This window comes from Cognatiyoonia sp. IB215182 (assembly GCF_033963905.1).
GTDB lineage: Bacteria > Pseudomonadota > Alphaproteobacteria > Rhodobacterales > Rhodobacteraceae > Yoonia.
The window spans coordinates 1-57,671 of record NZ_JAXBMB010000015.1; the positions used below are offsets into that span (position 1 = coordinate 1).

General features: G+C 56.0%; 56 protein-coding genes (1 of these 56 running past the window's edge). 32 read left to right on the forward strand and 24 right to left on the reverse strand.

Going from position 1 to position 57,671, the window contains the following annotated elements; translation table 11 throughout:
* Positions 1-140: 140 nt before the first annotated feature.
* The 3 genes from SLH47_RS22340 (at position 141) to SLH47_RS22350 (ending at position 5,366) form a co-directional block, all read left to right on the forward strand.
* Positions 141-488 (forward strand): DUF433 domain-containing protein, encoded by a 348-nt coding sequence (locus tag SLH47_RS22340; protein ID WP_320242823.1) that lies wholly within the window; start codon positions 141-143, stop codon positions 486-488.
* Positions 489-497: 9 nt separating this feature from the next.
* Positions 498-833 carry a DUF5615 family PIN-like protein gene (locus SLH47_RS22345; protein ID WP_320242825.1) on the forward strand — a complete coding sequence of 112 codons (336 nt, stop codon included), beginning with the start codon at positions 498-500 and terminating at the stop codon, positions 831-833.
* A gap of 318 nt (positions 834-1,151) precedes the next feature.
* Entirely contained in the window at positions 1,152-5,366 is a 4,215-nt protein-coding gene (locus tag SLH47_RS22350) for a PAS domain-containing protein (RefSeq protein WP_320242826.1), read from the forward strand.
* A 704-nt stretch (positions 5,367-6,070) separates the two neighbouring features.
* Here the strand turns inward: SLH47_RS22350 and SLH47_RS22355 are convergent.
* The 3 genes from SLH47_RS22355 to SLH47_RS22365 all read right to left on the reverse strand — a co-directional run bounded on the left by SLH47_RS22355 (position 6,071) and on the right by SLH47_RS22365 (position 12,703).
* Complete coding sequence (locus SLH47_RS22355; protein ID WP_320242828.1) at positions 6,071-10,645, reverse strand: hypothetical protein; 4,575 nt, start codon at positions 10,643-10,645, stop codon at positions 6,071-6,073.
* Positions 10,646-10,914: 269 nt separating this feature from the next.
* A complete protein-coding gene (locus SLH47_RS22360; protein WP_320242829.1) occupies positions 10,915-11,592 on the reverse strand; it encodes a hypothetical protein in 678 nt (225 codons plus the stop codon).
* Positions 11,593-11,680: 88 nt separating this feature from the next.
* Positions 11,681-12,703, reverse strand: a complete 1,023-nt coding sequence (locus tag SLH47_RS22365) for a hypothetical protein (RefSeq protein ID WP_320242830.1) — start codon at positions 12,701-12,703, stop codon at positions 11,681-11,683.
* A 211-nt stretch (positions 12,704-12,914) separates the two neighbouring features.
* On the opposite strand from SLH47_RS22365, the gene SLH47_RS22370 reads away from it, so the two are divergent.
* From SLH47_RS22370 to SLH47_RS22380, 3 genes are all read left to right on the forward strand, one after another.
* Positions 12,915-13,766, forward strand: coding sequence for a universal stress protein (locus SLH47_RS22370; RefSeq protein WP_320242831.1), 852 nt, complete (start codon positions 12,915-12,917; stop codon positions 13,764-13,766).
* Positions 13,767-13,991: 225 nt separating this feature from the next.
* Entirely contained in the window at positions 13,992-14,630 is a 639-nt protein-coding gene (locus SLH47_RS22375; RefSeq protein ID WP_320242832.1) for a hypothetical protein, read from the forward strand.
* Positions 14,631-14,973: 343 nt separating this feature from the next.
* On the forward strand, positions 14,974-15,792 hold the full coding sequence (locus SLH47_RS22380) for a hypothetical protein (RefSeq protein ID WP_320242835.1): 819 nt from the start codon (positions 14,974-14,976) through the stop codon (positions 15,790-15,792).
* A 224-nt stretch (positions 15,793-16,016) separates the two neighbouring features.
* Here SLH47_RS22380 and SLH47_RS22385 read toward each other — a convergent pair whose 3' ends face one another.
* The 7 genes from SLH47_RS22385 to sctV form a co-directional block, all read right to left on the reverse strand.
* Positions 16,017-18,113 (reverse strand): type II secretion system protein GspD, encoded by a 2,097-nt coding sequence (locus SLH47_RS22385; RefSeq protein WP_320242836.1) that lies wholly within the window; start codon positions 18,111-18,113, stop codon positions 16,017-16,019.
* Between the two features lie 90 nt (positions 18,114-18,203).
* Positions 18,204-20,501: an FHA domain-containing protein gene (locus tag SLH47_RS22390; protein ID WP_320242837.1), complete on the reverse strand. Its 2,298-nt coding sequence runs from the start codon at positions 20,499-20,501 to the stop codon at positions 18,204-18,206.
* A gap of 126 nt (positions 20,502-20,627) precedes the next feature.
* A complete protein-coding gene (locus tag SLH47_RS22395; protein WP_320242839.1) occupies positions 20,628-20,933 on the reverse strand; it encodes an EscF/YscF/HrpA family type III secretion system needle major subunit in 306 nt (101 codons plus the stop codon).
* Between the two features lie 2 nt (positions 20,934-20,935).
* Positions 20,936-21,199, reverse strand: coding sequence for an EscE/YscE/SsaE family type III secretion system needle protein co-chaperone (locus tag SLH47_RS22400; RefSeq protein WP_320242841.1), 264 nt, complete (start codon positions 21,197-21,199; stop codon positions 20,936-20,938).
* A 10-nt stretch (positions 21,200-21,209) separates the two neighbouring features.
* Positions 21,210-21,905: a Crp/Fnr family transcriptional regulator gene (locus SLH47_RS22405; protein WP_320242843.1), complete on the reverse strand. Its 696-nt coding sequence runs from the start codon at positions 21,903-21,905 to the stop codon at positions 21,210-21,212.
* A gap of 21 nt (positions 21,906-21,926) precedes the next feature.
* The gene (locus SLH47_RS22410) at positions 21,927-22,196 is read right to left on the reverse strand and encodes a hypothetical protein (RefSeq protein WP_320242845.1); all 270 of its coding nucleotides are present in this window, start codon (positions 22,194-22,196) and stop codon (positions 21,927-21,929) included.
* Positions 22,197-22,346: 150 nt separating this feature from the next.
* The gene (sctV, locus tag SLH47_RS22415) at positions 22,347-24,470 is read right to left on the reverse strand and encodes a type III secretion system export apparatus subunit SctV (RefSeq protein ID WP_320242847.1); all 2,124 of its coding nucleotides are present in this window, start codon (positions 24,468-24,470) and stop codon (positions 22,347-22,349) included.
* Positions 24,471-24,704: 234 nt separating this feature from the next.
* Between sctV and SLH47_RS22420 the strand changes: the two genes are divergently transcribed.
* From SLH47_RS22420 to SLH47_RS22485, 14 genes are all read left to right on the forward strand, one after another.
* Complete coding sequence (locus SLH47_RS22420) at positions 24,705-25,088, forward strand: hypothetical protein (RefSeq protein ID WP_320242848.1); 384 nt, start codon at positions 24,705-24,707, stop codon at positions 25,086-25,088.
* Positions 25,089-25,123: 35 nt separating this feature from the next.
* Positions 25,124-25,729 (forward strand): hypothetical protein, encoded by a 606-nt coding sequence (locus SLH47_RS22425; protein WP_320242849.1) that lies wholly within the window; start codon positions 25,124-25,126, stop codon positions 25,727-25,729.
* A gap of 29 nt (positions 25,730-25,758) precedes the next feature.
* Complete coding sequence (gene sctJ, locus SLH47_RS22430; RefSeq protein WP_320242851.1) at positions 25,759-26,556, forward strand: type III secretion system inner membrane ring lipoprotein SctJ; 798 nt, start codon at positions 25,759-25,761, stop codon at positions 26,554-26,556.
* Complete coding sequence (locus SLH47_RS22435; protein ID WP_320242853.1) at positions 26,553-27,236, forward strand: SctK family type III secretion system sorting platform protein; 684 nt, start codon at positions 26,553-26,555, stop codon at positions 27,234-27,236. The genes sctJ and SLH47_RS22435 overlap by 4 nt, the downstream gene beginning before the upstream one ends.
* Positions 27,236-27,892 carry a type III secretion system stator protein SctL gene (sctL, locus tag SLH47_RS22440; RefSeq protein WP_320242854.1) on the forward strand — a complete coding sequence of 219 codons (657 nt, stop codon included), beginning with the start codon at positions 27,236-27,238 and terminating at the stop codon, positions 27,890-27,892. Before SLH47_RS22435 ends, sctL begins: the two co-directional genes overlap by 1 nt.
* Complete coding sequence (sctN, locus tag SLH47_RS22445) at positions 27,885-29,270, forward strand: type III secretion system ATPase SctN (RefSeq protein ID WP_320242856.1); 1,386 nt, start codon at positions 27,885-27,887, stop codon at positions 29,268-29,270. Before sctL ends, sctN begins: the two co-directional genes overlap by 8 nt.
* Positions 29,267-29,746 carry a type III secretion system stalk subunit SctO gene (sctO, locus tag SLH47_RS22450; RefSeq protein ID WP_320242857.1) on the forward strand — a complete coding sequence of 160 codons (480 nt, stop codon included), beginning with the start codon at positions 29,267-29,269 and terminating at the stop codon, positions 29,744-29,746. Before sctN ends, sctO begins: the two co-directional genes overlap by 4 nt.
* A complete protein-coding gene (locus SLH47_RS22455) occupies positions 29,743-30,480 on the forward strand; it encodes a hypothetical protein (RefSeq protein WP_320242858.1) in 738 nt (245 codons plus the stop codon). The genes sctO and SLH47_RS22455 overlap by 4 nt, the downstream gene beginning before the upstream one ends.
* Positions 30,477-31,553 (forward strand): FliM/FliN family flagellar motor switch protein, encoded by a 1,077-nt coding sequence (locus SLH47_RS22460; RefSeq protein ID WP_320242859.1) that lies wholly within the window; start codon positions 30,477-30,479, stop codon positions 31,551-31,553. The genes SLH47_RS22455 and SLH47_RS22460 overlap by 4 nt, the downstream gene beginning before the upstream one ends.
* Before the next feature lie 12 nt (positions 31,554-31,565).
* On the forward strand, positions 31,566-32,204 hold the full coding sequence (gene sctR / locus SLH47_RS22465) for a type III secretion system export apparatus subunit SctR (RefSeq protein WP_320242860.1): 639 nt from the start codon (positions 31,566-31,568) through the stop codon (positions 32,202-32,204).
* Between the two features lie 11 nt (positions 32,205-32,215).
* The gene (gene sctS, locus SLH47_RS22470; RefSeq protein ID WP_320242862.1) at positions 32,216-32,485 is read left to right on the forward strand and encodes a type III secretion system export apparatus subunit SctS; all 270 of its coding nucleotides are present in this window, start codon (positions 32,216-32,218) and stop codon (positions 32,483-32,485) included.
* Between the two features lie 4 nt (positions 32,486-32,489).
* Complete coding sequence (gene sctT / locus SLH47_RS22475) at positions 32,490-33,320, forward strand: type III secretion system export apparatus subunit SctT (protein WP_320242864.1); 831 nt, start codon at positions 32,490-32,492, stop codon at positions 33,318-33,320.
* The gene (gene sctU / locus SLH47_RS22480; protein WP_320242867.1) at positions 33,317-34,483 is read left to right on the forward strand and encodes a type III secretion system export apparatus subunit SctU; all 1,167 of its coding nucleotides are present in this window, start codon (positions 33,317-33,319) and stop codon (positions 34,481-34,483) included. The genes sctT and sctU overlap by 4 nt, the downstream gene beginning before the upstream one ends.
* Before the next feature lie 102 nt (positions 34,484-34,585).
* Entirely contained in the window at positions 34,586-35,641 is a 1,056-nt protein-coding gene (locus SLH47_RS22485) for a hypothetical protein (RefSeq protein WP_320242869.1), read from the forward strand.
* A 212-nt stretch (positions 35,642-35,853) separates the two neighbouring features.
* On the opposite strand, the gene SLH47_RS22490 is transcribed toward SLH47_RS22485, so the two are convergent.
* From SLH47_RS22490 to SLH47_RS22555, 14 genes are all read right to left on the reverse strand, one after another.
* Positions 35,854-36,120, reverse strand: coding sequence for a hypothetical protein (locus tag SLH47_RS22490; protein WP_320242870.1), 267 nt, complete (start codon positions 36,118-36,120; stop codon positions 35,854-35,856).
* 6 nt (positions 36,121-36,126) lie between these two features.
* The gene (locus SLH47_RS22495) at positions 36,127-36,612 is read right to left on the reverse strand and encodes a type III secretion system chaperone (RefSeq protein ID WP_320242872.1); all 486 of its coding nucleotides are present in this window, start codon (positions 36,610-36,612) and stop codon (positions 36,127-36,129) included.
* Between the two features lie 33 nt (positions 36,613-36,645).
* Positions 36,646-37,734 carry a hypothetical protein gene (locus SLH47_RS22500; protein ID WP_320242874.1) on the reverse strand — a complete coding sequence of 363 codons (1,089 nt, stop codon included), beginning with the start codon at positions 37,732-37,734 and terminating at the stop codon, positions 36,646-36,648.
* 79 nt (positions 37,735-37,813) lie between these two features.
* Positions 37,814-38,575, reverse strand: coding sequence for a hypothetical protein (locus tag SLH47_RS22505; protein WP_320242876.1), 762 nt, complete (start codon positions 38,573-38,575; stop codon positions 37,814-37,816).
* Positions 38,572-39,126: a hypothetical protein gene (locus SLH47_RS22510; RefSeq protein WP_320242877.1), complete on the reverse strand. Its 555-nt coding sequence runs from the start codon at positions 39,124-39,126 to the stop codon at positions 38,572-38,574. Before SLH47_RS22510 ends, SLH47_RS22505 begins: the two co-directional genes overlap by 4 nt.
* The gene (locus tag SLH47_RS22515) at positions 39,126-39,635 is read right to left on the reverse strand and encodes a hypothetical protein (RefSeq protein WP_320242878.1); all 510 of its coding nucleotides are present in this window, start codon (positions 39,633-39,635) and stop codon (positions 39,126-39,128) included. Before SLH47_RS22515 ends, SLH47_RS22510 begins: the two co-directional genes overlap by 1 nt.
* Positions 39,636-39,646: 11 nt before the next feature.
* Positions 39,647-40,105, reverse strand: a complete 459-nt coding sequence (locus SLH47_RS22520; RefSeq protein WP_320242879.1) for a type III secretion system chaperone — start codon at positions 40,103-40,105, stop codon at positions 39,647-39,649.
* 39 nt (positions 40,106-40,144) lie between these two features.
* The gene (locus SLH47_RS22525; protein WP_320242881.1) at positions 40,145-40,960 is read right to left on the reverse strand and encodes a hypothetical protein; all 816 of its coding nucleotides are present in this window, start codon (positions 40,958-40,960) and stop codon (positions 40,145-40,147) included.
* A 14-nt stretch (positions 40,961-40,974) separates the two neighbouring features.
* Complete coding sequence (sctE, locus tag SLH47_RS22530; protein ID WP_320242884.1) at positions 40,975-42,111, reverse strand: type III secretion system translocon subunit SctE; 1,137 nt, start codon at positions 42,109-42,111, stop codon at positions 40,975-40,977.
* Positions 42,112-42,125: 14 nt separating this feature from the next.
* On the reverse strand, positions 42,126-42,707 hold the full coding sequence (locus SLH47_RS22535; protein ID WP_320242885.1) for a tetratricopeptide repeat protein: 582 nt from the start codon (positions 42,705-42,707) through the stop codon (positions 42,126-42,128).
* A gap of 95 nt (positions 42,708-42,802) precedes the next feature.
* Positions 42,803-43,171 carry a hypothetical protein gene (locus SLH47_RS22540; protein WP_320242886.1) on the reverse strand — a complete coding sequence of 123 codons (369 nt, stop codon included), beginning with the start codon at positions 43,169-43,171 and terminating at the stop codon, positions 42,803-42,805.
* A gap of 5 nt (positions 43,172-43,176) precedes the next feature.
* Entirely contained in the window at positions 43,177-43,557 is a 381-nt protein-coding gene (locus SLH47_RS22545; RefSeq protein WP_320242887.1) for a hypothetical protein, read from the reverse strand.
* A 3-nt stretch (positions 43,558-43,560) separates the two neighbouring features.
* Positions 43,561-45,282 carry a hypothetical protein gene (locus tag SLH47_RS22550; protein ID WP_320242888.1) on the reverse strand — a complete coding sequence of 574 codons (1,722 nt, stop codon included), beginning with the start codon at positions 45,280-45,282 and terminating at the stop codon, positions 43,561-43,563.
* Position 45,283: 1 nt separating this feature from the next.
* Complete coding sequence (locus tag SLH47_RS22555; protein ID WP_320242890.1) at positions 45,284-45,673, reverse strand: hypothetical protein; 390 nt, start codon at positions 45,671-45,673, stop codon at positions 45,284-45,286.
* Between the two features lie 172 nt (positions 45,674-45,845).
* On the opposite strand from SLH47_RS22555, the gene SLH47_RS22560 reads away from it, so the two are divergent.
* The 12 genes from SLH47_RS22560 to SLH47_RS22615 form a co-directional block, all read left to right on the forward strand.
* Complete coding sequence (locus tag SLH47_RS22560) at positions 45,846-47,036, forward strand: HrpJ domain-containing protein (RefSeq protein WP_320242892.1); 1,191 nt, start codon at positions 45,846-45,848, stop codon at positions 47,034-47,036.
* Positions 47,020-47,427 carry a hypothetical protein gene (locus SLH47_RS22565; RefSeq protein ID WP_320242894.1) on the forward strand — a complete coding sequence of 136 codons (408 nt, stop codon included), beginning with the start codon at positions 47,020-47,022 and terminating at the stop codon, positions 47,425-47,427. Before SLH47_RS22560 ends, SLH47_RS22565 begins: the two co-directional genes overlap by 17 nt.
* Before the next feature lie 63 nt (positions 47,428-47,490).
* Positions 47,491-47,955 carry a type III secretion system chaperone gene (locus SLH47_RS22570; protein ID WP_320242895.1) on the forward strand — a complete coding sequence of 155 codons (465 nt, stop codon included), beginning with the start codon at positions 47,491-47,493 and terminating at the stop codon, positions 47,953-47,955.
* A 481-nt stretch (positions 47,956-48,436) separates the two neighbouring features.
* Positions 48,437-49,252 (forward strand): hypothetical protein, encoded by an 816-nt coding sequence (locus SLH47_RS22575; protein ID WP_320242897.1) that lies wholly within the window; start codon positions 48,437-48,439, stop codon positions 49,250-49,252.
* Positions 49,253-49,819, forward strand: coding sequence for a phosphotransferase (locus tag SLH47_RS22580; protein ID WP_320242899.1), 567 nt, complete (start codon positions 49,253-49,255; stop codon positions 49,817-49,819).
* 22 nt (positions 49,820-49,841) lie between these two features.
* Positions 49,842-51,791: a type VI secretion system Vgr family protein gene (locus SLH47_RS22585; RefSeq protein WP_320242902.1), complete on the forward strand. Its 1,950-nt coding sequence runs from the start codon at positions 49,842-49,844 to the stop codon at positions 51,789-51,791.
* A gap of 9 nt (positions 51,792-51,800) precedes the next feature.
* Positions 51,801-52,376, forward strand: a complete 576-nt coding sequence (locus SLH47_RS22590) for a DUF6931 family protein (protein WP_320242903.1) — start codon at positions 51,801-51,803, stop codon at positions 52,374-52,376.
* Between the two features lie 4 nt (positions 52,377-52,380).
* Complete coding sequence (locus tag SLH47_RS22595; RefSeq protein ID WP_320242904.1) at positions 52,381-52,677, forward strand: PAAR domain-containing protein; 297 nt, start codon at positions 52,381-52,383, stop codon at positions 52,675-52,677.
* 284 nt (positions 52,678-52,961) lie between these two features.
* Positions 52,962-53,756: a hypothetical protein gene (locus SLH47_RS22600; RefSeq protein ID WP_320242906.1), complete on the forward strand. Its 795-nt coding sequence runs from the start codon at positions 52,962-52,964 to the stop codon at positions 53,754-53,756.
* Positions 53,753-55,837, forward strand: a complete 2,085-nt coding sequence (locus tag SLH47_RS22605) for an MFS transporter (RefSeq protein ID WP_320242908.1) — start codon at positions 53,753-53,755, stop codon at positions 55,835-55,837. Before SLH47_RS22600 ends, SLH47_RS22605 begins: the two co-directional genes overlap by 4 nt.
* Positions 55,830-56,837: an ABC transporter substrate-binding protein gene (locus SLH47_RS22610; RefSeq protein ID WP_320242910.1), complete on the forward strand. Its 1,008-nt coding sequence runs from the start codon at positions 55,830-55,832 to the stop codon at positions 56,835-56,837. Before SLH47_RS22605 ends, SLH47_RS22610 begins: the two co-directional genes overlap by 8 nt.
* Positions 56,834-57,671, forward strand: partial view of an ImpA family type VI secretion system protein gene (locus tag SLH47_RS22615; protein ID WP_320242912.1) — the 5' portion only. Its footprint extends 542 nt past the window's final position; the window shows 838 of its 1,380 coding nt (coding positions 1-838); it begins with the start codon at positions 56,834-56,836; its stop codon lies beyond the right edge, outside the window. Before SLH47_RS22610 ends, SLH47_RS22615 begins: the two co-directional genes overlap by 4 nt.

Below are 57,671 nucleotides of genomic sequence, written 5' to 3' on the forward strand. Positions count from 1 at the left end.
GTTGCACTCAGGGTGACATTCCTGCTTTGCAAACCCAGGTGACATTTCTGAATGGCGTTTACAGCAGGTGCCATGCAGTCCCTCGATGGTATCAAGATGGAAAAGAAAACGAAGCGTCTCGTTTGGACGTTCCTGCGAATTTGAAGTCAGCCAAGTTTGGCAGTCTCGAGCTGTCACCGGGTCTGACGCTTCATCTTGAACCGCTCGTCACAGAGGCTTGGGATCGAACGCATATCTATCTTGAAACCAGGCATGGGCACCTGGCAGTTGATCCAGAAATCTTGGGCGGTGAGCCGATCCTGAAAGGGACACGCATTACCTGCCAATCCGTTCTCGGGCGCGTTGAGGGTGGCGAGACCTTCGACGATCTGGTCGAGGACTATCCCGAGATCAGCAAGGAAGCGTTCGAGGCCGTGCTGATCTATGCGAATGCGCATCCGCCGCGGGGAAGACCCGCTTCCGGTAAGCCTTGGCGCAAGGCTGCATAAGCCTCATTCATGCGGCTCTTTCTGGACGATTGCCTGTCGCCGCGCGTGGCGAATGAGCCAATGGCGGAGGAAGGCTACTATGTCGTTCATCCGCGCAGTCGGGGCGGGCTCGGTCAGGCAGATCATACCGTGCTTGCCCGTGGCATCGAACACGACCTCATCATTGTCACCGAGAATGCGCGCGACTTCCGGGCACTTGCGTCGCGTGCTGAAATACATCCGGGCATGATCATCCTATCGTGTCTGGGTAGGGTTCAGGCGAAGGCGCTCATCAAAGCCGCCATCGCATCTAGAACAATTCGGAGACCCGGCCGACCTGATGGTGAACAAGGTGTTAAAGGCTGAGGCCGAAGGCACGATGATGCCCTACGATCTGCCAGAAGGGTAGACGGCCGTCGTGGGTTGCAACGGTGCTTATCTAGGAGTGACCGCCGCAAACCGGACGTCCGCTGCGTATGTGGATGGGAGGCCAGCTGTCCTGCAAAGCGGTCGAATGAAGTAACGGATCATCTTCTTACAGATAAAGCCGCCGGATGTTTGTCGACAACACTCGCGACCCTCGAAGGGAATGTGCGGATGGCACCTGCATGCACTGGCTTAACGCAATATTTGCTGTCAGGCGGTAGGGTTCTCACTGTTCTTGGGTTGCATGGTGAGCAGAGCGTGCAGATTCTGAAACAGGCCGCAGGGTTAATAGAACGCACGCTTGGCGATGCGCAGACGGGATTTGCCTTGCTGGATTTGGACGGCACGGTCATGACATGCAACCCAGCGTTTGCCGATCTTGCGTGCCGGTCGGCGACGAAGGTATCGCGTCGTAAAATAGCCGACGTGCTCGACCCGAGCGTTCGGGAAGTATTCATCGAACGGCTTTCGAAGTTTCAAGACGATGAGGCATCGGTCACGGTGCTGTCGAAGGTGACCACCGAGTACGGCTTAGCGCTTTCTGTCAACCTCAACCCCATTCTGGATGATGCGGATCAGGCTATCGCCCTGATGATTACCGTCGAAGACCTCGGAGCAGGCTTTTCGCAAAAGGATGGGGACAAGGCAGAAGAGGTGGTTGCGCAGACGGCATTCGCCGCCGCCAGGTTAGAGCGGCTGACCGAGAACATGCCGGGCGGCATTTACGAATTCGTTGTCGACGCCGAGGGGAAGATGAGCTTCCCCTATGCGACCAGTAACGTGGGCCCCTTGCTTGGGACGACGTCCGATCTACTTCGGGCGGATGCGTCGGTGGGCTTTGCGAAGATCCATCCCGAAGACTTGCCAACGTTTCAAGCTGCGATCCTGGAGTCGCAGGAAACGCTCATGCTTTTCAAGATGGTGATCAGGATCGTGCATCCGGATCAGGGAATCCGATGGCTGAGGGTTACGTCGACCCCTGCGTCGAGGGCCGAAGGTGGGGTGATCTGGTACGGCAACCTGTTCGACGTTACTGACGAGGTCGAAAGCGAGCAGGCGGCGAAGGCGGCCGCAGAGCGCGCAAAAACCGCGACTGCCCGGCTTGAGCGAATGACGGAAAATGTGCCAGGCGGCATGTTCGAGTTCAAGATGGACGCGGACGGAACCGCATTCTTTCCGTACGTCAATCCAGCCATGGCTCCTTTGTTGGGAACGACCTCGGACGCGATCCGGGCGGACGCGAGTGCTGCATTTACGAACGATCACCCAGACGATGCCCAACGGATTCACGCCGCGATCGAGACATCCCGCACGACGCTGGAGCCGGTCAAGATCACCCATAGGCTCATTCACCCCGAGAAGGGCCTGCGATGGCACCGCATCAATGCAAGCGCGTCCAAAGGGCCCGATGGCAGCGTCACGTGGCACGGCAACATCTTTGACGTCACCGAGGAGATGGAGCGTGAAAGGGCACTGAAAGCCGCCGTAGACACGGCGGAATATGCAACTGGACGGCTTGAACATTTGGCCGAAAACGTGCCTGGCGGCATCTTCGAATTCGTTATCGATGCCGACGGCGCGATGAGTTTTCCCTATGTCACGTCCGGATTTGGCCCGCTGCTCGGCACGACTTCCGATGCTGTAATGCAGGACGCCACGGCTGCTTTCCAATACATCCATCCCGATGACACAGATGGATTGACGGCGGCAATCGAGACCTCCCAGGAAACCCTTGGTCTCTTCAAGCATCGCTACCGGGTCAATCATCCGGTGAATGGTTTGCGCTGGATCGCGGTCAACTCCACACCCGTGGCTCGGACCGAGGGTGGGGTAATCTGGTATGGCAGCCTGTTCGACGTGACCGACGACGTGGAGCGTGAACAAGCGCTTGAGGACACGGCTGATGTCGCGCACGAAACGTCTTCGCGGTTGGAGCGGCTGACCGAAAACGTACCGGGCGGCATCTTTGAATTCGCGCTCCACACCGATGGCGAGATGAGCTTTCCCTATCTTTCCCTTGGGTTCGGGGGATTGGTCGGAAGGCCGACGGTCGAAATTCTGGCGGACGCAGACGCATTCTTCGAGTTGGTCCACCCCGATGACTTGGAGCGTTTGCATGAGATCATAGCGAACTCGGCCAAGACACTTGAAAGCGTCAAGATGGTCTATCGGATCCGGAACCCGGAGCGAGGCGTTCGCTGGTTGCGCGTGACCGCCACGCCCTTTGCCCAACCAGAAGGCGGAGTCCTGTGGTACGGCAGCGCCTTCGACGTGACTGAGGAAGTGGAGCGCGAAAAGGCGCTTGAAACGACTGCCGAAGTGGCGCGCCAAACGTCATCGAGGTTGGAGCGTTTGGCCAGAAACGTTCCTGGCGGCATTTGGGAGTTCCAAATCGATGCTGTTGGCGCGATGAGTTTTCCGTACTTATCCGAAGGGATTGGCGCCCTGCTCGGTGTGGACCTGAATGTGCTGCGAGAAGACGGGCGCGCCTTCTTCGATTTTGTCCATGTTGACGATCTCGAACGCACCTTTGAGGTCATCTCGGAATCGCAGAAAACCCTCGAGGTCGCAAAAAGCACGTTCCGCTTCCAGCATCCGGAGCGCGGCGTGCGTTGGCTGCGCGTCACGGCAATGCCTACTGCTCAGGCCGACGGTGCGGTGCTTTGGTACGCCAATGCTTTCGATGCAACTGAAGAGATCGAGCGTGAAAGAGACCTCGAGGTTGCGGTCGAGACGGCGCGCGCGGCGACGGCCCGGCTCGAGAAGCTGACCCAGAACGTGCCCGGGGGGCTTTACGAATACCGGATGGAGGCAGACGACAACGGAACAATCCCCTATGCGACCCAGAATATGGGCCCCCTTTTGGGTACGACTACCGAGGCGTTGCTGAAAGACGCCATGGCCGCATTCAAACTCATTCATCCCGAAGATTCGCCCAAGGTCATGGGTGCGATCATGGAATCGCGAGAGACCCTGAATTTGTTCGACATCCGGTACCGGATACAACATCCCGACAGAGGATTGCGCTGGCTTCAGTGCAAATCCACGCCCGTCGCACAACCCGACGGAGCTGTCGTCTGGTACGGCAGCTACCTCGACGTGACCGAAGAGGTGCACCGCGAACAGGAGCTTGAGGCGGCACGCAAGCGCATGGAAGTGCTGTCGCTGATCGACTCACTGACGGGCCTGCCAAATCGGCGTGCTTATGACGAGGAAATGGCGGCGCGGTGCGGTGATAAAGCCGGACGCAGGCGCAACCAAGCAGTGATCCGCATCGACCTCGATCATTTCAAGGCAGTTAACGATACGCTGGGGCATGCAGCCGGGGATGCGGTGCTATGCCGCGTCGCGACCATTCTGCGTGAAGTGGCGGGCGAAGGCGACTTTGCGGCTCGGCTTGGCGGCGACGAATTCGTCATCTTGCTCGCCCCCGGACGGAGCGATGAAAAAGCCAATGCCGTCGTGGAAGAGGTGCACGCTCGCATCAAGAAGCCGTTTGCTTTCGAGGGGAGGCATTGTCGTTTCGACGCAAGTTTCGGTCTCGCCTTTGCCGAACAGATGCCCAACGATCCGGCCGAGCTTCTCAGTTTTGCCGACGCCGCCTTGTTCAAGGCCAAGGGTCGCGGCCGGGGCCAGGTAGCGGTTTTCACAAATGATCTGCACGAGTACCTGATCCGGAGCCGGCGCCGTGCTGGCGAGATTCATCAGGCCTTGGAACGTGAAGAATTCGTGCCGTTCTTTCACCCGCAGATCGATGCAGAAACCGGCTTGATCTCAGGTTTTGAGGTTCTTGCCAGATGGGAGCGGCCCGGTGAGGGATTAGTGCCGCCCGACGAGTTCATCCCAGTGGCTGAGCAGATGCGCGTGGTAAAGGACATCGACCGGATGATGTTCGCGAAGGCAATCAGTGTCATGGATGTGCTGCGGGATGAGGGCTTCGTTCTTCCGAAATTGGCCTTCAATGTCTCGGCCGGACGTATCCACGATCCCGACATCGTCAACTCGGTCATCAAAATGCGCACCCTCGGTACCCGCATTGCATTTGAGTTGCTCGAATCCATCCTGCTCGAGGAAGAGGGCGCCATCATCGATCACCACATCGACATCCTGAAAGAGCATGGTATCGAGATTGAAGTGGACGATTTCGGCTCCGGACACGCGTCGATCATTGGCGTCCTGCGTGTCGCCCCGCGTGCGCTGAAGATCGATCGCCGCCTGATCGCGCCGCTTCTCGAAAGTGATGGCACACGTGGGCTTGTGCGCGCGATCGTTGATATGGGGCGCTCCTTGAAAATCGACATCACGGCTGAGGGCGTTGAGACGATGGATCACGCCAAGGTTTTGCGTGAAATGGGCTGCCAAACGTTACAGGGTTTCGCGTTCGCACGCCCGATGTCCGCCAACGACCTGAAGGAATACTTGGCGACGTTCGAACCGGTGTTCGAGCAAAGCCAAGTGAAATTGGCAAATTAGACTAGTCGTCTTTGGCACATCACTATGCACCTCGCATGGGCTGTGTTGCGACGGCGGACCTTGTGGGCCGTCCCCCTATCGCGATATGGGCCCTCCAATAAGATGCCTCGGTTGCTCCGATGGCGGCAACGAGCCCAACCTGTGAATTCGAGGTTTTCGCTGCGAACGCAAGCAGCACGAATGATTGGGCGTTGTCTAACCATTGAATACGAGATCAACGGCATTCCATGTGAGCGCAGATTGTCCAATCAGGCAGGGCATTAGGTATGTCGAACCCAATGGAAGAGCAGCGAGTTTTGGCCGATCAATTGTATCGGGCTGTGGTGGCCAGAGCGCCGAGGGTTCTATCAGCGCAGCCTGTAGATTTGACCATGAACATGGCTACGTAGATGGAAGCTCAAGTGTTGGAAGCCAACTGAGTTTCTTTGTCGGTTCCGAGAGAAGATATGCTCTTCTAAACAATGATAGCTCTGCCGCTCTGGTGCCCAAGCTCCATTCAAAGATGAAAGCACATACCGGCGGAGACTGGGATGCGTTCACGCTGTTCATCAATGAAGATGGGACGTTACAACCAAATTCGAGTATGCCGATCAAAAGCCATCGGTTTAGTCGGCTTTAGGCCCGATCGTCACGGTCTACGGCAACAGGCCAATAACTAACGAGTGCCGCAGTGTGCCATTGATCAAAGCACCAGCATTCTCGCCTTAGAATTCCACCTTTGCGACCAGTCTTTCCGTGCTCACCTCGGCGAGTCTCTTGCGGTGGAACACCATCCCGGCGCCACGGAATTTGGCGGCACTCTGATTGCTGTCTTGCACTATGGAAATGCTTCCCAACGTGTAGTTTTCGCGCTCTTTCAGAAGCTTCTTTGCATCCTGTTCCAGGGCTGAGGCCTGCACTGTGTATCCCTGGTTTCGGAGTTCTTGCGCTTCGGTGTTGAGATTGTTGTAGAGTTTGATTTTTTCGTCCGACAACCGATAGGTCGTCACGACCTTCGCACCCTTTAGCGCGTCATGTTCTGCAAGCTTGAACAGGCCGAGAAGCTCTTCCTTTCGGCTATCCAGGATTGCCTTGTTCGCCTCATCCGACAAGAGCCGACCAACAACGGCGACGAGAGTCTTCTTCTCTTTACCGACGAGATATTTGCTGCCACCGAGTGCTGTCGTCTCGGAAAGCTGGGAGTTTCTGAGCAACTCTCGCCCATCGCGACCTACTTTGTCGAAGTCGATTTGACGCTTATTCGTTGTCTTGACCGAAAGGTGGGTCGTCAGCCAGTTGTCTTCGGTTAGGGCCGTCCCAGCGGCGCCATCCCATTGTCCGCTTGGTTTTTCTGTGTCGCCATCGTTGAACGTTCTGTCCATGGCTGCCCGGACGCCAGAGGCTTCCATCGCGGCGGCAGTGCCGATGCCGATGCCCGTCCAATACGTGCGGTATATTTCGAGGTCGGTGTAGAGCTTGTGCTCATAGACCAACTCCGTCTTGACCGTTTTTCCATCAACGTTCTCGTGCTCTTCGAATTTCTGCACGCGTTGCCAATTGATGCCGCTGAAGTGCTCGTGACCGATGCCTTGCTGATCGGTCGAACCCGTATTCACCTGGCTTTCATCGCGATTGACGGCGTTGCCCGCGTTCATGGCGACGCCGAACAGCCCCATCATACCCGCGCGCGCGCGTTGCTGGTTGTCTCGCCCCGAAACAACGGCAACGTGATCTGCCATTTCGATGACATGCGCGCTGGGTTTTTCCTGCTCCGTCGCTTTCATCAGAAGCTGAATGGCCGCAGTTTTGCCGGCCTCTCCAGGTGGGAAGGTGATCGTGTATCCATTGCTGCGGCCATAATGCAAACGCCCTTCGGCCTTGGGGCCGATGCGGGTGTAGGGGTTCAGATGCTCAAGGACCGGGACACCTTCCGCGTCGGGTAGCAACGATGGCGCAATCTCGATGTCGGATCTCGTGCCTAGCTGCCATGCGGAAAGGCCGGAGATCTTGTAACCACCGTCCTGATTGACTTCCACGCGCAGACGTTCCTGGAAAGACCGCGATGCCCGCACTCTCATCCTGATCGAAGCCGTGGGATCGAGCGGGATCTTTCGCGTGTTGATCTCGTGCTGATAGCCCGCGGCCAGATCGTACTTTTCGCCGGGTCGAAGCACGCTGAACAAGCTTTCGAAATCTTCGCGCAGAACGTTGTCAATCTGCCGCTTGTTGTTCCAGTAATTGTCCATGAGATGGTAGGCGCCACGAAGATCCTTGCCCACCTCGGACATCGTTGGCTTTCGACCCATGACACCCTGCAACAAGAAGGGCAGCTTCGTGCTCCAATGTGGTGTGGATGGAAGCCCTTCCTCATCAAAATTCAGAAGCTCAAAGAAGCTATGATTTCGAATGTCATTCTTTACGGTACTTAGAATGCCGCCATCGATCGGCTGGCCCAGAACATAATCGATTTCACATGCAAACGCATCGACATCCATTCCCCAGGTTGTGAGTGTCTCCAGAATTTCATCCCGCTTGCCTGCCATATTATAGACAGCGTTCAGATGACCCTCTGGCGGATCAACCCGTTGATCGGGTGACATATGTTCGATTACGGCTGTATGGATCATCCGGTAGACCGCATTGAACATGCCCGGTGCGGAGCTGGCACGTCGATCAAGCGCGATGATTTGCGCGCGTTTTTCGTTGTCGATCTTGGCTTGAAGATCTTTCAATTGCTTGGGAGCAGTCTCCTTAATAAAGACGATTGCTTCTGCCGCGTCTCGAAACGCTTCAAGGTGCTGGATCGACGGGGCATCAAATCTGCCAAGCCTTCTTTGCCTCCCGGAGGCGACGCGGAATGCGTTTTCATCAAATCCCGCAAGACGGCGTTGTGTGCGATCTAACTCCCGCCGGGTTTCATTTTGAATTCTGCCATAGATTTCGAACTCGCTTTCCTGGGCGGCGTTGCGCGGCCGCGGCAATGCGGCGAGTTCTTCATCAATCAAGTTCAGTTTTTCGTTCAGATGCAATGCCTTCATGATGAGTTTTGCGCATGTCAGTCCGGATTTTGTATCGGGGTTGAGAACACGTGCGTTATCAGTTGCGCGTGCAAGAACCGCCATTCTGTCTTTGATCCCGTGCTCATACCCGGCCTTCTGTGCAAGAAGGGGTAGCTTGCGTTGCTCGGCATCATCGAATGCACCGCCCTCATGCTTCAGCGCGACCGCAAAAGGGTTTTGCAGATTGGGATCGCCAAAAAGGGCCTCTTGGATAGCACCATTTATGCCTCGAAACGCGCGGGTGCGCCGTTCCAGGGCGGATACATTGGTATCCGTGCCTTCGCCGACGAAGTCGTACATCAATTGCGCGTCGGTCGTGACATCACTATGAATTTGCTCTGCCATGACACGTGTTTCATGGTCCAATCGGGCCAAAAGGGCGACCTGATTACTGCGATCACCCAATGTCTTGTTGGTTGCTGAATAGATTTTCTTGAGGATGCCCTGTGCTTCCTTGGCATTGTTCAAGCCGGTCTCGCCGAGGCGGACCATGTTTTCCCTGGTGAATGGGACTTGCGTTTGATCATAACCCAATTGCTCGATGTCTTTGTCGGTCAGGCCTGTGACCTGCATGATCATCTGCGAGCTGAAGACGTGGTCAGGGTCCAGATACAAGGAATTGTATCCAAGAACCTGCGTTTCCAACGCCACCAACTCTTCCATACATGCTGCAAATCGCGCGATCTGAAACGCCCCTTCCTTGTTTCCGCGTGACAGGCTTTTGATGGCTCGTATCGTGCTTTCCTCGTCGAGGAACCTCCGCTCCGTCTGCGGGGCGGGCTGTTCATCATTGTCGAGAGTACTCAGGTCGATAACCTCTATTCCTCGCGCAGCGATGTTCAGCGCCTTTTCCGCTCTCTGACCTTGTTCGAGGCCAAGCGAGCGGAACATGCGTGCCCTTTGGACGTCATATGCATCTCTGGCTTTGGCGGCCAGTTTGGCGATGGAGACGTGTTGTTCCAATTCAAGCCTAAGGTTTTCAGGAAGCCGTTTGGCCAAGTCATGACGCGTCATCTCGGGCGGCGGCGAGTTCGGGTGATTGCTGTGAGCTTGCTTTATTTGATCGAGCTTCTTCAGGAAGCCGACGTATCTTTTGTCCTGACCGCCCAATTGTGCGACAAAACGAAATGCTGCGACGTCAGCATAGTAATTCTCACGCAATTGACTCAGGACCGCACGCACCTCGGGTAGGTCGGTATTCATGGTGGTCAGTGCAGTGTCCATGATCGCATTACCTGTGGAAACTGCCAAAAGCAGTTCGCTGCCCACTTCAATCTGGCGCAGGGCGGTCTTGGCGGCGATTTGTGTGGTTTCTGTCTTGCGGATCTTCTTTTCGGCATCCGTGATCAACGTGCTGTCGGCAATGGCGTGAAGAAATGCACCCGTGACCTTGGCCCGATCTTTGGGGTCGACGCCGACCTGTTGGCGAATGCCTGACAGGCGTTCCGCGAATTCGCTGCGCTTCTGCTCAATCGTTGCGTAGATATCGATAGCGCTATCGTTGTTGAGAAGTCGCTGCGCGTCTGATCCTGGCCTGTCCCGAAGTGCAATAGCCACATCAGGCAATGCCAGATCGACGGCAAAACCCATGAGTTCTTTGTACTTTCCATCGAAAGGGACAAGGGCACCTTCGCGCGCCGCATCGCGTTCAAGCGATACAAGTGCGCGTTGGAGGGCGCCCACGGCATCCGCTCGGATACGAAGAAGCGTGCGTTCGGCGTGAACAAAAGTATCCGTCTTTTTCGATGTGTTCCGCGATCCATCCTTGTGGTCGAGACTGTTTTTGAGTTTTACGACATCCAGAAACTTGCCGACCTTGCTTCTCAATTCCTGCATCTTCGGATCGCTGGCAAAATCTACAAAGTCTTCTGCAACCTCTCTTCTTATCTCCCGGATTTCAGCCTGCTCGCGTGCGCGATCGCCGCCCAATTGCTTAAGTGGGTCGGGTAATTGGTCAGGTTTGCGTGTGGATAGGCTTACGGTTTCGCGACCATGCGTGATTGGGCCCGCAATTGGTGCGCGTGCGTTACGTTGGAAAGCCTCAAATCTGATATTGCCCGGTTTGAGATCCAGCTTTGGTTTGTGATGCGCGATTGTCCGAAATTCGCGCTTAAAGGCCCACCACTTTCCCGAAAGATAACCTTTGGGTCTGTTCTGCTCGCCCAGCTTTTTGAGCATGTGCTCGGGCATTTTGTCCTGTCCGTTGAAGAAATTGTATGAATGCTTCAGAATATTGGGCATGTTCTTTTCCCCTTTACGGACCGGTTGAAGATGGATTCGTTGTTTTGTTCAACGATCACGGAAAGGTTGGCGGACGAGTGTATTGAATAATACAGACGCAATTTCTCTTTGGGATTGTGGCTCTACCTCCTGTGTTTTGCTCAAATAAAATGCAATTCGGTGTCATTCATGACCGGCCGGAAGGATATTTAAGTAGGGCAGGCGGAGGCAGGCGATTTTGGCAAGCCGGGCGTCTCGGCTTTTTTGGCGGCACACTCGATATTGTATTATTAGCTGGCCACGTCAGGGAACAGACCAGACCCTCGCATATGGGGCAGTCTATGAAAATAGACGCCGATCAGGGCCGTTGCGATGGGGAAGACAACGGCATATCCCACAATCCCGATGTTGCGAAGTTGCATGTCGCCTGTCGGCACGCCGGCCAGCCCTGCCAGTGCGAGGAGGCCGCTGGTCCAAAGCAGCAGGCGGATCCAAAAGGCCAGCGGACCGGTGTCAAACGTGCCTGCCGCGAGGATCACACCGAGGGCAAAAAAGATGTCCCAAGCCAGAATGTCCAAAACATAGACCACCGATGGCCATGTGAACGTCAGCACCCGCGACATGTCGGCAAAAGCGGGATTGGGTTGCAGGATCAGAATAGCGAAATGAACCGACATGGTTATCGTGCCCATCATCGCCATAAAAACCAGTGCCGCGATGGCCTGCGGTTTGCGGGATGCCGGACAGATTGTCAGGATGGCAACCATCATCAGGATGATGATCGGCACCATGACGATGATCAACAGTTCCATCAGGGTAAAGTAAGGATCACCGATCGGCTGGTCTGGATTTGGCAGAGACATCAGCCCCAATGCCAGCGTCAGCAGATATGCCAGCAACAAAAGCGTTGTCATTGCCGCCGATACAGCGCCCAGCCTGATTATGGGTTGTGTTTGAAACTGCGTCATCACACCGGCCTCTGATCACTTGGTTCGGTCACAGGCTAGTCAGCGCAGGCGGCTTCGGGCTGATATTTCTCAAAGTGCCCGCATTGTTCTACCTGACATAGTAGTAGGCCCCAAGGCTCGCCAGAAACGTCACGATGACTAGCACGCTGTCCAGACCGAGTACGCCGATGCGTGGTTTGCGCCTTATGATCAGACCCACCAGATAGATCGCGGTGACCGCGATCCCGAAGCCAAGGGCGAGGTTGACCGTTGGGGATGTCCCCCGCAGGATCGGGCCTCCAAGGAACAGAAGATCAGCAGGGAAGACCAACACCAGCATGATCAGGTTGCTGCCGAAGATATTGGAGATTGCCATCGTGTAAGCGCCGATCCGTGCGGCTGTGATGCTGGTGGTCAGTTCCGGCAGCGACGTGGCCGCAGCCAGCAGCGTGACACCCACGAAACTGGTGCCAAGCCCGGATTGCTCTGCAATCCTTTCAGCGAATTGCACCAGCAAGAGCCCGAAAATCAGGATCGCGATGCAGGCCGCAACAGTCTGCGTGGTCAGGGCGGTGTTGGACATCTGCGTGTCATCGCGCAGGTCGGGAAAGCTGGCCTCTTCCGGCTCGGGCTGATCAACGGGGATCCAGTCGCTGGATCCGTCATAACGGCGCAAAAGCCAGATTGTGCCCGCATAAAACACTGCGATCAAAATGCTGCCGACGCCGACGTGAAAGAGCGTGGCAGGCTCATCAACAATGCTGATGATCAGGGTGATCGACAACAAAAGGACCAGCAGCGTGGCCTCTAACGCGTGATTGGCCTTGCGCGGGTAGTTCGTGATCGCCCCCCGTGCCCAGAAATCTGCCACGCCAAGGATCGCGGTCTGCAGGGCAATGCCCCCAAAAAGGTTATTCAGCACCAGATCCTGCGCCTGACTGACGGCGGCAGACAGAGTGGTTGCGACCTCTGGCAAAGATGTGGCGAGCGACAATAAAAGCAGGCCGACCAGCGATTTGGCCAGTTGGAATCTGTCTGCCAGCGCATCGGCCAGATAGGCCAGCCGCGCGCCCGAAAACCAAACGACTCCGGCACAAAGCGCGAATAGCAAAAGATTGTCGGTCAGTGTCATGGCCGGGATCAACATAGAGGTGTTTTGCCTTGGCGGCCCCGGCCTCGTCTTGATTTTGGTCAATGTGACCACAGGCGTAGCGCTGCATTGGACCCAACTCCGCAATGGCATTGGTCCGACGTTCCACCTGCATCGCGCCGGATTGACTAATCTCAATCCTATGCTGTCGGTCCTGGCTAGGGTCAGGGCAGGTTCGCCAAGAGGTCCTAGTATGAAAAACACCACCATTCTCGTCCTGCAAGGTCCGGATGGCACGACTGCCGATCTTGCGCCTGTCGTCGCGGCCGCGCATGCGGCCCAAGGGCGGCTTTGTGTCATGCATTTGGGACCGGTCCCGCTTTTGACCTTTACGATGACGGCGGCCCCCTATGCTGTGCCCGTGATCCCCGAAAGCTGGATCGAAAAGCGCAATGAGATGGCCAAACGCCTGTCGGTCAAGCAAAGCGAAACAAGGGATCATTTGGTCAAGGAGGGCCTGACCGGTGAGGTTTCAACGCTGTGTGTTGAGCCCGCAGCGATGCATGATCAGGTCGCGATCCGTGCACTTTTTGCCGATCTCAGCGTGGTGCAGAACAGTCTGCGCAGCGATTCAAATGCCTTTGACAATGTGGTTTACGGGCTGTTGTTCGAGGCCCCAGGCCCCGTCATCCTGAACGCCGAGGCACGAAAGAACGCCCTGGCCCCTGAGACCGTGATGATTGCCTGGAATAGCAGCATACATGCCGCCCGTGCTGTCAGGGCTGCCCTGCCGTTTTTGAAATCTGCCAAAGAGGTGCTGATCGCCAGCTTTGATGCTGATCCATCGCGCTACGGCGATGGGGACAATCCGGGTGCCGACCTTGCCACTTGGTTGAGCCATCACGGCTGTACCGTCACGGTGGAGGAATATGTCACCGGGCGCAAATCCACAGCACAGGCGATTGAAGCACGCGCGCAGGAGCATAACGTCGATCTTGTTGTCATGGGGGCTTATGGCCGTAGTCACTGGAGCGAACGTTTCTTTGGTGGCACCACCAACGCGATGGTCAAACAGCAGGGAATGCCCGTTTTGCTGGCCCATTAGGGTGGCGTGATCGCGTCTGCCCTTGCGCTTTGAAGCGGTGCCATCATTTGAATGCCGCTGAAGCTTTCGCGTGAGATTGACCCGCATCCGCAAGACAGACTGGCCATTTGGGCATCAAATGCGGGCCTTGCCGCCAGCATCAAAAATGTCGCGAATTGTGTCCAATAGTACATCTCAGTCTTTATGTCCTAATATGATATCAGGGAATTTTACAGGGAGCGCCCGGTGTTTCATAAGGTTGAGGACATAAAGGCGATGTTGTCGCCACTTGATTTGTCCAGTGTTCGCCCGGTCGATGAGACGGGCCATATGATCACGTTTTCGAAGTCGGATTTGTGCGAAAGCTTTAAAGCAATCGCCCATATCGAAGCTGATGAGCAAGGTTTAGTATCTGTCTTTGCAGAGAAAAATGGTGTGGGCGCCGCGATCCATACGGGCCTGCAGGGTTTGGAAGAAAAGCTTCCCGAAGCATTTGGCGAGGCAGGTATCGATCCGTGGATCATCTATGACTTCGGTGTGCGGTCCTTCGGGAATGGGCAGATCGCTGACGCGGCATATGCATTTACGATCCTTTCATCAAATCCCGAACTGCGCTCGGTTTCCTTGTTGGGGCTGGCAGCCTGTGCGTGCCATCAGGAGGAATATGAAACCGCGCTGGTCTTTGCGAAGGAAAGCATCACCTGTCACGATGCGCATCCGCGCACCTACCTGATCGCGGGTTACAGTGCCTTGCGATCAGGTGACAAGAAGATGGCGAAACGTCAGCTTGCGCTCGCTGCACGTTTGGCTCGGGGGGATGCGCGGTTGCGCGGCGAACAACGCTGCGCGCAGCGTGAACTGCTGTTGATGCAGCTGGCCAGCTAGGTCACGCTATCGGGCACTGGCCTCACAGCTTGACCTCAACCACGGTCCGCTCGGATTCCACCTGAGAGGTCTCGTCGATCAGTGCGATCATTGCATTGCCGCGATTGGTGACCGACTTCGTATAGGTTTTGTCGGGAAGTGCGATCTTTTCGACTTCAACTGGTAGGTCACCTGAAACATCGCATAGTCCATGTCAAACGTGACGGCCAGATCTTCCTCGAAAAGAATAGACAACATGCCCTCATCTTCGAGCCGCACCAGCGCGGTCGAGAGTATTATTCAACACAACATAGTTCGGCGGTCTCGCTACGATCGGGATAATTATTAGTTCTGGGAGAACGAGATGGCATCGCGCATAGATTCTATGGGATCAGCCGACTTATCCTTGTTGCACATTGGTGAACCTAACCAAGCTGGTGGCGGCAACGATGACGGAACCATCGGCGGCCATCAGTTTGAAGCTGATACTGGTCGTGCACCTGAATCGGCGAATAGATCGCGCATGAAGGAGGTTGCAGATTTCTTCGTAAAACAGCCCAACAATTTGGCGAGCGGGCTTGGCAAGTTTGTTGGCTATGTACAAGACAAACTCCCGCCTCGTTTCGGGGGGACCAGCAATAAATCGGTTGTGGACGAGTCACGGTTTGCGGGTGTCTTTGATGCGGATATTGGCGTTGAAGGTCAGCTGTTGAGCCCATTTGACAGAAATGTGCAGACACTGGACGCGATGACCTCGACGGACACCAAGCTTCCCCGTGAGATCGCAAACAAAATTGCGCTGTCGCCCACGCTAATGGCAAAGCTTGAGAACTACCATAAGGCCGGTTGGACACTGCAATTCCACCCAGGCTCGGAAATGCCTGACACTGGGCCCGGTGTCCCAGAGATTGACGAAACGAAAAAGGGCTTCGTCTTTTCGATTGATGAGGCTCGCGAAAACCCTGATGCGTTCCTCCGCGCTTTTACTCAGATCATTTTGTACAACGAAGGTGACATGCTCAAAATGCTAAACGAAGAGGATGTTTTTGAAGCTAATGTCAGTCAAGAAATGATGGATAGAATTGAAGCCGAGTGGAGTGGTGCAGGGCCCTTGCGGCCTTCTGATCCAACCGCTCCGCTTTCTGTAAACACTAGAGATGGTGCAGAGAGCGACATTTTCTGAATCAGAGTCGCTGGACTTGGGCGGGCATAAGCAATTCTAAGGGGACTTGACCCGTGTTCCGAGAGAAATGCCGCGAAAGCCGGAAAGGATTAGCCGAGTAGTCCGCTAAAATTCGTGGACAAGTGAGACGAAAGGGCGGCCCTACACGCCGCCCTTTATCTGTCAGAACCCGTCACATTCGCCTAGCGCTGCGACACGATGAGCATCTGCCTTGTCCGACTTGACTAACGCCGCAGTCCCTCGCGCAATTGACGGGTGATGTTGTCCAGCTGCGAGGGTTTGCGCACAACCCGGGGGGTGATCATCACCAAAAGCTCGGTCCGGGCGATATCGTTCCGGGTTTGCTTGAAAAGCTCGCCAACAACCGGGATATCGCTGACAACCGGAACACCCGTTACAACATCGGTTTGACTGTCCTGGATCAGACCACCTAAAAGTGCCGTCCTGCCTGATTGCACGACGATCTCGGACGTGATGAGCCGCTGTCTGATGACGGGTGTCAGTTCGTTCGCCTCTTCTCCGGCCGGCGCGACAGAGCTGACCTCTTGCACGATGTTCAGGATGACGGCGTTGTCAGCGCCGATACTTGGCGTGACCTCAAGGATAACGCCCGTTTCCCGGATTTCGATTTCGTTTGTCGTGGTGGTTGTTCCATCACTTTCGGCATCGGTTGAACTTGTCAAAAACGGCACTTCGTCACCGATGGAAAGTCGCGCAGAGCTGCCGTCAAGGACGGTCAGGTAGGGTGATGAAATGATCTGGACATCGGTCACGCTTTCAAGCGCCTCCAGAACGACATCGACCGAAGAGCCGCCAATCGACGTAAACTGACCGAAAAATCCGGCGGTTCCGGGATCCGTTGGCGCCTGCGTTCTTGCAGAGCGTACAATCGTGTTGTTTCGGTTCAAAAACGCTTGCACGCCAAAGCTGAGGTTGTTGTTCAAAGTCACCTCGACAATCGTCGCTTCGATCACCACTTGCGCCAGTGGCAGATCGAGGGCGTTGACCACTTCGCGAATACGTTTGAATTGGTCAAACGTCGCGTAGACAAGGAGTGCGTTGTTGCGGCTGTCCGGCACAATTGAGACGCCGGCGGGTGAGGCACTGGCGGCGCGTGCAAATTCAGCCTCGGGCGGGGCGTCTTCTGCGGCGTTTTCGGATCTGATATTGGCGGGCACCAGAACGGATGTGTCCACATCACGCCCTTGCGGTTGGTCGAGATTTACATTCGGTGCCGCCAATCCATAGATTTCGTTCAGTTGAGCTGAGATTTCAGCGGCAGGCAGATGGGTCAAAGGAATGATCCGCAAAGACGCTGTGTCGCGCAGATCGCGGTCGAGCCCCCGTACCAATTGGCGTGCATTGTTCATGGTGCCTGCGTCGCGCGCGCCAAGCAAAAGCGATTGCTGGTTCTCAAGCGGGATCACGATGGGAATGCGGGACCGCGGTGTGTTGCGCTGCTCGTAATAGGACAAGAGCGCTGCCGCCACGGATTCAGGCGCGCTGCGTTCCAAGGTGACGATGGTCACCAGATCCTGTGTTGCGCCGGTGTCGACAAGTGTGTTCACCAGATTGACCACGGCACTGATATCGGCGGCGCTGGCGCTGACGATCAATGTCCCTTCATTGGGCACCGGCGTTACCGAAGCTCCGAGTGGCAAGATTTGAGAGACAACGTTGGTGATGTCTTCCAGATTGCCGCGACCCACGCGGATCACACGGTTTTCGAATTCCGAACTGGCCCCGACAGCGGCGTTCAATTCCAGCTGTTCAATCGTTTCCGGCGTGCCAATCTGATAGACGCCGTTGATCAGTTTCATCACATATCCCTGTGCGCCCAGAATATCGCGCAGGATTGTAGGGATTTCAGACCGTAGCACAGGCGCACGGGTTTCGAAGTTGACGGTGCCAATCAGCGGTGTTGCCGCGATATAATTGGCCGAAAGCAGCCCGCCCAATAGTTGATCGACCACAAGGGTCAGCGGGTCCTCTTCAAACCGGATCTCGACCCGCTGGTTCGGGTTAAACGGATCAGCCCCGGCACCGTTGAGTTCTTGAATATTTTGTGCCTGCTCGGTGCGAAAGGCCGGGTCCAGGTCTTCGACATTTTCAAGCGTCAGGAATGTGTCTTCCTGCAGCCCGGTCACCCCGCTGCGATTGACGAAAAGCGTATTGATGGCAAGGCCACGCGTGTCATCGCTACCGGTTTCCAGATCGGGGATTGCATCCCGGTCAAGCCGTGACGTGCGTTTGTCATCGAGGGTCGTGCAGGCTGTAACGGCGAATACCACGCTCAGCAAAATCATGGTGCGTATACCCATTACCGTGCTCCTGTCACTTTGGGTTGGTCTTTTCTGTCGCGTTTTTTGGAGGTCAAGCAGCGTACTGTCTGGTCTTGTAAATGCATCACGCTACCCTCCTGATTTCCAGTGCAGAGATGAATCGTAGATTGTCACAGACAGCTGATCGCGTTCCTTAACTAGAACACCCAACTCGCCCACATTCAACAAAAGGCTGCTTGGTACGGGTGCTTCGCCTTCGTTCAGCCGATTACCGTTCGCTAATTGCACATAACGGTTCTGAAAGCCCAGATTGACGCCAGAAAGCGCAAGCGGATAAGCCTCCACGCGCCTGACCATGTAGCGAATGAATTCCGGGTTCAGCGAAATCTCTTGCAGATAGAGCGATAAGGCGGCGAGGTTGATATTGTGGCGTTCGCTCAGACGCGCAGCACAGGCGGTCAAGCGCGTGGGGTTCAAAGCGGCCTCAAGCAGCAGAACCTGTGCATCGATATGGATAGCGCTGATATCGACGTCATCGGTCACGCTCAGATAATCGAGCCAGAAGAGGCTGATAGGCAGATTGCCAACGGTTGTGATTGAATTGTCCCAGCACTCGGTAAAATCGGTCGCCGGTGTGACGAGCATCTGCAAATACGCATCTTGTGCATCCTGACTGCCCAGAAACGGCTCCCACAGATAGGTCATTTGCGCCAATGTGGCATCGACATTGCCCAGCTGGGCCAATTCGGTGATGTAATTCGGAGGTGCGGCGACGCCGGTCTCTTCTGACAGGACCGCCTTGGTCATATTGTAGAGAACACGGGTGCCACGGATGCTTTCGGGGCGCGATGCGTGGTTGAGGAATTGCGGCAATATCACGGCGTTTTGCACGGTCAAGGCCTCTGGCGCATTGGCTGCATCTGACGCCGTGGCTGCGACGTTTGATACAACTTCCTCGGCTGTGTTGGCGCTGGCGAGTGCGGTTTCGTTGAAACCTTCAAAGACGTCTTGTGCCCCGAAAGACCCTTCTTTCAGCCGGTTGAGGTCGAGGATCAAACCCACGTCGTTGGCCTGCCCGATAGCACCGTCGGTTGTATCACTGTCACCACCCTCTCGGGCCGGGGCTGTATTTGATCGATTGTTGAGCGCATTGTTCAGCAAAGCATTTGACGGCAGAGAGGACGTGTTGGCCTCAAGCTCTTGGAACAAAGGGGAAAATGCGGGGCCAGCAAGTGGTCCCTGCTGCAACGCCTCGACCGATCCGATGATCACCGGCAGGCCGGGCTGTGCTGAAACCGGATTGGCGAGTACCTCACCATTTTCATCGACCAATTGCACAAAAGACCGCAGTGCGATCCGATCTGCGTAGCGGCGCGCATAGGACTGGATGAAGCCGACCCAGTTGTCGACCTTGTCAGCGACAACGATGCCATTCGCCTCGATCAAGGTGCCGTCAAGGCGAATGATCACGGTATCCTGCAGCTCAGACCGGCCAAGAAGGGCACGGATCTGCGTCAGGTAGGTGTTGGCCGTCTGGACCTGAACATCCATCTCTGCCACGCCCGCCACGCTTTCGGAAAGCGTTGCGACAAGCCGGTCCACGCGCGTTTGATCCAATACATCGCCGCGAAGGGTCAGCACCCCGTCTGAACCAACCGAAAACTGCACCGGGATCTGCTGATTTTCCACAATGGCCTGTACTTCATTTTCGATGATGGCGCGTGACCAGATGCGAAACCGGACCGGTATGCCCGTTTCATCGATGGCGTTGCGCAACGCACGCCTTTCGGCGGGTGTGTCGACATACCCGTTCGCCTCGATCACGCCGTCAACTTCCTGGCTGACGGCGATATTGGCGGCGAATGGAAACTGACTGAAAGCGGCATTCACAATCTCAAGATCAGGTCGGTCATCCACCACCTGGACCGTGCCACCCGCACCGGCGGGCTGATTGGCCACCCACATTGCGGCCAAGACAACCGCGCCAATGATTGCGAACGCGGTCGCATATTGTTTGAGGCCCCAACGGGGTTGGGTGACAATCGGGGGTGGATTGGAGGCTTTGGTGCTGTCCTGCGCGGGGCCGAGGTTTTCAATCGACGACCAGTCTGCCGAAGGCAAGCCAATGGCAAAGGAAGTGGTGCCAATCGTGATGATGTCGAGCGCGTCGATCTCTTGCCAGGTCTCATCTCCGGCAAGGATGTTTTTGCCAGACCGTGTTTTCACGGTGCCAGCACCACCTGCGATCTTGATTAGCCCATTTTCCAGCTGCAGACGCGCATGACCGGGTTTCAGGCTGAGATCCACAAAATTCAGATCGTCATCAGGGCCAGAGCCAAGAACGTATTCCGCCTCGGCAATTGAGACTTCGGCCCCGGCCTGTGCACCCGTAAGGACCTTTAAGACATAGGCGTTTTCATCGACCATGATCTTTACTCATCTCTGATAGTGCGGCGTTGGGCTGCGCGCATGCGAATGAAAGGCCCACAGACCTTCGTGAAATGGCGGTTGTCACGCTTTCGCCACCATCCCGACCGGCGGTGGCCGACTAAGTTAGGCGACGTTGCGCGCGATAGTCTTCAGCGAGTCGGATACGTTTTTGAGCATGTTTGACCGTAGGTTCGTAATGGCCGACCAGGCGTTCATTGCCATCTGCATTGAAAACATCTTTTCGGTGTCGGACAGGTTCGTATTCTGTTCGATTTCACGAATGTCTTCTTCGATTGCTGCCATTTGGCCTTGTAGCTGGTTCTGGCGGAATATCAGGTCGAAGCCGTCACGATTGACGTTAACACCGTCTCCAAAAGCCGGATTGCCGGCAGATGGAGAGATACCTGCGGAGTCTGAGATAGTTGGCATTGTTAAGTCCTTTCTGAGGTTGCTTGTTGGTCGTGTTTTCCGGTTGGAAATACGGAAATAATCTCATGCGCGGCGGCCAGACCTTCATAGGCTTTCTTGGCTAGCTCATATTCAGCGGGCGGCAGGCCAGCGGCAATTTGGCTGGAAATACGTTCACCTGCCGCGGCGAGCGCGGACAGCGTTACCGCCTGAACCAGCGCACCGTCTGGCGCAGCAAGCTGTTCTTCAAGATCGGTCATGCGGAAATTCAAATCTTCGGTCATCATCGTTTTGATCCTATTCGTCATATGTCAGGTTCAGAATTGACTGCCGATCGAGGATCAGAATTTTGCGGTTCTCGATCGCGATCCAGTTCTTCAGCTCCCAACCTTTCAGCGTTCGGTTGATATTGCCGCGCGTGCCGCGCGCCATCGATCCAAGGTCGCTTTGATTAACGGCGGGGCCCAGGCAAGCCACGTCGCGGCCTTGGTAGCAGGCCCGTTCGCCAAGATTGTCGACGAGCCGGAGAAGCGATTGCGCCAACCGTGCCTGCAATGTTTTGAGGTAGAGACCTTTGGTGACGTCAATGTAAGTGCGGTAGCGCTTCGCGATTAAACGACCCAACGCAATTTCCAATTCATTGGAGTAATTGTGCGCGCTGCCATTCAGATCGGCCTTCACCGACAGAATTTTTGTCGTCCCAATTGCGGATGCTGTATCGGGATATTGACCCTGATCCAGCACCCCCAATTCGCCAAAACTGTGGCCGGGTGGAACGATCGTGTAAAGGATCGCGGTGCCATCCTCCATTAGGTAGGATAGGCGGACATGTCCGGACACCACAAAATGAAAGCTGGTCGCTTCGTCTTCCTGGAAGTAGATGATACTGTTGTGCGAGAATGTCCGAACAACGGACTTCTGAACAATTGAGTCCTTCACCGGGGGCGGTAAATCGGCGAACTCCTCAGACCAGTTGATCATATGCTTACCCACGACCGCTTGAACCCCTCTCCGTTACAGTTTGGCCAGCTTGGCGGGTTCTGAGTAAGCTGCGCTGATCTGAACATCCTGCGCCGCATCGAAAACAGAAGTTTCGTACTTTATGCCAAGTTCGGTGATTTGCTGTTGCTGGTTCAACATGTCTGCAAATTGCCGTGCCTTGGCATCGCTTGATGTCAGCGCGTTCGCATTGGTGTTGTCCAGCGGAACGACTGTGTCTTGCGATGTCGCCTGACCATCGATGATGGTGGGCGAAAGCGGCTGAGCGGTGACCGAATTATCCATTGGTTGGTGCATCCTTTCTGCTGCGCAAATACGCGTCGTTCTATGTGACTACGCGTCAACCAGGTGTACTATTCTGTACAGGAGCAACTTTTTTCCGATTTATTTACAAACGGCTGATCGGAGGGTTTTTGCTTTTGTTTTCAGGCCTGTTCAGGATGCGGAGAGCAGCTCGCTCGATGCGGTGGCACCCATCTTGATGCGCTCAAGCGGCTGGATGTTCGCATCTGCCGACAGCTCTTGGAATGACAGGACCGCCATGTTGGGAAAGTCCCGTTCGACCACCTTGCGCATGAAGCGGCGGATATCCATCGGGGCAAGCAGGACCGGCATATTGGCATGCGGCGATAGCGTGCCCGTCGCCTCTTTCAGCGCCGCGATGATCTGGCGATGGACATCGGGCGACAGCGCCAGATACGAGGCACCGCTTGTCTGGCGAACCGCGCCGCGCACCTCGTCCTCGATTTCCTTTGACAACAGATAGGCTGGAATAATGTTCTGCCCGCCAGAAAACTTGAAGGTGACATAACGCGACAGGGCACTGCGTACATGTTCGTTCAGCATGATCGGGTCTTTTTCGCGTTGGCCCCATTCCACCAAAGCCTCAAGGATTGTGCGCATGTCGCGGATCGAGATTTCTTCGCTGACAAGACGCTGCAGCACATCGGTGATCGTCGTGATCGGCAAGGCGCGGGTGGCTTCGCGCACCAACTCGCCATAGTTCTTTTCCATCTGGTTCATCAGATACATCGTTTCCTGGATGCCGATGAACTCTGCCGCGTTGTTTTTGAGAACATGCGCCAGGTGATAGGTGAGCATGGACGACAGCGTCATCACTTGGATGCCAGCCCTTTCGACCATGCGATAATGCTTCATTGCGACCCAATAACTGGGGGTATTTGGCAAGAATTCCTCGCCGATTTCATAAGGGATGTTGAACATCTTCAGGTTCGCCTCGGTCTCGCGCACGATGACAAAGCCGGGGCGCGCCTGACCCGAGGCGACCGGGATCTCGTTGACCATGATCCGGTATTCGCCGTCCTTGAGGTTATCGTTCAACCGCAGATTGATGCCCGGGAACGGCACACCAAGGTCGAAATAGAGCGCGCGCCTGACCCGCGCGACTTCGTTATCGAGCTTTTCGGGCCGGATCGCTGCACGTACGGTAGAGGCGATATCAACGATCAACGGGACCGTTAGCGCGAATGTGACGGGTTCAACCTTTTCGAAGCTGTCGCCTTCATCAGGAAAGGACGGGGGCGTGTTATGTGGCCGGATCGCCGGGGCAAAGGATGGCAGTTCGCCGCCCCCGGCTGCGGAGCCGGACGACTCAGCCTTCCGTTTCATCATCAGATAACCGATGCCCGCGCACATGACGGCGAGAACCAGAAAGATCACGGTGGGAAAGCCGGGCACGATGGCGAAACCGACAAGGATGCCCGACGCGATCATCAGGGCCTTGGGTTCGCTCACGATTTGGCTTGCCATGTCGCTGCCGAGATCCTCGTTTTCCTCGGAGGCGACGCGGGTGACGATAAAACCAGCGGTGATCGAGATGAAAAGAGCCGGGATCTGTGCCACCAGACCGTCACCAATCGTCAGGATCGCATAGACATCCAGCGCCTCGGTCGTTGTCATGCCGCGCTGATAGGTGCCGATCATAACGCCGCCGATGATATTGACGGCGATGATGATCAGGCCGGCAATCGCGTCACCTTTGACAAACTTCATGGCGCCATCCATCGCACCGTAAAGCTGGCTTTCCTTTTCCAGTTTGCCGCGCCGCTTCTTCGCCTCGTCTATTTCGATCATGCCTGCGCGCATGTCGGAATCGATCGACATCTGCTTGCCCGGCATGGAGTCGAGCGAGAAGCGCGCCGAAACTTCGGCGACCCGTTCGGAGCCTTTGGTGATCACAAGGAAGTTAACGATGGTCAGGATCAAAAAGATGACCGCACCGACAACCAGATTGCCCGAGACAACAAAGTTGCCGAACGTATCGATAATCTCGCCCGCATCGCCCTGCAGCAGGATCAGCCTTGTCGTCGTGATCGACAAAGCGAGGCGGAACAGCGTTGTCAGAAGCAGGATCGATGGAAAGGCCGAAAACCGGACCACGTCCGAGATATAGACAGCCACCATCAGCAAAATCGCCGCCAAGCAAAGATTTACCGCAATCAGGATGTCGACCACAAATGTCGGCAGCGGCAGGATCATCATGAAAACGATGCAGATCAGCAGGAAGGCCAGCGCCACATCGTTTCGCTTTGAAAGCATGTTTAGAAATTTGATCATAATATAGCTGTCCTGCAATCGAATGACTTAATCACTGGGCGCCTTTCGGGGCTTTGGCGCGCAGTGTCTGCCTAAAAGATCGGGGACGTTGGAAGTGTATTAAATTGTACACTTGCGCCCCGGGATGCTTGCTAGGTCGAGTGCATTGAAGCGCGCAAGAAAGGCCAAAGCGGTCGTCAACGCAGCGCTGCACATGGATTGAGCAGGACAAGTATGATGGCAGATATTTTGAATCAGGAAGAGCTTAGAACACTGACCGATATTGGGTTCATTGCGGCCTCGCGCGGCCTGCAGGACCATGCAGTGGCGATTTTCGACGCCGTCAAGGCGCTGCGCCCGGAAGGTGAGGCAGGATATCTGGGCCTGAGCATGGTCGATATCCTCAAGGGCAATCCGGCAGCTGCTGTCGAAACCCTGAAAGAGGCGCCGCAAAGCGACGCGGTCAACACGTTCCTGGGTATCGCCCTGGTGCAATCATCGGACATTCAGACAGGCCGACAGGTCCTGCAATCCGTGATCAACGAAAGCGCCGATACGCCCTTCGCGCGGATCGCTTCTGAAACGCTGGCATCGGTCAGTGCAACCGCAGCACACGGCTAACGCAGGCTGACATCTTCGGCTTTTGGGAGACAGACATGTCGATTTCCACCACATCACTGCCCAACACGATCAGCCCCGGCTTTCAAAGCGGCGCAACCGATCTTGCCAATCCCGGTGCGGTCAAGAGCCCATCCCTGCAGCGATTTGAAGATGCGATGACGCGTGCAGAGACGATGCAGCCGCAACCCGTCGCTTTTGTCGGCCCGGACAACGTCTCGGGCGTTCAGTCCGTGGACATGCGCCCGCAGCCGGAATCGTTCTTTTTGGCGCAGGCTACACCGGCGCAGACAGACACCGCCAACCAAGGTGCGGCGCAAGCGTTTGAGGCCACCAACGGCACGCGGATCGACATCACGGCAGGGTTTGGAACGCCACCTGCGACTGAAGCGGCGGTGGCCGAGCCTGGGACCGGACAGGGCATTATCGACGGTCTGTCGCGCTTGCGTGGTGTGTTTGATGCACAAGAGCAGGCCATCACCGGCATCTCTCCAACCGATCCGGGCGGTACGAGGCTTTTGAACAGTTCGGAGCTGATCAACCTGCAGCTAGAGGTCGTCAAATACTCCATGCTGATGGATGTCACATCCAAACTGGCCGGTAAGTCAACGATGACCTTCGATACGTTGATGAAGGGCCAGTGACGCGGTCCGCGATTTGGAGATTTCTTCATATGTGGCGCATTTTTCTTATTCTTTGTTTTTGTCTTTTGTCAGCTTGCAAGACTGACCTTTATCGCAACCTTTCCGAACGCGAAGCGAACGAGATGCTGGCCGTTTTGATGTCCAACAACATCGAAGCGACGAAAGAGTATCTGGGTGATGCAGGCGTGACGCTGCAGGTGGAAGAGGCTGATCTTCCGCGTGCTATCGATATACTCAAGCAGAATGGTTTTCCCAGGGAAAGCCGCGAATCCATGGGCACCGTTTTTGAACGAAACGGTATCATGTCCTCGCCTTTTGAAGAGCGTGTCCGCTTTGTCTACGCATTGGGCGAAGAGGTCTCGCGCACGCTAAGCGAGATCGACGGCGTACTCACCGCGCGTGTTCATATCGTGCTGCCGGATGAGCCGGATTTCGGTGAGCAACTGACCCCGTCTTCTGCGGCGGTCTTTATCAAGCACCGCGTGGGTGTGGACCTTGATTTTGCGACACCGCAGATCCGGCGGCTGGTCAGCAGCTCAATCGAAGGCGTGACCTATGATGATGTGACCGTGCTGTTGGTCGAGGCTGAGCGTCCAACCGTGACAGCGCGGCCCGAAGCAGCGCCGCCAGTGGTTGAGATTGTGCCCGGACTGGGCATTCGTGCGGCGGATGCGCAGATGTTCAGATGGGGCGTTGGCGGAGCCGCCGCATTGCTGGTGTTGTTGGCGCTGACGAACATCTTCACGCTTTTCGGTTTTGCCAAGGCACGCAAGGCCAGCAAAGAGGCAGAGCTGGCACTGCAAGACCAGTCGGCGGTGGCGGAATGAGAGCGGCCAACGACACCCTGTCGCCGACTGTGGCACTCGCCGCCGTTCTTGCGACACCGGTCCGGTTTTTTCATCCCGACCATCTTGCGCCGGTCACGCGTGGGTTGCCGCAGGCGCAATTGGCGCAGTTCTGTCAGGTCCCCGAATTTGCCGCGCGCTTGAACGCGACAATTGCCCAAAGCATCGGCACTGCCGGGCTGCAACTGCAAGAGAACACGATCAAGCGTATGTCGCGAGATGAAATGATGCGGCCAGCGTTGAGGCTCCTGACCGCACCATACAACGTCATCGAGGCGCTCTTGCGCCAATTCACCGCTGTCCGGCTGCAACTCGCCATTCGCAATTGCGTGTTGAAAGCCGACAGGCAGCGGGTGCGGTCGGTGTTGGGCGATGCCGCCTGTAATACCGCATTGCGTGAGGCGCCTTTCTTTTATGCGAATATCGCAGACAACGCGGCCAGACTGCCAGTCGCTGACGATGCAGAAATGCCAGCCGTTTTGGAAGCCGGTGCCGCGATGATGCACAGCTACATTGCCAGCATCGATGCAGGCCTTGCGCAGGTCTTCGCATGGCGCCTGCCAAAGGCCTATTTGGCGGAGCCCATCGCGCTGGAACCTGCCCAGCTGAAGACATGCGCGCGGTTATTGGCCAGCAAGGGATCAGACGGGGTGGGCGCGTGATGGATGTTTACAACTTCCATGAGCTTGGCTTCCGACTGCCGCAGGGTGGTGGCGTCATCAAGGCACCCAAAGCCGATGAACTTGGCGCGGCGCATGACATTGTGACCAGCGCCAAGACAAAGGCCGCGCAGATTATCGAAGACGCCAAAGCGCATTTCGAAAGCGAGCGGCAGCGCGGGTTTTCCGAAGGGCAGGATGCTGCCAAAGTCGCGGCGCTGGAACGTCTACTACAGGAACGGGCAACGCTGGATGCCTCCCTTGCCGAGATAGAGCACAGCCTTGCGCGGCTAGTGCTCGCCGCTGTCCGCAAGATCATTCACGACTTCAGCGATGTCGCGCTTGCAGAGGCCCTGGTCCATAGCGGGCTTAGCAAGGTCAGACGCGAGAAGCGTGTTCAGGTTCACGTACCCGACGCGCTGACGGATGAGATGAAGGCCCGTATCGATAGTTTCATTGCCGCGTTTCCGCAGATCGAATTCATGGAGGTCGTCGAAGACCCTGCGCTGACGCCACCCAACATCGTTCTCGAAACCGCCATCGGGCGGATTGACTGCAACCTTGATGACAAGCTGGATGATCTGGCCGCCTCTCTCACTCAGGCGGTGACTGACCGTAGTGGCGCGCCCAAATTCTCCGCAGGGGCGGCCGATGAGTAATCTGGCACGCTCAGAAAGCCTCGCGGATGTCGCAGCCGCGCGCCTGAACCGGATCCGGGACCGGATTGGCGGCCTGAGCGGGACTTTGCGCGAAGCCGTTGCGGGGCATGACCTTTACCCAATGAGCGGTCGGGTCACCAAGGTGATTGGTACCATCATTCATGCCGTTGTCAGAGACGTGCAGGTTGGCGAAATTGTCGAACTTTTCACACGCGAGACGAACACACGCCTTCTGGCCGAGGTTGTCGGTTTTCTGGATAATGAGGCCTTGCTGTCCCCCATTGGCGAAACCCACGGTGTGGCCCCCAAGACCGAAGTCTACCCAACCGGCCGGGTGCAACGTGTGCCTGTTGGAGAAGGGTTGCGCGGTCGCGTTCTGGACGGTCTGGGCAACTTCATCGATGGTCTCGACACCCCCTTTGTGGCCGAGACGACATACCCCGTCTATCAGGACCCGCCCGACCCCATGACACGCCAGATCATCGCGACGCCACTTCCGACTGGCGTGCGCGCAATTGATGGTCTGCTGACGGTTGGCGAAGGGCAACGCATGGGGATCTTCGCCGCGGCGGGCGGCGGGAAATCAACCCTGCTGTCGATGCTCGTCAAAGGCGCGGCTGTCGATATCACCGTACTTGCCCTGATTGGTGAACGTGGGCGCGAAGTCCGCGAATTCATCGAACATGATCTTGGACCTGAGGGGATGAAGAACACCGTCGTGGTCGTCGCGACGTCGGACAAAAGCGCGATGGAGCGGGCAAAAGCAGCCTTCGTTGCGACCTCCATCGCCGAGTACTTTCGCGATCAGGGGAAGAAGGTCCTCTTTTTGATGGATTCGGTGACCCGCTTTGCCCGCGCGCAGCGTGAAATCGGCCTCGCTGCTGGCGAGCCACCCACGCGGCGCGGCTTCCCGCCTTCGGTCTTTGCCAATCTGCCAAAACTGATGGAGCGGGTGGGCATGAACGACAAGGGCTCAATTACCGCGATGTACACCGTCCTCGTCGAGGGCGACGACATGAACGAGCCGGTGGCTGATGAAACCCGGTCAATCCTCGATGGACATATCGTGCTGTCACGCAAATTGGCCAGCGCCCATCATTATCCGGCGATTGACATTCTCACTTCGAAAAGCCGGGTGATGAACATCGTCGCGGGTGATGCGCAAAAGGATGCGGCGGGCGAGGTCAACGCGCTTTTGGCCGCGTATCAGGATGTCGAACTTCTGGTGAAGATCGGCGAATATACACGCGGGTCCGACCCACAATCTGACAGGGCCATCGATAAAAACGCGGACATCAATGCGTTTTTGCGCCAGCGCACTGATGAATTCGACGACTTTGACGATGTGGTCGCCAAATTGCTGCAGGTGGCAGCATGACCCTGCAAATCGATACACTCTGCCGGGTCAAGGAACTGCATGAGCAGAACCGGCTGCGCGCCCTGCGGGCCAAACGAGCAGCCGCTGAAGCTGCAGCAAAAGAAGAAGCGACGCAGCGTCGGATCGTTACCGAAAGCCGCGACGCCCTGCCCGGCAAAGAGGCGGCGCTTTATGATGCGATCATGCGCATCACTGTCTCGGTCGGTGACATTGATGAGACCAAGGCGAAGGTTCTGAAGGCACAGGAAGACCATCAAAAACTGGAGGATGAGGCGGAGCGTCTGACTCAGATCCGCCTGCGGCGCGAACAAGAGCGTGATGAAGCCCGCGCGCAGTACCAAATAGCACAGCGCGACACCGAGAAGTTCGTGACGATCCAGGCAGAATACGCGGCGGAGCAGGCCCGCGCCATCGAGGCGCAGGAAGACGCCGAGATTGAGGATTTGTTCACAAAGGGACGGGGGATCGTCACATGACCACAGTGAATGGCCAGCCACAGCAGCCCCCCGTGGTGCCACCCAAGGACAAACAGATTGAGACGAAGGCTGGCGAGTTCCTCAACAGCGGCACGACCCGTCATCAGCGTGAGACCCAGCAGCATAGTGCGGGGGGTCAATTACGGTCCAATTCATCCGTGATGGTCAGCCAAAATGCGTTTGAACAGCTTCTGGAGATGCCAAAAGACCACCATCAGCCCGACGATACGGCGGACGATACACCTGACAAGGAAGGCCAGGACGACATGGCGCAAGTCCTGATCACGCTGTCGCCGGACAAGGCTGTCAGCAAGGCGGAGCCAACGCTGCAACCGGCGCAGAGCGTCATGCAAGACGTCAAGGTTGATGAGATCGCCAAACTGATGTCGCGTCAGATGGATGCGGCCCTGCGCTCTGGCCCGGTGGTGACGCAGTATCCCGTCTCCTTGGCCATCCCGCTTGATGCGACAACCGGTCTGAAAGAGGTGCAGGTCGTCATGAACGACGGTGTGCTTGCCGTTACGCTGACCCGCAGCGCCGATCAGGCGATGCACGATATCAAGCAGGCGGCCCTGAACCTCGCCCAGATTTTGCAAAGCCGGTACCCCGCAAAGACGATCAAGATATCGGAAAAAGTGGATGGGGAAGTCGATGGGGTCGACGCTGCTGCGCAGGGCGAGATGAAGCCGCAGCCCCGCATCTCGGATCTTTTCTTGTCTGACCGAGACCCATGACAGTGCAATCGTGGATCCCCCCGAATGGTGGCATTGACCCGCAGGATTTGCCGCTTTGGAATATGGCGATCAGCCATATGGAGGCACCTATTGCCTTGGGCGCGTCTGGTCTGAGTTTGCGCCTGAGCCCGATTGCAGCCCCGCACCTGACCGGGCCGCTTCACGCGTTCCAAAATGCGGATGGGCGGATGCTTTATGCGCATATCGACGCATTTCCATGTGCCGACCTTCTGGGCATCGATTTTGATCTCGCGACTGCTGACGACCTTCCCCCTGTCTTGGCCGCGTCACTACAGGCAGGCTCAGCGGAGTTCATTCTCAATGCGCTCCCATCCGAAAGCGTGGGCGATCTGCGCTATGGCAACATTGTTGACGGTGCCGAGACGCAGGCCCTGCTGGAGCGGGGTGATCTGAAATGGTTTGCCGCGGCGATTGATGGATTGGCGGCGACAATCTTCGTGTCAATTGCCGCCACCGCGACTGATATCTGCGCGTATCTGCAGGGCCGCTTGCACCATTCCAGGTCAGTCCTGACCAGCCTGCGCGAGACGCTGGATGTTCCGGTACAGCGTTTCCTGGGGTCTGCCACATTGGCCCTAGCCGAGGTGCAAACGCTGGAGGTTGGCGACTTTGTCGTGCTGGAACAGGCTGCACAGGACGATCTGGCCCTGCGTTGCAAGGATCGCATTTTTCACTTTGAAACAGCCGAGGCAGGGTGGCTTTGCACCGCAATCCGCCCTGCCCAAGATGTAGGACATCAGCCCGCCATGGAAGAGACTTCGACAGACCCGCTTGAGCCCACAGAGACTGCAACCCCCGAAGAGACATTGCCCGAGATGTCCGCGCTGGTTTCGACCTTGGTAACCTTTGAATGCGGGCAGGCGCAAATGACCCTGGCCGAGCTGGAAAGCCTGCAAACCGGGGCCGTTGTGCCGCTGCCCGATCAGCTGACCAAAGGCGGTTTGCAGGTGACGATGCGGGCGGGTGGCCAGCCCATAGCGACAGGCGACATCGTGCAGATCGATGACCGGATCGCCGTGCGCATCAACCGCCTTTTGGCGCAAAGCGGGTGATGGGCCAAGGCGATGGATCCGCTTAATCTTATCCTTGTTCTGGCAGGGGCGGCGATTGTGCCGTTCCTTGCGGTGGTCGCCACGTCTTTCATCAAGATCGCCGTCGTGCTGATGTTGGTGCGTAACGCGTTGGGTGTGCAGCAAATTCCACCCAATATGGCCATCAATGCGCTGGCCATCATTCTGACCGGCTACATCATGGCGCCAGTGGCCGTTGCCACCTACGACATCATGATCGCCGGGAGTTTTGATTTCAGCAATGTCGCCGGGTTCCAGGAAGCATTCAACGCGGGCAGGGGGCCATTGGTGGAGTTTCTGGATCGCCATGCCGATGATTTGGAGCGCAACTTTTTCCTTGGTGCCACGCAAGAGCTTTGGCCACAGGAGATGCAGGAGCGGGTGGACGAAAACTCGCTTGTCATCCTTCTGCCCGCTTTCACGATCTCGCAATTGCGCGAAGCGTTCGAGATCGGATTTCTCTTGTATCTGCCATTTGTTGCCATTGACCTGATCGTCTCGAACATCCTCTTGGCCATGGGCATGATGATGGTTTCACCTCTGACGATCTCGCTGCCGTTCAAGCTGTTTCTTTTCGTGATGGTTGATGGGTGGTCGCGGCTGATCCTTGGATTGGTGCAGACCTATGTGTGAAAGGATATGCCATGTCACCAAGTGACGCCCTGCATGCGCTGACTGAAGCGATGCTTTTGGTCATGATCCTGTCGATGCCGACGATTATCGTCGCTTCTGTCGTGGGTGTTGTGGTCAGCCTTTTACAGGCCCTGACCCAAGTGCAGGAACAAACGCTGCCCTTTGCGATCAAGCTGCTGGCGGTTGCCATCACAATTGCCGCGACGGCCGGTTTCCTGGGGGCCGAAATGCTGCAATTCACGATGACATTGTTCACGACCTTCCCAGAGCTGACGCGCTAGTCCGATGGACATCCTGATCGGCCTCTATCAGCAGTTTGAGATCTACCTGCTGGCGCTGCTGATCTCGATCCCGCGAATCTACGGGTTTCTGACAACTGCCCCGATCCTCAGCCCCGGAGTCGTGCCACGCATGGCGCGCAATGCCGCCATCTTGATCATGTGCCTGCCGATTGTTCCGGTGAACCTCGCAAATGCAGATGGTATTGATCGCACCTTGGGCACCATCGCCTATTTCTTTGCCAAGGAATTCGCGATTGGCTTTGTCTTTGGCTATATGGTGGGCTGGATCTTCTGGATGATCACAGCCGTTGGTGACCTGATCGATAACCAACGGGGTGCGGCAATCGCGGCGAGTATCGATCCGCTGCAAGGGACCGAAACATCGCCCTTGGGTATCCTTTTTTCACAGGCCTTTACGACCTACTTTTTCTCAATCGGTGGGATGCTGGTCATCCTGAACCTGCTTTACACCAGTTACGCCTTGTGGCCCGTCACCGAAGCATTGCCCATTCTGTCGCCGGATTTCCCGGTACTTATCCTGGGCATCTTCGATCATGCGATGCGCGCGATGTTTGTTCTGGCCGCACCTGTTGTCGCGATCATGTTCCTGTCCGAATTCGCGCTTGCCATGGTCAGCCGCTTTGCCCCGCAAATCCAGGTTTTCATCCTAGCGATGCCCATCAAAAGCGGGGTCGCGATTGCGATCCTTGTGTTCTATTGCAGCCTGCTTTTTCCTTATGCGACGGACCAGGCTTCGTTCTTTGATGTCTGGACCGTGCAGCTTTATGACATCTTGGAGATCGGTCGGACGGTCCGGGAAGGGGCTGCGCCATGAGTAACAACCAAACCGGCGAAAAGACCGAGCAGCCAACCCCAAAAAAAGAGCGTGACGCCCGCCAGAAAGGGCAGGTGGCCCGCAGTCAGGAAGTTGTCACAACCGTCTCGCTGATGTCGGCAATTGCCTATCTTTGGCTGACCTGGGATCTGAACTTTAACCGTCTGGTGGCCGCAATGGACCAGATCGTGACGCTTTACGATGTTGATTTTCAGACAGCCGCTTTCCTTGGCGTGTCCATTCTTTTTGAAGAAAGCGTGCGGATTCTGCTGCCGCTTCTGGGCATTGTCATCGTGGCCGACATCTTTGCGAACTATCTGCAGTTTGGCACGATCTTTGCCGGCGAAAACGTCAAGATGAAGCTCGAAAATATCAGCCTGATCAAGGGGTTCGGGCGGATATTCTCGCTCAAGCAATTGTTTGAAGTCTTTAAATCGATCCTCAAGATCGTGTTTTTGTCGGTCCTGTTGTTCCTTGTCGTCCGCGACGCGCTCGGGCCTTACATGAACTCTGTACCTTGCGGGATGTCGTGCATAGTTGAGGTGTCCGGCCAGATCATGGCGCAAACGCTGCTGTGGTCCGCGCTGGCCTTTGTGATTGTCGCCGTCCTCGATTTCATCTTTCAGCGCAAACAGCACACCAAAAGCCTGATGATGACGAAAGAGGAAGTAAAACGAGAATTTAAGGAAAGCGAAGGCGACCCGATCATCAAGGGCCAGCGCAAGCAATTGGCGCAGGAACTGGTGATGAGCGATGGGGCAGAGCGGGCGAAGAAATCGACGGCTCTTGTCATCAACCCCACGCATTTCGCGGTCGCGATCAAGTATGATGCCGCCGTTCATCCGCTGCCCATCGTCGTTGCAAAAGGGCGCAACCTTTATGCCCATCATCTACGGGCCCAGGCCGAGGCTGGCGGCGTTCCTATCTTCCGGAACGTGCCCCTGACCCGGGCTTTGTTTGCCGACACCGATGTTGACGAATATGTGCCCGATGAGCTGTTCGATGTGGTCGCGGAAATCCTGATCTGGGTGTCGCGCAACAAGGCGAGCCTTTATCACGGGCCGCTGGACCATGGGGTGATCGACATGGAAATGGGCGATCACCGTGTGGAGAAGACAAAGCAGGAATCAGGGCAAAAAGGGTTCAGCTTTAAGCAGCAATAGCCACGTATCCTTTGTCGATAACAACGCATATTATGCTGCGTTTTCAACGCATTTTGCAACGATTTCCGCGACAACCCTGTGCTAAATGGAACATCGCGTGCCATGGCCACCGGTATGACTCCTTTATTGGAAAAAGAAAGGAACATGACCATGAGCGATCCATCAGCAGGTGCAGGAAGCAGAATGGGATTTCCTACTGTGTCAACACTCGAAATGGACCAGCGGAATAGTGATATATTCCAGGAGCAAAAAGGCAAGTTAGGAGATAGGATCTTCGAAGCGAACGAGCGCGCACCGTCGCCACCACCAAAGAAGTCACTGTCTTCTGATCTTAAGTCTTTGAAAGCGTCGAATTTCAACGAATTTCGCCGTTCCTCGGATCAGGCAGAGCGCGCAACTCTTCAAGAACTGCGTGACACTCAGCCCGAAGTGAATACCGCGTCACGGCGATACAAGGACTACATCCCAAACTTCGAATTGTGCGTAAGCCATATGCAGTCAAAAGATGCCAGGTTGACCCGTCAGGACGCCGAAGACGTTGTCTTTCAGATCATCGAAAAGCATGTCGCGGCTGGGTATAAGCCGCTCGAAGCCGGTGTGATGCTCAACCGGATGATCGAAAAAGACAAGCTGGAGATGGCAAAGCTGCCAACAACGCCAACTGAGAAGCCGCTTTCGTTAGATGATGGGTTGTCTGGTTCTGCGCATGATGATTTTGGAGTGCGAAATAGCCAGCCAAGGCTGTCCGTGGACAGCAATGCCGCATTTGCCAAGAATGTCGAAGCGCTCGAAATGATGATGGGGTCGCGGCACGTGGACAACAAACAGGACACGGAAGAGGTCAAAGACGGCGACAAAGGCTTCGTCGCAGCCTGGGAAGAAGAAACAGGTTGGACCGCATATGATAGCCTGATGGCGTCAGCCTCGGTGCGCAAGGGACGCGCAAAAGACGCTGTGGAGGCAAGAAAGGCGGACATGAAGACGGCACCGTTTCCCGATGATGATGCCGACGGTTGGAACGAGTTGGATGATGCCTATGCCTCGCTGGAAGTGAGGCTTGAACACTACTTCAACACCGCTGAAGGCAAATCGATGACGAAAAATGAACAGATGGCGCTTGCCAAGAAGCTACACGACAGAGAGACAAACAACGGCTGACAAACGAAACTGCTGAGTGATGCGAGCGCGGTGTTTTTCACCGCGCTCATTCATTTTGCGCTGAAGAAAAAACGAGACCACATTACCAAGGGGCAGCTTGATGACCTGCAAGCAGAGACAATCTGTGTGTCAGTCGTCGTTGGTCAGCAGGACATCAAAGTGATGGGATCATGGGGTGACGGTTGGCATATCATGCCATCACGCGGGCGCAGTCACGCATGCCTGTGAAGCAGTTCGACCAGTTTTTGCGTCAACGGTTGTGGCGACAGTAACTCACGAAAATTAGGCCCCAGGCTTTGCGTTGTGCTGTCAGAGATCGCCATCCGCAATTGCCCGATCTTGCCACGCAGAAGCTCGGTTGTGGTGCTCCCCTTGTCTGGCGCGTGAAATTGCAGCGCATTGCCATCATTGGTGTCTCCAACCCGCCCCATACCGATGTGACTTGTCGTTGGTCCGTTCCCGATTGGTGTGTTTCCCATGATTGACTACGCCTTTATGATTGGTGTGGACGTATCGGCCGCGGCCAGGGAGTTGCGGGCGGCACGCGCGTCGGCGACGTCTTTTGTCAGTGTCGCACTGATCGCCAGCACCTGTTCTGCAAAGGCCGTCACCTTGTCGGCAAACGCAGTGATATCCTGACCATCCAGCGCAATTTGCGCACCAAGCAAGACGACGCCAATCTCACCATCAATTGCGAAATACGCACCGTCGAGGGCAGAGGACGGAAAGTTCTTTTCCAGAAGATGTCGCATCAGCGCGTCATCAGCATCGGGCGTGCCGGCCAGCATGAATTCTTGTAGCGGTGACCAGACCTCTATTTGGCCAGACTGAGCGGAATGGTAAATGATCAGCTCTTGCTGGTCACCAAAAGCGACCAAAGCGGTTCCGCTGTGATCGAATGCGAGGCGTGCGATCCCCACCTTCTTGGCAAATGCAGCCAGCGCAATATCTGCCTGTTCTTTCGTCACCATTTTTACTCTCTCTCTGGATCGACCCGAGCGCGCCTAGACAGGGATCTGCAGTCGTTGGCTTTTGTTGTTGCCGAAGGCGGTGGAATCCAGATCAAGCTGTACAAGACTGGATTGCTGAAAGAAGACACCGAGCGATTCAAAGAAGCTGCCGACAAGGCCAAAACTCAGCGCGATGGCCTCTTCGATCTCACGGTCTCCGATACGGGTATCGTCGATGACAGTTTCCAGCCCGAGATCTTCGAGATCGAGTTCAAAGATTTCTTGCATACTGGGCAGAATGTCCTCGAGGATGACGTCATTTGTCTCGGCCGTTGTCTGATCCTGCGTCTCATCCACCGCGATATTGACGCCATCGCTGGCCGCGATCAGCCGTTCCAACGTGGCCGTGATGAATGTCACAAGCGCGTTCTGTGCTGCAATCGCGTCTTCGCGCGCTTCGATCTCGGCAGTCAGTTGTGTGTTTTCCGCGCGGAGCTGGCCTTGCTGCTCCTCCAACGCATCCAAAGCATCATTCAACTGACCAATTTCGGCTGTCACAACGCGCAGCTGTTCCCGAAGGCTTGCAATCTGGGCTGCGATCACATCGGTTTGCGGTTCGATCTCTTCCAGTTCGTTGATCTGTTCGCGCAGGTCTTGCTGCCTTTCTTGCAGCACATCAATCTCTTCTGCCGATTCCTCGATCTGATCGCTGAGCGTGGCAAGCGCCTCGTTATTCGACGCAATCTGTTCACGTGCAGCGGCATTTGCATCCTGGAGCGCGGCGAGTCGATCTTGAAACGCAGCAAGAATGCTGACCTGCAGCGCTGCCGCGGCGCTTAGGGCCGTCGCTTGTGCGCTGTCACTCTCATCCACAAGTCGTTCAGCGGTCAGAAAAGCTTGCGCGACCAGAACCTCACTATCGCCCTGATTGCTTGGCTTCAGTAAGCCAAGCGCATCAAGGGTTGTTTTGGGCAGAATGAAATTCTGCAATAGGCCGCTTGTGTTTCCTGCCGTTGGGGTAGCACTCGAAATGCCTTGTTGCGTTGTTGAAAGTGGCGCGTTCGTCCTTGTCTCTGGGATGTCGGTGGGAATGGATGTGGGCCCAAAGACCGGCGGTATGCTATTTGGATCGACAGGGTTCATTCTACACCTTCATATCTTGCCCCACATCACCAATACCTTCGCGCGGATGGCCGTGGTGTGCTGTAAAGTACTGTGTCGGCTAAATCTGTATTGTCCGGCGCTTTTTTGTCGTGAAACCCGACACTTGCATGTCATCAGCCGACAATGCCGGGTCGGCCAGTTCGCGGCGCAGGGTTGCCAGAACGTATGTCATGACGCTCACGAGTGCCCCCAGGCGCTCAAAAAATCTCAGTCGTTCGGATGCGCTTTTGAACGCGGCCGCCGCTTGCGTCAGCAAGTCCTTGTCGAGGCCCTTTTCCGTCAGGTAGGTGATTACCTCGGCCTCGTCCGTTTGGCTTTGTTCTGCTCCGCCCGAAGTTCGGACATAGGGGGGCCAGTAGCGTGCTGGGATGTATGATGCGTTGTAAATCGACAAATCCGCGTTTCCCGCTTCGTCGACCTGACCATAAGGAATGACCGAACCTGGTAATGGCTCCGCCCGCAGCAATGTGTGATCCGCTGCAACTGGAACGAGAGCTGCCATCGCCGCCCCGAATGCGTTTGCGTCGGCTGAAAGGTGGTTTAACGCTTCGGCCAATTGTTGATGGGGTGCGAGATGGGTTTGTTCAGTGCGCGCCGTTGCGGACGGCGGGATAAGGCTCTCCGCAAAAATGTCGCGCGTGCCCGGTTCGTGCAACTCAATCAGCATCTGTAGAATGCTGTTGACAGAGTCCTCGACCTCACCGTCACTTGGCCGCTGAATTTCATTGGCATCAATGGCGCGCTCAGTGTTCAGACGATGCCGCATCAGCATCGCATCAAACCACCGCGCGATCACGCCTTCGGGTTCAATCTCGGTCACGTGATATCGGCCTGGCGCATCTCAAGTGCGGTTTTCAGCTTCAGAAATGTCTTTGTGATGTTGTCATGTTCCGCGCCGTCGCGCCTCGCCTCAAATTGCTTGCAGGCATCGGCGGCGGCATCCCAGTCTTCGCGTCGCATGAAGATGTCAAATCTGTGGAAATGCGGAATGGCATGTGAAGGGTCGATTGCTGCGGCCTGATCGAAGATACGTAGTGCGGCGTCATCACCCCTTATGCGGTAGCAAATTCCCAATCCAAGCCAGAAGTCGATACGCGACCGGTCAAGCGCGCATAGACTGCGAAAGATCTCTTCTGCACGCCGGTACTGCCCGATCATGAAATGCTGATGTGCCCGGCCATAGAGCGCTTCGATCGACGCATCGGTAATCCCAAGTGCTGACTTGAACGATCCTGTGGCGAGAAACGACTGAAAGATGCTGTCCCCGTCAATTCCGAATTTCGCAGTGCATGCGGCAAAGACTTGCGCCGCAGCTTTCGCCGCATCAGGGCTAAGGTGCGAAACGGCATTTTGGTGATCAGCCTCGGCCATCAGGCAAGGCTGGTCGTCAGATATGTGTTCAGCTTTTGCGACGCATCATAAAAGGCGCGATGCGGTGAGCTTTCAGCAAAGCGTAGGGCGTCGGTGATGTCTTCTTTTGCCTCGTCATGGTAGCCCAGGCCCAGACATGCCGCAGCCGAGAAATAATAGCCCCGACAATCAGTTGGGTCGAGGGCGATGATCGATGACGCGGCCTGCAGAGCGACATCGTATTCCTTCAACTGTAAGGCGCAATTGGCCAGACCGCATTGCAGATCGACATCCCAAGGCCGACACAGGACCAGCATTGCGTAATCCGGAAATGCCTTTTCCGCCTTGCCGGCGGTCAGCTTTGTATTCGCCATTGCCAAAGCGAGATTGCGTTCAGGGTCACCGATGCCCAGCTCTTTCGCCAAGGCGCCGTTCATCAGAAGATTGCCTAGGTTTTGTTGGCTTTCAGTCAGCTTAGGGATTTCGGCTCTTTGCATATCTGGCTTTGCCTTTGGGCGGGGCATGTTCATGAAGGGGGCCCCTATGGTTGGAAAATCATGATGTCATCTGCAGCTTGCCGCGCGACGGGCCGCAATCGTGGCGCAATGGTTTCGCCCATCTGCCCTTGCAGTGTCTGCGCCGCCGAAACGACATCTGACAAAAGGGATGCAAGCAATGCGACGTCTTCGGATGCATAACGGTAGGTGCCGCTGACGGTGAGCCGGTCGCCCTGCAGGAATACGAGAACGTCATGGGTCGGCAAAAGTGCCAGCCCTAGTCCAAGTATCCTTTGCAGTCTGTCGGCATCACCGGCTGCATCGACGGGCAGTTGGCCGAGTTCCGTGCTGACGACGAGCGCCTGTTCATCATCGGAATTGGCAAGCGTCAACGCTACGTCATCAAAAATAAGCGACGCTGACCCGTCTGACGCAAAGCTGGGCGCGCCAAGATCGGCGCGTTGCCACAATGCCTGAACAGTGTCCCTGAAAACCTGGGTCAAGACGCGTGCCTTTCAGTCGCGATGGTGTTGCGGTTGCGGTCAGCCTTTTGCGAATACGCCCAGCTCTTCCGCCTCGATCTCGCGCAGTTCCTTGATGAATTGGATCATCTGCGTGATGAATTCGTGCAGCGCCTGCTGTTCGGTGGACTCCAGTTCGCCTTCGCTTCTGGTGACTTCGGCGTTTGCCTGTTCCCTGGCTTGGTCCGCTTGGTGGTTCTGCGAAATTGACTGCCCCATCGAATTGGAAAACTGCGATGCACTGCTGCCAAGGCCGCCAATCGCCTGGCCTTTCATGTTCATCTGTTGTGCAGCCATATTACCCGTCTGGGTGTCTGGCGCTTTCATCATTGCCTGTGCGGAAAATTTTGCATAGGCGATCGAAGCAGCTGCGCTGACCATGCCAAGAACCAAACTGGAAATCGCACCCGACATTGTGGCAGTCGCGGCTTTGTCCATTTTGTTCGCGCCTGCTTTCAGTTCGGCTTGTGCTGCGTCACGCGCTAAAAGTCGATCATTCAGAGCCTCCTTGCGCTGCAGTGCGCCAAGCTCAACCATCAAACGCCCCAAAAGACGCGCGGCATCAGACGAGTTCGAGCTGTTCAAGAGCTGTTCGATCTGCTTAAGTTTCTCCTCGATCTCTGGATCGGATACCGGTCTTTCAGATGCCTTGGGGGCCAGATCCGTATTCTTGACAACTGACAGAAACGCCTTGTTCTGCGCATCGGGTACGCCGGTAACGCCAGCTTGTATTCCCGTTGCGACATCAACCGTATTCTTCGTTGATCCGGGCACACCGTCTTTTGCAATTGCAGTCGACGTGTAATCGACATTCGCTTTTTGTGTCGTGATATCCATGATTTTGCGCCCCTTTAGCCAGCAAATTTAGCACGTGCAAATGTATCGCCGCGATCTTTGACCGACGCGACAACCTCATCCAGCATTGCGTGGAATTGTGAAGTGGTCCCGGAGATACGGGTCAGTATTTGATCTATGAAGTCGTTCAACAGTTCGTTGAGCGCCTGAGTTCGCGCGACATCGGCTTGATTTCGGAATGCCTCGGCCTGATCTTGCGATGCCTGGTAGCTGAAGACTGTGGTGGTTGCCGTTGCCACCCCAGACCCCAGCATGGCTAGACTTGATACACCTGTTGATACTTTTTGAATCAGATCCGCCACGCGCGATACGTTACTTGCAGCCGTAAGAGTCACAGTGCCTGTCGTCCCGCCGGCTGCTGCCGCAGCACCTGTGGCACTACCCGCGGCTGCAGAACCTGCGGAGGCGCTACTTGCCGCAAAACCGGCACCCATTGTTACAACTGCCGAAAGAACAATCGCGGTTATGGCAACAATTTTGAACGCCTTGTCCCATTTGGCAGCGTTTCTTTCGATGGCTTCCTCACTGAAGCCCCGCGCCTCCATGAACTTAGTCGCCATAAGGCCAAACATGCCGGTGCCGCCGTTTTTTTCAGCGACAATCTGATCGGCCAGCATCATTCCACTGGCAACCCCACCAACAATCAGAGCGGCCCCAAGTACAGCGCCGACCCCGGTCGCAATCAGTATTGCTCCTACGACAATGGCCAATGCCGCCGCGATACCACCAAAGATCTTGCCAAAAAGACCTGATTTCCTGGCCTTCGCTTCCGCCGCTTTTGCATCGTCAAGGGCTTTTTGCGCGTCCTCGGCAGCGGCACGTTGCTCAGCTGCGTTTTGACGCTTTTGCTCTTCTTTGGCGTTAAGCTCATTTGTGTCGGTTTTCCCGACAATTTCTTTAAGTTGCAGCGTCACCTCGGCGACAAGGATGTCGATCTTGTCACCTGTCAGTGTGGGAAAAAATTTCGACAGGCTCTGTGATACAACTTCGTAACTCTGGCTGATGGGATCTGGTACTGGTCCGGCCGATGCGACGCTTCCGTTACCCACCTTTATGCTGTTTTCATAAACATCCTGTGTTTGCGAAGTAATGTTCTGGACCGCTCCGGTCTCTCTGATGGTCGTATCCGCCATTTTCGGCTACCTTCCTAAGAAATTGACGTGGAACCTGCGCCGCTGTTATCGAGGCGCTGATGCGTGTACGCGACACGGCGTTCCGCAATTTGTTGTTGATCATCCTGCCCATGCCCGTCTGCACACAGGGCCAAAGCGGTCTGAAAACTGCCTAGTGCATTCTCAAGTTCGCCAGCAGCCAGCAGGCACTCACCAAGCCGAAGATATCCGTCAACATCCGTGGCCTTGAGTGCCAGCGACATCAGATAGGCGCGCCCGGCGTCTTCGTAGCGCTCCTGAGTTTGAAATGTTGTGCCAAGTGCATACCAGAACCGATAGTCGATGGACTTGAAGGTGACGAGTTTCTGAAAAACTGTTTGTGCCTGCGCGACTTCGCCAGCTTGCATATAATTCAGGCCCGTCGCAAAAATTGCATCCAAGTGATCGTCGCTCAGCCCAAGTACAATATGCGGCGAAATACCATCACGGATGGATTGGACGGCGCCATTTTCCGACAGGCCAAGATCCGCGATCATTGCATCCATGAAAGGCGCCATGTCCTTGACGTCTTCCAAGAGTGCTTCTGGGCTATCAAAGCCTAAATCGAGAATGGACATTGGGTGACCTGATCATTGCGTTGGTTGGAGATTAGTGCCGCTGATCACCGCTGCTGTGCTGTAGAATACAGTACCGCCACTATTATTCGGAGCCATCATCGGGCGGCCGAAATCTGTGCAGCAATATCGCTGGCCTCATCCTCACGCCCGACACTGTAATAGCACCGCGCGCGCAGATATTGCCGCATCCGTGCGGCCTCATCATTTAATGGTTTGTCCTGGTGCAAATCGCCATCCATCCGATCAAGGCAATTGAGGGCCAGCGCGTAGTCTTCGGCCAAAAAGGCCAGCACGGCCTGCGCTGTTCGCACCTTTGTTGAACGTTCACCTATGGCCAAGAGGCCATCCACGATCTGTTTTGCGCGCTGCGTCTCGCCGTTTCGGGCAAAGACAAAGACAGTCATCAACAGATAATCGCGTTGCTGATCTGACAGGGGTGACCGGACATCCACTAAAACACTCATCGCGGCTAACCCTTGAAGAGTGCGGCAAGTGCAGCACGGATTTCATGGTCGAGCTTCACTTCCTGCGTCAGGATTTGCGCGACGCCATCGAGTGCTGCGCGCGTATCGCCATCGGCATCCGCGCTTGCATCCTTAAAGACACGGAGTGCGCTCAATCGTGCCTCGGTCAGCGTGGAGGGGTCGAGCAAGTCCTTATCGACCACATCGGGTTCCAGCATGTTGGGCAGCCGTTCATCCAGCGATGGACGATAGAGGATCTGATCAAGCGCTTGTGGCTGCGGCAGAAATTTCTGTGTGAGTGCCCCATCGCGCGGAAGATGCTGTTCATCTTCAATCTGCCAACGCGATATCTCCGCAAGGCCACTATCAAGTCTCTGAACGCGCATGTCTTAGGTCCGCGAAATGTTCAGGAGTGCATCGTTCAGTCGGCGCAGCGCATTGTTTGCCAGATCGAAATTCCGATTGCGTTCCCGGTTCAGGCTCGAGATCTCGTTGGTGAGGATCTGACTTTCCTGGTTGATCTGAGTGACCGTATCCGCAAGTTGGCTGGCGAAGATGTTCAACTCGTTTTGTGAGAACCGGTTCAGTGTTCCATCATCGCTTTGTACCAGATCCAATGTCGGTCGATTGATATTGCGCAAGGCCTCGATCGGGTGATCAACCGTGCTGTTGTTGCGTGTGCCTCGTTCAACAAATGATATCAGGAGCCGTTCGCGTTCACTAAGGTTGTTGAGATTGTCTGTGTCGCTTTCTCGTCCCAGAATATTCCGCTCTTCCTCTGCACCATCTTCGCCGGTTCCAAATTCACGCAAGGCATCGTTCACGAGTTGCTGAATATCCGCGTAAACGCGCAAAAGAGCATTTTGCTGGTTCAGTTCTTCTGTCTCGGCATTCACCTCCGCTTCCCGCGTCAGGTTGTAATTCAGCTGAAAAATGGCAATCAGGCTTGGCCCATCCAGCGCGCGACCGCCGTTCAAAAGCCCCGTCTGCGCCAATTGTAGACGTTGGTTATCGAGATCGCGCAGCCGTGTTTCCTGCGCTATGAATGTGTCAAATGCGCTTCTCAGACCGGCTTGACTGCCATCATCGCCGACGGGGGCATTCACGTTAGTGATCAGGCCTGAAGCGCCGTCTCCTAACGGAGATGGCGGCGTTTGAACGACAATAAAGAACTCATTCGCACGCTCCGCACGGCGTACAATAGCGTCAATGCGGCTGCGAATTTCGATCAGATCGAAAAAGCTCGATTGTTCGGCGCGCGTCTGAATATTGTCGATCTGGTCAGTGAAGGCCGCCTTGAATTCCTCAATCTGGGCCGCGGAAAAATTGCCAGCGCCCGACGTGTTGAAAAAGCCTTCAATCTGGGCATTCGCATCATCAATCAGATCACTCAGGGCATCCGTCGCCGCCTGCCCCGATTGCGCGCCAATCGCGCTTTCGATCTGTGTTCTCAGCGCGCTGGGAATCGCATCACTCGAAATTGCGGCAGCAAGCGCTTGTCCCGTTTCCGGTGCGATGATGGCCAGGTCGGCCTTGGTCAGTTGCTGTAACACAAAGATGCGCCGTTCACCTGGGATCGCAACGACATCAAAGCGGTTCCCGTCCTGTTCAAAAGTGGCAAGACGGGCACCGTCGGTGCCTTCAATTTCTTCGCCGAACTGCAACACATATTGAAGTTGATGGCTGGAATGAAACCCAAAGAAATCCTCAACCGGCAAGTCGTTGGGGTTTGGCGGAATGTCGACGACATTCGCGAACAACTGGCCCGGCGGCAATGGGTTCCCATCCGCGTCGACATTGATCGGGTTGCCGTTTGCATCGAATTCCGGTTCGAGTGTCGGCAAAGCGCCGGGGAACAGGTATTCGGTCAGGCCATCTTGCGAGATCGGATTGGCCGCCAGTGTTTCGTTGATCCCGTCAAAAAACGGAAAAAGCGCATCCGCGCGTTCCGCATTCGTCGGCGCATCCGTGTTGCTGACACCGTCAGGAATTGTGGCGCCTGCCGCGGATCCGTTGATCTGCGATGTGGGTGGCGGCAAGCGTGGTTCTGGGATTTCGGGATGAATCGTATCGAGAAAGACATTCCCGGTGGGGCGACTAACCTCTGGCATGTTATCTCACCTGTAATCTTGTGCGTTGAATAGGCTGATCGGTGGGGTCGTTTAGGTGCTGCGGCCTCTGATGGATGAGGGCAACGCCTGTTGCGCCATCGTTACCGACCTTTACGGCAACACCATGGGCCCGCGCCACGCGATCCACATAGGCCTGCAGCCCGGCAACGCGATCGTAAAAGGCATCCCCATCATCCACACCGCGCAGCCCATCAACGAGACCAAGGAATTGCGTGTCGGTTTTCAGAAGCGGATGACTTGAGAGAACGGATAGCGTCTTGACCATCTCGTCGAAGACACCCTGATAGGCGGCCCGCCTGCGTGTCGCATCTTTTTGGACAATGCCGATCACGTTGGTCGCGTCGGGTTGTTTGAAAGCCTGCTGCGTCAAATCTGGTTTCTTTCCTTAATACGTCGGGGCGACTTCAAGATCGCCGCTCTCGCCATCAACCTAACGGACAGATTTTCCGCTGCTGTACTGTTCGATACAGTGATCGGTCTTCCATCGGCTAAAACATGACGTGTTGTCCCCAGTGCCAATTGCGGCCGGAACGAGGAAGAAGATGAGCGAACTCAACATCACCAGACAGAATATCGCGTCGGGGAACGTGCAGTCAGAACTTGGTGGACAACTGCTTCAGGCGAACCGCGGTGAGCGCAAAGGTGATGCAGCGACGGCTGTGATGAAGAATTCGGATATCAGCGATATTCAGGAAGAGATCGGGAACGCCGTTGGCAAGTTTGCGGACAAAAAGACGCTCGGTCAGGCCAAGATCCGGCAAGGCGCCGGCGCATATGCGGAGGCCGTCAAGCGGATTGTCGATTACATCGCCGCCTATGATGACAAGCTGCCGGATATGCCGCGTGAGGCGGCTTTGTTCAACCTTGCCAATCAGTTGCAGGAATTCTCGGACATACTGGACGGTGGCGGCCACGTTTCATCCGATGACCTGCTTGAAGCGCTGCGCGACTATGACGGTGACGTCACGCATCAGTTCGCTGCCCTGCAAGCGGCACAGCGCTATTTTGAAGGCACAGAAGCGAAGGCACCGTTCAGGGCACTGCTTGATAAAGCGGAACGCGCCTATGACGACCCGAATATCCAACGCGATATTCAGGCCGGCTATACGATCGCGCACGCTGCATCCGAAAAAGCCCCGACGTTTGAGACATCGCCAGGCGCACTGCGTGACACTTACCGAGAGATGCTGCGCAGCGAAAAGCATATGGGCCAACTCTTCGACCAGTTATCGCAGTACAATATGCGGAGCCAGTTTTCCGAGGTCATCGATTTGTTCCTGCAGACAGCGGGCCATGAGTTGACCAATTCCGACAGCAAAGCTGATCCTGTTATCGTTGGTGCATTGACACGCGAATTGGGCGTTTTGAAAGAAATGCGCACTGTGGTAACCGAGGCAGATCGCGTTCTTCAGAAAACACGTCGAATTGATCCGGACTTCATTGCAGACGACAAATCAGACAAGCCCGTGATCAAGCTGACGAGCGACTTTTTGAACTTCGCCGCAAAGGCATCCCCCAGCCTCAGCGACGCCCGCAAGCTGGTTCCCGAATTGGGGGACGGTAAGGAAAAAACAAAAGTCGTTTTTGCCAACGAATTGCACAATATGCACCGCCTTGTTTCGGACAGGTCATTTGCTTCCGATCAGGCGCGCCTGCATCAGAGCCAGGCATTGTTGGGTCTGCGGACGGAGTTGTCGCAAGCAGAGGAAGCGGCATTTGGCGCGCAGACTTAAGGAACGTCAGATGCCGCATTTCTCACCCCGAGCAACCCAGGCAATTCGCGACTTTGTCGCAAATCTGCGTATGGATCATGTCGCCCCCGCCAGTGACGGCAGCTATAGTTTTGCCTTTGATCGGGCCGGGCTCTTAAGCTTCTCGCCGAGCGCTGATGGCAGGCGCGCGATCATCTCGCTGAAGTCGCATGAGCAGAGTTCCAAAACAGCAGGTGACATGCGGCAGTTTCTGTCATTGGCACAGCATGATCCGATGACGCAAACGCCGATCTCTGCCGGTATTGTTGGCAACGCCTTTGTGTTGGCCGCCAATATACCGGACTGCGATTTTGATCTGCAGAAAATAGAGCTTTGCCTTGATCGGATGATTGCGCTGCACAGCAGCATCTAAATCAAACGCAAGAAGAAACCACCACTCAACGAACACTAACATTTCAAAGAAGAGGAAGATGATATGCAAAAGGTTGATGAAATTCTTGATTTTCTAAACCAGAAACTCGGCAAAGAAAGCCTTGCATGGCGTGGAGAGCATGCAAGCATCAAATTTGAAGACGGTATTATTGTCGACTTGATCAAAATTGATCTGCAGACAGTTGAATTGGTCCATATCCTTGAGGATTACGCGGGTGTAGATGAACTTGAATTCTACAAGGCGTTGCTGATCGCTAATTACCAGGGGGGCATGACCGGGAAATCACGGCTGTCGCTCACGCCCGATTTCAAAACACTTTCAATTTGCTGCCGCATTGATGTGCGCGGGGTCGACGACGCACTTTTCGAGGACACGCTGACCGAGTTCCTGAAATACATTCATTTCTGGAAAAGTCAGGAGGCCGCCGACTATCTTTTGACTGATGACGCGAATGGTGCCGACAAGGCAATACAATATGACCCGGACGAATACATGACACGGGTATAACGCGCAGTCGCAAGTTCTTTGCCAAATTGAATTGGCATCCATTTCAAGATTTCTTAAGTCAACAGCTGGTTCCATAGGAATTGTGGCTGACTGTTCGACTTCTTGAGCTGAGTTATGCTCTGGTTGGAATGCGCGATGAGCGCGGTTTCCTCCGTGGCGTGCAGCACCACGGTCGCCCATTGAGATGCGATGGGCGACCAATTCGTAAGCTGTGGCGAGCTTCCGCTCCGCTCGCCGGACGCCGTACCGGCACCAACTGCATGTAAGCATAAGGTGTGCGAACGGTCTGCGCTCATCCTCCAATTGTTCTTGACTAACGTGAGGTCAGAAGGCAGCTTTTTGCAGAATGCGTTTTGGTCATTTCCCGTTTTGCTTGTATGAACGGCACGATATAGCCGTTCAAGTCTTGGTGTGTGGACCGCCACTGAGCCGAAACTTGGCCTGCGCACTGGAGGACATTTCTTGAACACTGGAAGACACAATGCAGCTTAGCAACGAAGAGAAATACGATGTCGGCGAGACATTGACGTGGGCGGTTGCTGAGTCAATCGGAGAAGCGCTGGACATCACTGCTTTGTCCGTCGCGATGGCGATCACTAAGTTGATCTACGATTCCGGTAAGGAAGTTCATGGCTATGATCCAAGCGCACCGCCTAATCCCCAGTTTCTGTTGAACGGGTTTGACGACGCAGCTTCGCCGCGAAGCTCAAAGTACATGAAACATAGAACCTACAAAAAGATCGGTAGTGCTGGCATCGGGACTGCGGGCAAGCTTGCATCTACGGCGACTGCTGTTGATGTGGGCGGCCTTGTGCAGCACTCCAATGCGACCGGGTCGACATTGATGCACCTTAAGATGCTGCGAGAGATTGCTGCGCGCTATCCCAAAAGCCGGACGATCCAATACTGGCTGGAGGTCTGCATGAAATGCAAGATTATGAAGGCCGGCGTAAGGGGAGGGCAGTTGGTCACCGCTGCCATTCCTGTCGGCCCCGTCGGCATTGCCTCGGACGTTGTTGCGGGTCTGGCGAAGGTGGGTATTGCCGCCACAATGACGGGTGCCGTCAACCGCGTCGCGATGGAGCTTCATTGGCGCGCGAATGTCGAGATGCGTATCGGCAGTTCTGGTCGATTTGGCGGTAGCGCCAAAAAGCCCAACGGACCGGCAAGCGCTGTTTACTTTGAGATTTTCCGACGTCGGGGTGCGACACGCTTCTTGGGCCAATACGATGTGCCGGCGCTGATATCCGAGGCCGGTGGCTGGATCCCGTTGCGCGACAAACTCTTGCTAATCTGAGTGCAGAGATTGCACGCGGGCCAGACAAACAACAATGGCGGTGCTGGACTTGGTCCCAAGTGGCAATTTGGGGCCAAAGGTGAGGTCTTTGCGACGGCGACAAGTGCGGTGGCTGAGGCGCTTCTTGAAAACGAGGCGCGTGCATTGCAGCGCTTGGACGGCGATGTGGCGCCTCGCTTCGTCAGTCTCACGCGTTCATCTGACGGCCTGACGCTCACACGGTCCTATGTGCCGGGGCCGACGCTCACCGAAGTGCCGCTTTCTGAATGGGCCGAACTTCTGACGGATTTCCGGCAAAAGCTGCAGGTCGTTCATGATGCCGGGCTGATTCACGGGGACATAAAATCGTCAAACTTTGTTGTCACGAACCGCGGGTTGGTGATCATTGATTGGGAGCATGCGATGCCCATTGGAACGGATTTGGCATCATGGCCGCATCGGCCCGTTTCCCTTGGCACATCCGCCCCGGACATGATCTGGGGTCGTGGGCAGGCTAGTCCGGAGCTTGACTATTATTCCTTGAATAAGCTCGAAGAGCACTGCGCTGGCACGCAGGCAAAATCATAAAGAGGGGCTGGAAGGCGACATGGTGGAAAACAACACTGCAGACGTTCTTGCGACCATCGGAAGTACCAAGGACATCGTTGTCACAGGCTTTCGATTTGAAGAGCGCCTGTCCGAGGTGCCGACGTATAGTCTGACTGTCGCGCATGACCCCAAGTCCTTGAAAGACGTGGTCGGCCAGGTCTGCAAAATTGCGCTTGATGCCGACGCTTACATGACGCTCACCCCGCGCGACTTCGCCGGGATCATCATGTCGGCGGAACGGTCGCAAGATGCTGATGGCCGGGCGTTGTTGGATCTGACCGTGCAGCCATGGCTCGGCATTCTTGGCCTGAGCAAGGCGAGCGCGATCTACCAAAGCATGACCTCGCTCGACATTCTCAAAGAGGTTCTGACGCGGAATGGTCTTGCCCGCGCGCAGGTGAAGGGCAGCAAGCCCAAAGTCAAGCGGGACATGGTCGTTCAGTATAATGAGAATGACCTCGATTTTGTACGCCGGATCCTGGCCGAGGAAGGGTTTGCCTTTTACTTCCATGACGGGTCAGCGGCGGACACTATGCTGCTGCACGATACGTCGCTTCCTTATCCTGACAAACCCAAGGTCGTGTCCCTGACCGATGCGCAGCTTGGCAATGTTGAACTGGAAGAAGCCATGTCGCTGTCGCTGAACCGGACGCTCAGGCCGGATACCGCTGCATTGACACATTATGATGCTGAGACGGCCAAATTCGCAAAAGGTGGTCCGAAAGCGTCGAGCGAGGCGAAGACGTCCGAAAAGCCAACTGTTACCGAATACCGGGCTGTGACGGTCGGAAAGCTGGCGAGTGATGAGATGACTGTTCTGGTCAACGCCGAACAGGCGCCAGAGGTGCTGTTGCGTGGCACGACCGAGCATCCGGGTCTTTTCATCGGTCAGGAAATCGATATCGCGAGCGATAGTGCAAGCGAGTTCCACGGACGCTTCACGCTCATTGAAGTCGTCTATACGCCAACCCGCGGCAATGCGGTGAGCTGTCAGTTTGTTGCCGTGCCGAAAGACCACGTTGCCGCCCCGAAACGCCTGCCAAAACCGCTCATCGCGGGTGTGCACAATGCGGAGGTTGTGGGTGCCTCATCCTCTGCCAAGGCCGGCGATATCTCTTGCGATGCCGAGGGCCGGGTGAAAGTCCGCTTTTTCTGGGATGGCGATGCGCAGGCCAGTGCGTTCCTGCGCGTGGCCGAGCCATTCGCGGGCAAGGGATATGGGGCGCAGTTCACGCCGCGGGTCGGGCATGAAGTGCTTGTGTCGTTCCTGCACGGAGACCCGGACGCACCCGTGATTACGGGTCAGGTCTACAACGCAAAAAACAAGCCGCCCTTTGCCCAGAAGGACACCAAGAAATCGGGGATCGTCACCAAACTGGACGGTGGACAAAACGAGCTTGAGTTCACCGATGAGAAGGGCAAAGAGCTGCTCGCCATGCGGGCGGCGAAGGATTACGAGCTTATCGTGCCCGAAAATGTCGTCCGCAAGATCGACAAGTTGGAGACCGTGACGGTCGGCGAAACCTCAACGCTGAACATCAAGAAGGACTGGAAAGTCACCGTCGACAAGGCGATTGCCGAAAAAGCAGATAGCCGCAGCGCCGATATCGCCAAGAAAGACGAAATCAGCGCCAAGGAAATCGCGCTTACCGCGACCAGTAAAATCACACTCAAGGTTGGTAGCAACTCGCTTGAGCTGTCGTCGAGCGGGATAAAGATCAACGGCATGAAAGTAGAGATTGCTGGCAAGAGTAAAGTTGATGTCAAGAGCAATGCCGCACTTAATCTTGAAGGTCTCACAGGTAAGTTGGCTGCCAAGACGACGATGAATATTGAAGGACTTCAACTCACCGCCAAGGGCAAGGTTCAAGCCAAGGTGGAAGGCCCCATGTGCGAGCTTTCCGGGACTGGCATGGCAACGGTCAAGGGCGGTGTGGTGATGATCAACTAGGACAACGTTTTGCTGCGTAAGATACCATTTGACGATAGCGCCGAACTGCTCTCGCGTTTTGCGGTCAGTGATGAGGCCGCCGAAGTCGTCGTTACCCAGGACCCACCGGAAGTCACCCTTGGGAAGCTCAGGGAAAGCGGCTCTTTTGTTGATGTCGCCAACTTCTTTGCCTTTGGCATGCCGCCACGGGAAGGCGTGTGTTGGGCCATTGCCGTTTATCGCACCATGCGACCGGAGCTTGACGAAAACGAGAGCAACGTTCTCGCCCTTGCCGAGAGATGGGTGAAGGACCCGCAGGAAGGCATTCGCGTCCGGCTGATGGATATGTCCGAAAAGATTGACAACGAAACAGCGTTGCATTGGCTGTGTAGCGCGGTCGCCTGGAACGGGTCGGGCAGTATGGGGCCGCCCGACGGCCCGGTTGTCCTGCCGCCAAAGGGCCTTCACAGCTCGGCACTTCTGGGGGCGGTTTCGCTTTTGATGGGCGGCACGGAAGAAGAATTCGAACGGCTTCAGGACGTGACCTACCAAACCGGGCTGGAGGTCGCTCAAGGCGGCTGGCCGACTATTTCCCAGAAGGATTGATAGCATGCCCGGACCTCCCGCTGCGCGCATCACTGATATGCATGTCTGCCCCATGGTGACGGGTGTGGTCCCCCATGTAGGCGGCCCGATCCTCGCCCCTTCGGCGCCGACGGTTCTGATTGGCAAACTGCCGGCAGCTGGCATGGGGTCGACGGCCACATGCGTTGGTCCGCCCGACACAATTGTTAAAGGGTCGGCAACGGTCCTGGCGTCGAAGAAGCCCTTGGCGCGGGTTGGCGATACATGTTCTCACGGCGGCACGGTTGTGATGGGATGCTTCACCGTTTTGGTGGGCGGCTGAGTCCAACAAGGGCCTTTGGCGAACGCTCTCGCGTTTTCGTATCGGTACGTGCGGATTAGCACAAAATCTGACGTTACCATCTGTTAACCAATCGTTGATACCGAGCACGCAGGCGCGCGCCAAGATAGGAAGATCGAGACTGATAGATACGACGCGCATGAGCGCACTTTACGCCAAGTCATGTAGGGTCAGTCCCCAAATTTGACCTTACTGCCTTTGACTTAATCTAGCTGGGACAAACCGGCGACAAATAAAAAACATAAAGCTGGGGAAAGTGTGCGAGTATGGAATGGCAAGTGTTCAGAGAGCTTTACCTGAAGGTACTCCTCTCGGTGTTTACAGTGATCGTTGCGATGCTTTTGCTTCAAGGGGCCTTGAACCAGTTGAAGCTGCGCGCGTTGGTGGCCGAGGCAACGTCGTCTAGGCAACAGATTTCGGCGAGTTCGATTGAAAGGTCGGTTCTTCAGGCCGAGGCTTTGGGTTTTGCAATCGATGAGATGACCGGCCTCCAGGATCTTATCGATCGGGAGCGCGCTGACGATCCCAGCATCGTCCAGATCGCCATCGTCTCACCAATTGGCGCACCGCTTCTGTCATCAGGAAGTGCTGAAACGACGCGTGAGGAAAACGATCGCGTGCTGCGCCGTGTCATCGGTTCGCAGGAGAGGATGACGCGCTTCGATGCAGGCGAGCGGCTTTATACCGGACGCCTCCTTTTCGACTCCAGTGGCGCAATCATGGGCGCCATCGTCATCGTCGCCGAGACCGATGCATATATGTCAGAAGCGACGGCGTCCCTGTCGCAGATGCGCCTGGTTTACTTGTCGATTTTCGTGTTTGTCGCGGTGCTGCTGGTCCCCTTCGTGATGCTTCAGTTCGCAGGCATCAGACAAGCCTTCAATGTATTGGATCCGCGCGCAGCCGATACGCCGAATTTCCGTGAAAGGGATAGCGGCTCACCAGAGGCCGCCGAACTTCAGGCGATGCTGAAAGAAGGCGCGGCCAAGGTGGATGAGTTGCGCGGTGAGCTTGATCAGATTTCCAATCAAGAGCTTGGTTCCAAAGGTTTGTCGTCATGAGTAAAGCGAAGAACACTGGTCAAACCCGCCTGATCGCGGGCTTTTCCCGCAGGCTTGTCCTGACCACAACAATCGCCATGATCATTGTGGCGATCCTGAGCTTCGGCGCGACAGTTGTGCAGTTCAACAATGCGCTCAAGCCCTACCTCATCGAAAAGGCCGAAGCAGTTGCGACCTCTGTGTCGCAAGACATTGAATACGCCTTGGAAATCGGCATTCCCTTCGGCGAACTCCGTGGCCTTGAAGAGCATGTGGCCGCTCTTGTTGAAGAGCACGCCGAGATCAGCGCGCTTGAGGTGATGACGCCCGAACAGATTGGGTCGGCGAACCTTGCCGGGTCGGCGCTGGAATCGTCTGATCTTGCGGATGCGCCGGTCAGCTGGGCCGGGAGTGCTGCGGCCTCTCTGACGGAAGTCGCCGTTATGTTGACGGGCGCAGACGCGTCCGCCGAGATTGTCGCCGTTGATATTGTCGCAGAAGACCGCGTTCTGGCGCAGGTTCTTGCCACCGTCGATGACGAATATATCAGCGGCAAGATGACCTCGGTCTTTTTTGACACGTTGGTCATCCTGATTGCCGTTTCGCTCGTGGCTTTGGAAGTCGTCGTTGTCTTCTCAAATAGCCAGCTTTCCGAACCGTTTCGTCGCGCGGAAAACGCTCTGCGGCGCCGCGCCGATGGCGATTTGCGGGAGTACCAGATTGGCCGTGGACGCGGGCGTATCGCAGCCTTTATCGAGACGCTGAATGCACAAAATGCGCGGTTGCGCGACGCGGTGAGCCGCGCGCTTTCTGCGACACAAGACGCTGCGCGCAAGGCCTCGCTGCGCGCATTTGCAGACCGCACAAGCCTCTTTGTGAAAGAGCCACGTTCAAGCGCGTCGATCATGGATGCGCGCATTCCGCTGTTTGTGTTCTGCTTTGCCGAAGAACTGCAGAAGTCGTTCCTGCCGCTCTTCGTGGCCGAGAATTACTCAGAAAACGATCTGTTCGCGCGTGACATCATGATGGGTCTGCCGATTTCGGCGTTCATGTTCGTCATCGCAGCGTTCACGCCTTTCGCCGGTCGTCTGGTGGACAAGTTCGGAAACAAGACGCTGTTCCTGGCCGGTCTGGTCCCTGCGATCTGCGGCTATTTCATTTGCTACATGGCCTCCAGTGGCAACGAGATCCTTTTGGGTCGCTCGATTACCGCTGTCGGTTATGCGATCATCACGATCAGCTGCCAAAGCTACATCGCAGCGGTTGTTGTTGCTGAAAACCGCGCGCGCGGGATGGCGATTTTCGTGGGCGTCCTGATGACCGCCACAATGTGCGGCACTGCAATCGGCGCGATCCTTGCCGACTGGCTGGGCTACAAGCCCGTCTTCCTTGTCGCCATGGTCTTTGCCGCCGTTGCCGGGGTCATGGGCTGGAACATGCTGTCCACCGACCTGCCCGCGCCCGAGAAAAAGGTTGTGCCAGCTGGCATGAGCAAAAGCCCTCTTGCCACGCTGATGCGCAACACGCAGTTCGTGCTGATCGTTCTGTTCTGCGCGATCCCGGCCAAGATTATCCTGACCGGTTTCCTTTACCTCTTTGTGCCGATCTATCTGGCGAGCCTCGATGCAACTCAGTCTGAGATCGGGCGCATCATGATGCTCTACTCATTGATCATCATTCCGATTAGCCCCCTGGCCTCCGGTTTTGCTGACCGCCTCGGCAAGAACCTGTGGATGGTGATCTTTGCGACGATCGCATCGGGTATCGTGCTACTGGGCCTCTACCAGTCCGCCTCTGTCGCGATGGTACTTGTCGTGGTCGCAGCGCTGGGTGTCGTGCACGCCTTCCTGAAAGCGCCGCTGATCGTGGCGGCCATGGAAGCGGCCGAGAGAAGCCCCGACATTACACGCACAGGCGCACTCAGCCTTCTGCGCACCAGCGAGCGTATCGGTTCGGTCATTGGTCCGGTGGTGGTTGCTGCGATGCTTGTGGTCCTTGACTACGGGCAAGTCGCGGCGATCCTGGGCATCACAGTTTCTGTCCTTGGCGGCGTGATGGCCCTCCTCTCACTTCGCCGCGGGAGCTCGGTTGCCCATGCGTAAGTTGCTTCTCACTGCATGTGCCATCGTCAGCTTTGGCTTTTCCGCCGCGGCTGAGACAGAGTTCGATGCGACCTCACCAGCCAAAGTGCACATGGTCGTCTGGCGTGGCTGCGAAGACGCCTGCAACGCCTTCATCCGCTACTTTGAAGATCGCGACTTACCCGTAGAGGTTGAGGTCACCGACGTTGCACGGGACCGCGATTTGCTGCCAGGCATTCAGGAAACGTTAAAGGCCCAAGAGCCTGATCTCGTTGTGACATGGGGCACAAGCGTGACACGGGGCATCCTGGGCACGCGTGCGGATTACGGGGAAGAAAGTGCATTGGGCGACGTGCCCGCTCTCTTTATGATTGTTGCCGATCCTGTCGGTTCCGATATTGTTGAAAGTTACGAAACAACCGGACGTCCGCTGATATCAGGTGTACGCAATCGCGTGCCCGAAGAGGTGCAGATGCAACTGATGTTCGAATACTACCGACCCCAGAGGCTCGGTGTGATCAATGACCCGGGTGAGCTGAACTCTCAGCTTAACACGGCCAAGCTGCAGGCGATCAGCGGCGGGTTGGAGTTCGAAGTCATCGAAGAGCTTTACACGCAGGACGCGCAAGGCGAAGTTGACCCTGCCCAGATCCCGGTTGCCATGGCTGCGCTGAAGGAAAGGGGTGCCGAGGCGATCTATGTCGGGTCAAGCTCTTTCAACCTGGAGCATCAGGACGCGTTTGTTGCGGCAGCGACGGCTTTGGATCTGCCGGTCTTCAGTGCTTACACACAGATGGTACGCGATAGCGGCGCGTTGATGGCGGTAGGGACCAGCTACGCCAATGTCGGGCGCCTGGCTGCTGTGCAGGCTGAGCAGGTTTTGCTGGAAGGTGACGCGCCCGGCGCATTGCCGGTCAAGTCGCTCAACCGCTTTTCGGTGATCCTCAACATGCAATCTGCGCAGGCGTTGCAGCTGTACCCACCGCTTTCGCTTCTTGGGATTGCGGAGGTTGTTCAGTGAACCATCTAGAGGAACCCATTCCGGGCGACTTGCCGTTCGGGATTTACCTCAAAGGTGATCGCGCGACATATCGCGGATTGCGAAACCTCTTTAATGCCTCTCAAGCGGCGTGGAGGAGTTATTCCGAGACACCAGAATCCCTGCAAAACGAAGAGCTCGAAGGGGCGAACACAACCGCTTGGATGGCGCTTTCGGAAGCATGTGAAAAGTGCCTGATCGAGACATCGAAGGATCTGGAGATTCTATCGTGGTTTGTCGCGGCACAGCTTCACGGGGCCAGACCACTGCCGAAAACGGCAGAGGCGATGGCAGTTCTGACCAACCTCGTGGAAAAATCCGTCGCTGACATGCAGCCCGCGCCGCCGCCAGAAAAGCTCAAGGCGGATACGGACGAGGGGCGCGCGGCAGAGATTGCCGAGCTGAGATTGCGCCCCTTTATCCAGCTATTTGGTGAGGTTGAAGGATCGGGTCTGCTGAACGCGCCGATCACCAATCTGCCGCTTTTGGGTGAGGTCACATACGGAAGGGCAATCTCGGCCGAGAAAGACGGCGCGATGGACCCGCTGCGCGCCGAAGCGGCCGAGGTCATTGGCGCGCAAGCTGAAACCTTCACACAGCTGGTAGAGGCGTTGCAGGAGCTTGAGAAGCTCATTCCGCGCCTTGATGCGGCTGTCAAAACCTATGCCAATGCGCATGGGCAGACCCCGCCGCTGATCGGTTATGGCACGCGTCTGGTGTCAGATGTTCTGCGTGTTTGCCAGCTTCTTGTCGAAGGGCTGGGCTTTCCATGGCCGGGCGAGGAAGAAGAGGCAGCGGCAGAAACCGAAGATGACG

What these genes read in the sequence shown, in the direction of transcription:
- SLH47_RS22410 (WP_320242845.1), bottom strand. Translation starts at nt 22,196, where the DNA reads ATGGATAATTCGGTCACCGCTCAGCCGCTTTCGCCCACCATCATCGAT.
- sctS (WP_320242862.1), top strand. Translation starts at nt 32,216, where the DNA reads ATGTCACCAAGTGACGCCCTGCATGCGCTGACTGAAGCGATGCTTTTG.
- sctR (WP_320242860.1), top strand. Translation starts at nt 31,566, where the DNA reads ATGGATCCGCTTAATCTTATCCTTGTTCTGGCAGGGGCGGCGATTGTG.
- SLH47_RS22395 (WP_320242839.1), bottom strand. Translation starts at nt 20,933, where the DNA reads ATGCCAACTATCTCAGACTCCGCAGGTATCTCTCCATCTGCCGGCAAT.
- SLH47_RS22525 (WP_320242881.1), bottom strand. Translation starts at nt 40,960, where the DNA reads ATGGATATCACGACACAAAAAGCGAATGTCGATTACACGTCGACTGCA.
- SLH47_RS22545 (WP_320242887.1), bottom strand. Translation starts at nt 43,557, where the DNA reads ATGCGCGTTCAGAGACTTGATAGTGGCCTTGCGGAGATATCGCGTTGG.
- SLH47_RS22390 (WP_320242837.1), bottom strand. Translation starts at nt 20,501, where the DNA reads ATGGTCGATGAAAACGCCTATGTCTTAAAGGTCCTTACGGGTGCACAG.
- SLH47_RS22575 (WP_320242897.1), top strand. Translation starts at nt 48,437, where the DNA reads ATGCAGCTTAGCAACGAAGAGAAATACGATGTCGGCGAGACATTGACG.
- sctT (WP_320242864.1), top strand. Translation starts at nt 32,490, where the DNA reads ATGGACATCCTGATCGGCCTCTATCAGCAGTTTGAGATCTACCTGCTG.
- sctJ (WP_320242851.1), top strand. Translation starts at nt 25,759, where the DNA reads ATGTGGCGCATTTTTCTTATTCTTTGTTTTTGTCTTTTGTCAGCTTGC.
- SLH47_RS22365 (WP_320242830.1), bottom strand. Translation starts at nt 12,703, where the DNA reads ATGACACTGACCGACAATCTTTTGCTATTCGCGCTTTGTGCCGGAGTC.
- SLH47_RS22500 (WP_320242874.1), bottom strand. Translation starts at nt 37,734, where the DNA reads ATGAACCCTGTCGATCCAAATAGCATACCGCCGGTCTTTGGGCCCACA.
- sctV (WP_320242847.1), bottom strand. Translation starts at nt 24,470, where the DNA reads ATGCTTTCAAAGCGAAACGATGTGGCGCTGGCCTTCCTGCTGATCTGC.
- SLH47_RS22370 (WP_320242831.1), top strand. Translation starts at nt 12,915, where the DNA reads ATGAAAAACACCACCATTCTCGTCCTGCAAGGTCCGGATGGCACGACT.
- SLH47_RS22355 (WP_320242828.1), bottom strand. Translation starts at nt 10,645, where the DNA reads ATGCCCAATATTCTGAAGCATTCATACAATTTCTTCAACGGACAGGAC.
- SLH47_RS22345 (WP_320242825.1), top strand. Translation starts at nt 498, where the DNA reads ATGCGGCTCTTTCTGGACGATTGCCTGTCGCCGCGCGTGGCGAATGAG.
- SLH47_RS22570 (WP_320242895.1), top strand. Translation starts at nt 47,491, where the DNA reads ATGCAAAAGGTTGATGAAATTCTTGATTTTCTAAACCAGAAACTCGGC.
- SLH47_RS22380 (WP_320242835.1), top strand. Translation starts at nt 14,974, where the DNA reads ATGGCATCGCGCATAGATTCTATGGGATCAGCCGACTTATCCTTGTTG.
- SLH47_RS22550 (WP_320242888.1), bottom strand. Translation starts at nt 45,282, where the DNA reads ATGCCAGAGGTTAGTCGCCCCACCGGGAATGTCTTTCTCGATACGATT.
- sctE (WP_320242884.1), bottom strand. Translation starts at nt 42,111, where the DNA reads ATGGCGGATACGACCATCAGAGAGACCGGAGCGGTCCAGAACATTACT.
- SLH47_RS22610 (WP_320242910.1), top strand. Translation starts at nt 55,830, where the DNA reads ATGCGTAAGTTGCTTCTCACTGCATGTGCCATCGTCAGCTTTGGCTTT.
- sctL (WP_320242854.1), top strand. Translation starts at nt 27,236, where the DNA reads ATGGATGTTTACAACTTCCATGAGCTTGGCTTCCGACTGCCGCAGGGT.
- sctU (WP_320242867.1), top strand. Translation starts at nt 33,317, where the DNA reads ATGAGTAACAACCAAACCGGCGAAAAGACCGAGCAGCCAACCCCAAAA.
- SLH47_RS22600 (WP_320242906.1), top strand. Translation starts at nt 52,962, where the DNA reads ATGGAATGGCAAGTGTTCAGAGAGCTTTACCTGAAGGTACTCCTCTCG.
- sctO (WP_320242857.1), top strand. Translation starts at nt 29,267, where the DNA reads ATGACCCTGCAAATCGATACACTCTGCCGGGTCAAGGAACTGCATGAG.
- SLH47_RS22420 (WP_320242848.1), top strand. Translation starts at nt 24,705, where the DNA reads ATGGCAGATATTTTGAATCAGGAAGAGCTTAGAACACTGACCGATATT.
- SLH47_RS22595 (WP_320242904.1), top strand. Translation starts at nt 52,381, where the DNA reads ATGCCCGGACCTCCCGCTGCGCGCATCACTGATATGCATGTCTGCCCC.
- SLH47_RS22455 (WP_320242858.1), top strand. Translation starts at nt 29,743, where the DNA reads ATGACCACAGTGAATGGCCAGCCACAGCAGCCCCCCGTGGTGCCACCC.
- SLH47_RS22605 (WP_320242908.1), top strand. Translation starts at nt 53,753, where the DNA reads ATGAGTAAAGCGAAGAACACTGGTCAAACCCGCCTGATCGCGGGCTTT.
- SLH47_RS22495 (WP_320242872.1), bottom strand. Translation starts at nt 36,612, where the DNA reads ATGGTGACGAAAGAACAGGCAGATATTGCGCTGGCTGCATTTGCCAAG.
- sctN (WP_320242856.1), top strand. Translation starts at nt 27,885, where the DNA reads ATGAGTAATCTGGCACGCTCAGAAAGCCTCGCGGATGTCGCAGCCGCG.
- SLH47_RS22510 (WP_320242877.1), bottom strand. Translation starts at nt 39,126, where the DNA reads ATGGCCGAGGCTGATCACCAAAATGCCGTTTCGCACCTTAGCCCTGAT.
- SLH47_RS22515 (WP_320242878.1), bottom strand. Translation starts at nt 39,635, where the DNA reads ATGAACATGCCCCGCCCAAAGGCAAAGCCAGATATGCAAAGAGCCGAA.
- SLH47_RS22435 (WP_320242853.1), top strand. Translation starts at nt 26,553, where the DNA reads ATGAGAGCGGCCAACGACACCCTGTCGCCGACTGTGGCACTCGCCGCC.
- SLH47_RS22490 (WP_320242870.1), bottom strand. Translation starts at nt 36,120, where the DNA reads ATGGGAAACACACCAATCGGGAACGGACCAACGACAAGTCACATCGGT.
- SLH47_RS22425 (WP_320242849.1), top strand. Translation starts at nt 25,124, where the DNA reads ATGTCGATTTCCACCACATCACTGCCCAACACGATCAGCCCCGGCTTT.
- SLH47_RS22400 (WP_320242841.1), bottom strand. Translation starts at nt 21,199, where the DNA reads ATGATGACCGAAGATTTGAATTTCCGCATGACCGATCTTGAAGAACAG.
- SLH47_RS22385 (WP_320242836.1), bottom strand. Translation starts at nt 18,113, where the DNA reads ATGGGTATACGCACCATGATTTTGCTGAGCGTGGTATTCGCCGTTACA.
- SLH47_RS22460 (WP_320242859.1), top strand. Translation starts at nt 30,477, where the DNA reads ATGACAGTGCAATCGTGGATCCCCCCGAATGGTGGCATTGACCCGCAG.
- SLH47_RS22535 (WP_320242885.1), bottom strand. Translation starts at nt 42,707, where the DNA reads ATGTCCATTCTCGATTTAGGCTTTGATAGCCCAGAAGCACTCTTGGAA.
- SLH47_RS22540 (WP_320242886.1), bottom strand. Translation starts at nt 43,171, where the DNA reads ATGAGTGTTTTAGTGGATGTCCGGTCACCCCTGTCAGATCAGCAACGC.
- SLH47_RS22485 (WP_320242869.1), top strand. Translation starts at nt 34,586, where the DNA reads ATGGCCACCGGTATGACTCCTTTATTGGAAAAAGAAAGGAACATGACC.
- SLH47_RS22560 (WP_320242892.1), top strand. Translation starts at nt 45,846, where the DNA reads ATGAGCGAACTCAACATCACCAGACAGAATATCGCGTCGGGGAACGTG.
- SLH47_RS22360 (WP_320242829.1), bottom strand. Translation starts at nt 11,592, where the DNA reads ATGACGCAGTTTCAAACACAACCCATAATCAGGCTGGGCGCTGTATCG.